The following is a 54874-nucleotide window of genomic DNA, read 5'->3' as shown; positions in this document are numbered from 1 at the left end:
GCCTTCTCCGCGCTCGCACTGCCCGGACATGACTGGAGGGGTCCCCTCGCAGCTGACGGCCGTCTCCTCGACCTCGGCAACGTGCGCTCCGTCTACTACCGCAGGCCGTCCCCGTACAGCGCGCCGGAACATCTGGACGCCCAGCAGCAGGCGTTCATCACCGCTCACGCCCGGCACGGACTGGGCGGCATCCTGGGGGCGCTCGACTGCCTCTACGTGAACCATCCTCACCAGAACCTGGCCGCCGGGTACAAGCCGCGCCAGATCACCGAAGCCGCCCGCGCCGGCCTGTTCGTCCCGCCGACCCTGATCACGAACGACCCCGCTGAGGGCCGCGCGTTCGCCAAGGAGTACGGGCCCGTCGTCTACAAGCCGCTGCGATCAACCCCCTACGTCGAGGCCGGCGAGCACCGCACGATCTGGGTCCGGCAGGTCGATCCGGACGAGATCGGCGACGGGGTCGCGGCCTGTCCCCACCTCTTCCAGCAAGCAGTGGACAAGGTCGCGGACATCCGGATCGCCGTCGTCGGCGACCGTTTGTTCGCCAGCCGGATCACCGTGGACGGCGACCATCTCGACTGGCGCTGGGACTACGACCGGATCACGTTCGATCCCATCGACGTGCCCGCCGACGTCCGCGAGGGCATCGGGAAGTTCCTGACCGCGTTCGGCTTGGTCTTCGGGGCCTTCGACTTCGGACTCGGCCAGGATGGCCGCTGGTGGATGTACGAGATCAACCCCAACGGGCAGTGGGCCTTCGTGGACCACGGGACCCGCACCGCCATCGCCGCCGCGCTCGCCGACGTACTGGAGAAGGGACTCCCCGCATGACCGACCTCGCTCACGACGAGCACGCCGCGCGGCTACGCGAGGAACTCGCAGACCGATTGGAGAACACCGGCGTACTACGCTCCGCCCCCTGGCGAGCAGCGCTCACCGCGGTCCCCCGGGAGGCCTTCGTCGCCGGCGGGTTCTTCCACCGCGGCAACGGGCCCCAGGGGACCGTGTGGACTCCGGCATCCCCCGGCACCGACGCCTGGCTGAAGGAGGTGTACAAGGACGAGACCCTGGTCACCCAGCTCGACGGCCATGTGCACCCCGACGACGTCGACGGCCCCGTCGACGGCGACCCCACCTCCTCCTCCACCTTGCCCGGCCTCGTCGTACGAATGCTGGAGGACCTGGACCCCAAGAACGACGCCCGCGTCCTGGAGATCGGCACCGGCACCGGCTACTCCACCGCGCTGATGTGCCACCGCCTCGGCAGCGAGCAGGTCACCTCCATCGAGTACGACCCGGCCGTCGCCGCCCGCGCCCGCACCGCGATCACCGCAGCCGGGTACACGCCCCGGCTGATCCAGGGCGACGGCCTCCAAGGGGACCCCGAGGGTGCGCCGTACGACCACCTGATCGCCACCTGCTCGGTACGCACCATCCCGCCCGCCTGGCTCCGGCAGGTCAAGCCGGGTGGCACGATCCTCACCACCGTGTCCGGCTGGCTCCACGGATCCGGCCTGGTACGCCTCGCCGTCGGCGAGAACGGCACCGCCGAGGGCCACTTCCTGCCCGGCACCGTCTCCTTCATGATCGCCCGCCCCCACGCTGCCCCGGACCTCGGTGACTTCTCCGCCCTGTTGCGGCAACCGGCAGACGAACGCCCCGCCCGCCACGGCCGGGACGTCTTCAGGAACTGGGGCCAGGTGTTCCTCGCCCAGCTCGCCGCCCCCGGAGCCCAGCACCTCTCCACCCGCGTGGACGGCGGGCCCTGGCTGGCGCACGCCATCGACGTCGACAGCGGTTCCTTCGCCACCCTCACCCCCGATGACGGCGGCGACGGGTACCACGTTCGCCAGGGCGGTCCGGCTCGGCTCTGGGACGACATCGAGGCCACCATCGACGTCTGGGAAGCGGCCGGCTCACCACCCCAGACCGCCTTCACCGTCGCCGCCACGCCCGCCGAACAGACGGTGCGTCTCGACATCCCGACCGGGCCCAGCTGGACCCTGCCCACCTGAAGGTGAGGATGGGCCGCCCCGCGTCACCGCGGGGTCGCGGGCCCGTACGTAGACGCCCGTGCCGTGGCAGCGGCGGCACGGGCACGGGCGGCAGGGCCCGGAGTTCGAGCCCGCCAGTACGGTGCCGGACCCCCGGCAGTGGGGGCACGCGTGCGGTTCCGTCACCGGTGGCACCGGCCGGGTACGAGGTAGGCGCCCAGGATGACGACCGCGCCCACCACGAAGAGGGACAGGGGCACCAGGGCGTCCAGGTTGCGGGCGACACCCCGCCAGAACGTGTCGCGCCGCCGGTGCCGCCTCACTGCTCGCCCGCGGCTTCCGTCTCGTGCCGCTTCACCGGACCGATGACGGTGGTGAGGCGGCCCACCCGGACCCGCTGGAGCACGTCCTTCAACTGGTCCACCAGTCGCAACGCCTCCCACTCGGTGAGCATCAGCCCCGTTCCGGCGGGGACGGGGGTGTCCCCCTGCACCACCAGCAACGGGAGGAAGACCATGTCCGGGGCGTCGCCCTTGATGACCCGGTGGATCGGCTCGCCGGGCGCCCGGAGGATGGTGATGCCGATGGGGGTGGATTGCGCGGTCATGGAACGCCGTTCCCTTTCGTAGCCCTTGGTAGTCGTACGGCTACGAGTGTCCGAGGCGGCGGGTAGGGTCGGAAGTGGTCGGCCGTAGCCGGATGTTCCACTGCAACGAGGGGGTTGCGATGCCTGCACACAGGTCCGCGATGGTCGGATGCGCCTCAGCAAAGAGAATCCTCGCCGCAGAACTCGCACGCCTGCGGGCGGCGTCAGGGCAAAGCCTCGGGACGCTGTCGGACCTGACCACGTACGACCGCGCGTATCTCCACAAGCTGGAGACTGGCAAGAGCAGCGGATCTCCCGAGGTGCTGGCCGCACTGGACGCCGTTTACGGGACCGGACAGCACTTGCAGGAGCTGTGGGAGCTGGCCAAGAACGAGGCGCACCCTGACAAGTACCAGCGGTTCATGGAGCGCGAACGGCAGGCCACAAGTCGCAAGCAGTACTCATTCAGCACCATCCCCGGGCTTCTCCAGACTGAGGGCTACATGCAGGAACTCATGGGGACGCACCTGAGTCATTCCGAAGAGGACCGGGCACGCCTCATCGCGGTCAGGCTGGGTCGCCAGGCCATGGTTCTCGGCAACCACCCCCAGCACTACCGTGCAATCCTGGACGAATCAGTCCTGCGCAGGCCCACCAAGGACGACCAGGTCTGGCAGGAGCAGTTGAGGGTGCTGATAGAGGCCACGAAGATGCCTAGCATCCGGATTCAAGTGTTGCCCTTCTCCGCCGGACTACACGGACTGTTGGGCGATTCGCTCACTCTGCTGCGGCTGCGGACGGGCAAGCTCATCGCCTATATGGAGGGAAATCGCGCCATGGATCTCGTCGAGGAACCGGATCGGGTGGAGCAGCTTGACCTCACCTACGACCTGTTGCGAGACGCCGCGCTACCTCCCGGGGAGTCCGCTCAGTTCCTCAGACACTTGCTGGAGGCCACGCCAAGTGCAAGCGATTCGCCACACCCCGGGGGGAGAAGCCTTCAACTGGCGAAAGTCCAGTCTGAGCAATGGTGAAGGAGGAGACTGCCTCGAGGTCGGACGAGGCAACCACGCGAGCGTCCCCATACGCGACAGCAAGCGCCCCCACGGCCCCGTGCTCCTCGTAAGGAACGCCGCGTGGACCGCGTTCCTCGGAGCCGTACGGACGGGCGACCCACTGAGCAGCTGACCTCGCACCACGAACCACGGGGGCCCAGGTCCCGGAACCGGTCCCGGCCTTCGCACCGTCGATGAAGCCATGCGTACAGCAAAACGACTCCAGGCACGGGTGGAGCGCATCCCCCTCACGCTTCGGGTGTGGTCGATCGGCGCAGCCGGCACCGCCTACCTCATCAGCGGCATGGCGTTCCCGCGCTACGGCGACTCACCGACCGTGCAGTGGGCCCTGCTCGCCTGCTGGTTCCTCTCCTTGGTCGCCTTCATCCTGCTGGCCAATGAAGTGACGAATCGCTTCTCGCCGCGCGCCAGACGCCGTCTGTCCACCCTCCGAACCATCGGATCGATCTCCGGATACCTGGGACTCACGGCATGTGCCGTCCTCGTGCTCTTCGTGGACCGAGCGGCAGCCATGGCACTGTTCGCACTTGTTGCATTCGGTAACTACTTCATTGCCGGCGGGAACGGGAGTCATCCCATCCCCCTGAAACACCTGCATGCACGCATCACCACTCGGGTGGCCTTCCGCATCATCGCCATCGTGGCAGCATCGATCGCGCTGATCCTCTTCTGCACGAGCACGCGAACGGCACCCGATCAGCAGAACGCCAACTTCACCTTCATGACGGGCATCTTCATCACCGCGGGCGGAGCTTCGCTGAAGGTCCACTCGCGCGCGAGGAAGCTGTGCACGCAGATCAGCCATCAAGCCGACTCGCTCGTCCTGACCCTCGACACCCTGGCATCGGGAACGGCCGACCAGAGGGAATCCCGCGTCAGCAGCGCCCGGGCCGAGTGGATGCAACTGAACCAAACCTTGGGCAACCGCATCGAGACCGGGCTTCCCCTCCACAGCACGTCGTTGCTCCCGACCCCCAACAGGCACCGGTTGCAGGGACTCGTGAACATGGCTCTTGCGGATGCCCTGCTCGGAGCCGATTCCGCCGCTCAGGCACGGGCCGAACTGCGTGAACTCTCCGATGCGTGCACACCCCGCATCGACACCACACTCTGAACTCCCAGGGGTCGCACCCGGGCGACGGGGCTCCCGGACGGGGAGAACCGCTGTGCGATCATGCGGTGACGGTCCTGGGGAGGGGCTGCGACGCTGATCGGGGTAGGGAGCTCGGTGTGGCCGCGGGTGGGGAGGAGCGCGGTTCGTCCGTGCCCGACGACGAGTGGGACCGGTTCCTGCGGGAGTCGGTGAACGGTACGCCGGACGACGCGCCCAAGGAGCCGTCCGCACGAGCCCGTGAGGTGACACGGCGGCTACGGGACGAACCCGCACCGCCGCAACCGTGGCGCACGTACACGCCGGCCCGGCCGAAGCGGCGCACGGGCTGGTACGTGGCCGGACTGCTGGCCGCGCTCGCCGTGCTGGTCGTGGCGCTGGTGCCGGGGCTGAGCAGCGGATGGTTCGGCGACGAGGGGACCGTGCAGCCGCTCGCCGTGGAGTCGGAGCGGCCGAACGACCCGCCGCCGCTGGAAGATGCCCAACGGCCCACGCTGGACGAGCCGTTCAAGGGCTCGCCCGCGGCGCGCTGGGCGGACGGCGCAGCCGGGGTCACCGTGCCCGCGGCCAAGGCGACCGGCTGGATGAGCAAGGCCGAAGTGGCGCGGGCCCTCGACCGGTCCCGGGAGTTCCTGAACGTGTCCAACCTGGACGCGAAGGTGTTGCGGGGCGAGCACCCGGCACGGGTCACCGCGCTGATCAACCCGGATCAGAAGGACGTGCAGGACTTCCTGAAGACCGCGTTCCGTGCGCCGAGCGAGGAGGACGATCCGCTGATGCTGTTCAGCCGGTTCGACCCGGCGCACACCCGTCCGGTCGGGGACGTCGTCAAGACCCGGGGGCGGATGACGTACCGGGAGGGCGCGAAGGGTGCGCTCCAGGTCACCGCGGACGTCACGTACGTGTACCCGGTTGCCCCGGCGGCGGGCAGCGACGAGGTCGTGCGGACGATCGTGCGGCGCGAGCTGGTGCTGAGCTGGGACGATCCTGCGAAGGTGATCACCGAGCCGGGGACCTTCTCGCTCGTCTCGTACAAGCTCGACAGCACCAACGGCGGCTGCGGCGACTCCACCGGCTACTTCACCCCGGAGTTCGGCAGCGCGCGGCCCACGGGGAGGAGCGGCGGCCCCGAGGTCGACCCCTACGACCGCAGCACCTCGATGGACGAACACCTGCGGGCGGCCGGCGACGCGGAGTGCGGGACGGCGTCCCGTTCGTAGACCCGCTGCCCGCGTCCGTCAGGGGCGTTCCGTCACCGCGCTACCCGGGGCCCCTCGCCCGCCGTCCGGTCGGCCGGGGCGGGTGCGGCGGCGGGCGGGTCGTCGGGGCCGGCCGCGGGGAGCAGGTTGGGGCCCGGGCCCTGCCGGGCGAGGACGTCTGCCGGGTTGAGGACCCGGCGCCGTCGGAGGGAGAGGCAACCGCAGCCGATGCAGCCGGTGATCTCGCGCTCCAACTGCTCGATCTCGCGGCGCCGCGCTGCGAGGTGGGCGTGCCAACGGCGGGAGATGCGGTCCCAGTCGCGTTTCGAGGGCATCCGGTTCTCCGGGAGGCCCGCTAAGACCTCCGCAACCTCGGACAGCGGGATGCCTATGCGTTTGGCCACGAGGATCAGGGAGATCCGGCGCAGCACGTGGCGGCGGTAGCGGCGCTGGTTCCCGGCGGTGCGCTCGGCGGCGATGAGTCCCTGTTGTTCGTAGAAGTGCAGCGCGGAGACCGCGACGCCGGCGCGCCGGGCGACCTCGCCGACGGCGAGCAGATCGGAGGGGTGGGGTGTTCGGGGTTCACGGGCACGTCCACGCTCCGTCCACGAGACCAGTTGACCTCAAGTCGACTTGAGGTCTTTAGCGTAGTCCACCGTGCCGCGAACCGTCGAAGCCGGCAGCCCGAACACCCCTGCGGGCAGCGGGTGTTCACGGATTGCCGACCGACCGCACAAAGGGCGGGCGTTCGACAACACGGCATCCCGACGGGGGTCCAGCCAAGGTGAGCCCAAAAGGGGCAGTGAGACGACCCGGTCCCGCCGCGAGATCACCGCGGCCACCTTCTTGCCGTGGCGGACATGACCGAAGCGCTGCTCGGCGGCCTGTCGGCTGGTGCCGAGCGCGTCGCCGACGTCGGCGAACGTAGTATCTGGCAAGAGGCGCCCCCGTTCTTCTCGGCCGACTGTGGGCCGCCCGCCCGGCGGCCCTCCGCTTCGCCGGGCCCCGCCCGCACCCCGGGCGGCAGCGGCGCGAGGTCCTGGGACACCCTTCCGTCCCGGCTGTGATTCACGTCACTGTCGGCGGCTCGGTGCAGCACCCGGCCCCGTTCCGCCGTCATGGGGGCAGTGATCGGGACGGGACGAGGAGAGGAGGTCGGCGGGTGAGGTTTCGCAGGAGCGGTCCGGGCATCGGATTCACGGAGTTCGTCGCACAGCGGTCGGGAGCGTTGTTCCGCACCGCGTATGCGCTGACCGGTGACGTGCACGTGGCCGAGGATCTGGTGCAGGAGACGCTGGAGCGGGCGTGCCGACAGTGGCGGAAGGTCGCGGTGGCGGACTCGCCGGAGGCGTACGTGCGCAAAGTGCTGGTCAACCTGGCCAACGACCGCTGGCGGCGGCTGTCGCGCCGGGGCGAGCGCCCCGGGCTGTCGGGGGTGCCCGAGACGGCCGACCCCCGGGACCGGTTCGGGCAGGTGGATCTGCGCGCGGAACTGATCGAGGCACTGCTCGGGCTGCCGATGGGCATGCGCAGCGTGGTGGTCCTGTACTACCTGCACGATCTGGACGCCCGGCAGGTCGCCGACGTCCTGGACATCTCTTCGAGTGCGGTGAGGTCCCAGCTCGCCCGCGGCCTGGCCAAGCTGCGCGATTCCGTATCGGGCGCCCAGGCGCCGCACACGCCGTCGGCCGCTTTCGGAGGTACGAAGTGAGGAACACGTCGTCCGGACCGGCCCCGTTCGAGCCGGGCCTCGAAGCCGAGCTGCGTGCCGCGGTGGCCTCCTTCGCCGACGGGCCGACGGCGCCGGTCGTCGACGCGGCCGCGATCGAGCGAGCCGTCAGCCGCAGCCGCTCCCGCCGGGCGCTCCTCGGCACCGCTGCGGCGTGCTGCGTGCTGGCGTGCGCCACGGTGGGGTTCTTCGCGCTGAAGCCCGTGCCGCCCGCGCCCGGCGCCGCCCCGTCCCTGTCCCCATCGGCGAACGGGGCGTGCACCCCGCTCGCCACCGGCACCCCCAAGAGCGGAAGCGCCGATGCGACTCCGACACAGGAGCAGGAGCAGGAGCAGACCACGGGAGCGGGCATCGCGCTGCCGGACCTGGCCGGCATGCCGGTCGAACAGGCCGGAAGCCTGCTGCGCGGACTCGGACTGAGCTGCACGATCATGCGGCACACGGACTGGAACGCTCCCGCCGGGCAGGTGATCAGCAGTCAGCCCCGGGGCGGCGCAGAACCGGTGGCACCGGGCTCGTCCGTCCTCCTGCTGGTCTCGACGGGCAAACCCGGCGGAACCTGAGCGACCGGGCCCTTCGGCCCGCGCACCGGCCGAGTGACCCAGGGGCCGGTGCCGGGCAGTCCGTCGACCGCGGCGCACCGGCTGGACGCCCGCCCCTCCGGGCCGCTGCTGGACTTTTCCGAGGGGCGCGTCCCCGAGCAGGGAGCCGTCATCGTCGCCGCGGTGAAGGCGTCCTTCTGCCCCTGACCGCCCGACACCGACGAGCCCTCGGGGGGTGTCCCTATGAGTGGTGTGCATCGTGACCTGCCACTTCACGATGCACACCACTCAATGGCTCGCCGCGGTCCGCCAGCGCGGGGAAATGGCCCCTTGTCTGGCCACCAGCCAGTTGCATGGAGGATGTCGCTCTCCTCCGCGCCCGTGAACCGCACGACCTCGAAGGGCTGCGTCGCGCTCTCCCGATCCACCGGGCCGTGATGGAACGTCACCGGGCCGTCGATCCCAGGGACCATACGGCTCACCACGACTGGCTCTTGGCTGTCGTCATTCGTCATGACCAAGATTCTGGCGGTCCCGGCAGTGGGAAGGAGGACGTTCTGAGATCAGGGGGCGGGCTGCTTCACCTCAAGATCATCCCACTGCCCCTTTTGGGCTCACCTTGGCTGGACCCCCGACGGGCCCCGCGAAGACCTGGCCGAACACCCACGCCGGTGCGGTCAGTACGCTCAGTACGGTCAGTGCGGGATGCCGTCGATCAGGTCCCGGGCGCCCTGGCGCAGCAGTGCGACGGCCACGGAGGTTCCGAGCGTCGCCGGGTCGAGCCGTCCGGCCCATTCGTGGGCGTTCAGGATGGTCTTGCCGTCGGGGGTGAACACACAGGCGCGCAGGGAGAGTTCACCGGCGCGGGCGGAGGCGTAGCCGGCGATCGGGCTGTTGCAGTGGCCTTGCAGCACATGGAGGAACATGCGCTCGGCGGTGGCCTCGCGGTGGGTGCCCGGGTCGCCGAGGGCGCTGACCGTCTCGATGGTGTCCTGGTCGTCCTCCCGGCACTGGAGGGCGATGATGCCGGCGCCGATGGGCGGCATCATCGCTTCGGGGGACAGCACCTCGCTGATCACGTCGGTGCGCTCGATCCGTTCCAGTCCGGAGACGGCGAGCAGGAGCGCGTCGGCGGCGCCGTGTGCGAGTTTCTCCAACCGGAGGTTGGCGTTGCCGCGGATCGGCACGCAGTGCAAGTGCGGGTGGCTGCGGGCGAGTTGGGCGGTGCGCCGGACGGAGGAGGTGCCGACCCGGGTGCCCGGCGGGAGGGCGTCGAGGGTGAGGCCGCCGGGGTGGACCAGGGCGTCGCGGATGTCGTCGCGGGCGAGCATCGCGGCGAAGACGGTCCCGGCGGGCAGCGGGCGGTCGGCGGGCACGTCCTTGACGCAGTGCACGGCGACGTCCGCCTCGTCGTTCAGCAGGGCCGCGTCGACCTCCTTGGTGAACGCCCCCTTGCCCTCGACGGCGGCGAGGTCACCCTGCCACTTGTCGCCGGTGGTCTTCACGGGAACGACCGTCGTGGTGACGTGCGGGTGGTGCGCGGCCAGGAGGGCACGGACCCGTTCGACCTGGGCGAGCGCCATCGGGGAGTCGCGGGTGACGATGCGGATCAGCTCGGGCGCGGACATGCGCACACCTTAGGGCCTGCCGACGATCTCCGTGACCCCCACCGGGAGGGCCGGGTGAGGGGCCCGGAACGCGTGGACCCCGGCCGCGCGGGTGCGGGGCCGGGGTCCACGGTGTTCCGGGGTGGCGACGGGGCTCACCCGGTACGGGGAACGGTCCCCGCACCGGACGGGTTCGCCCCGTCGCCCGGAAGGGTTCAGCAGCCGATGAGGCGGGCGGCGAGGTAGCCCTCGATCTGGTCGAGGGAGACCCGCTCCTGCTTCATCGTGTCGCGCTCACGGACGGTGACCGCGTTGTCGTCGAGGGTGTCGAAGTCGACGGTCACGCAGAACGGGGTGCCGATCTCGTCCTGGCGACGGTAGCGGCGGCCGATGGCGCCGGCGTCGTCGAAGTCGATGTTCCAGTGCTGGCGCAGCGCGGTCGCCAGGCCCTTGGCCTTCGGCGAGAGCTCCGGGTTGCGGGACAGCGGCAGCACGGCGACCTTGACGGGCGCGAGGCGCGGGTCGAGGCGCAGCACGGTGCGCTTCTCCAGCTTGCCCTTGGCGTTGGGCGCCTCGTCCTCGATGTAGGCGTCGAGGAGGAAGGCGAGCATCGTGCGGCCGACACCGGCGGCGGGCTCGATGACGTAGGGGGTCCAGCGCTCGCCGGCCTCCTGGTCGAAGTACGAGAGGTCCTGGCCGGACGCCTTGGAGTGCGCGGACAGGTCGTAGTCCGTGCGGTTGGCGACGCCCTCCAGCTCACCCCACTCGTTGCCGCCGAAGCGGAAGCGGTACTCGATGTCCGCGGTCCGCTTGGAGTAGTGGGAGAGCTTCTCCTGCGCGTGCTCGTACCAGCGCATGTTCTCCTCGCGCAGGCCCAGGCCGGTGTACCAGTTCCAGCGCTGCTCCATCCAGTACTCCTGCCACTTCTCGTCCTCGCCCGGCTTGACGAAGAACTCCATCTCCATCTGCTCGAACTCGCGGGTGCGGAAGATGAAGTTGCCCGGCGTGATCTCGTTGCGGAACGACTTGCCCATCTGGGCGATGCCGAACGGCGGCTTGCGCCGCGAGGTCTGCTGGACCTGGGAGAAGTTGGTGAAGATGCCCTGCGCCGTCTCGGGCCGCAGGTAGGCGACGGAGCCGCTGTCCTGGGTGGGGCCGAGGTGGGTGGCGAGCAGGCCGGAGAACTGCTTGGGCTCGGTGAACTGACCCTTGTTGCCGCAGTTGGGGCAGTTGATGTCGGCCAGACCGTTCTCGGGGAGGCGGCCGTGCTTGGCCTCGTAGCCCTCCTCCAGGTGGTCGGCGCGGTAGCGCTTGTGGCAGGAGGTGCACTCGGTGAGCGGGTCGGAGAAGGTGGCTACGTGACCCGAAGCCTCCCAGACCTCCGTGGCGAGGATCACCGAGGAGTCGATGCCGACGACGTCCTCACGGGACGTGACCATGTAGCGCCACCACTGACGCTTGATGTTCTCCTTGAGCTCGACGCCCAGCGGCCCGTAATCCCAGGCGGCGCGCTGGCCTCCGTAGATCTCGCTGCACGGGTAGACGAAGCCACGGCGCTTGCTCAGGCTGACGATGGTGTCGATCTTGTCGGCGGCCACGGTGCTCTCTTCATTACGACGGATGACGACGGGGTGACGACGGCGCGAAGCGAATGCTTCCGAGCGAATGCCCAAGGTTACGGCGCAGGCACGGGCCGGGCCAACTCCGGTCGGCCAAGTCTCGTTGGCCGGTCCACCGGTCCCCCGACGGCGTCCGCACCGGGGTCGGCGTCGGGGTCCGCACCGGCTCGGGGCGCGTCGGGTGACGGGCCGCGGTCGGAGGGCTCCGGACCGGGGTCGCGTACGCCGTTCGGACGGGATGATCTCGTTCGAGTGATGTGGGCGACTAGCCGGTTTATTGACAATCGTTTCCAGTTTTGTTGAAAATGACAGTCATGAACGTACGACGCCTGATACCCGGCACCGCCGTCGCGACCACCGCGGCCACCTTGGTCGCCCTGACCGCCCTGACCGGCTGCGGGGACGCGGGCGCGTCCGGCGACGGCGGCAAGCTCGACGTCATGGCCTCGTTCTATCCGCTCGGCTACCTCGTGGACGAGATCGGCGGTGACCACGTGCGGCTCACCACCCTGACCGAGCCCGGCCAGGAGCCGCACGACCTGGAGGTCAGCGCCCGGCAGCGGGCCGCCATGGAGGAGTCCGACCTCATCGTCTACCTCAAGGGGCTCCAGCCCGCCGTGGACGAGGCGGTCGGACAGTCCGAGGCCCGGACGAAGGTCGACGCGACGACGCTCACCTCCCTGGAGAAGACCGGCGCCGCCCGCTCCGAGGAGCCGGCCGACGAACACCCAGAGCACACTGACCACCCCGAGCACGGCGAGCCCGGTCACGAGCACCAGGACGGCGACGAGACCCACGCCGACGAGACCCACGCGGACGAGGGCGCCGGGGAGGACGCGCACGCCGACGACCACGGTCACGACCACAGCCACGACGGCCCCGACCCGCACATCTGGCTGGACCCGGTGCGCTACTCGGAGGTCGCCGAGGGGGTCGGCAAGGCGCTGGAGAAGGCCGACCCCGACCACGCGGCCGACTACCGCAACCGTACGGACGCGCTGGTCAAGCGGCTGGACGCGCTGCACAGCAGGTTCCGGAGCGGTCTGAAGGACACCCGCAGCGAGGTCTTCATCACCACGCACTCCGCCTTCGGCTACCTCGCCGACCGGTACGGACTGATCGAGGAGTCGATCAGCGGCCTCAACCCCGAGAGCGAGCCGAGCGGCGCCCGGATCAAGGAACTCCAGAAGGTGGCGAAGGCCGACGACGTGAACACGGTCTTCTACGAGACGCTGGTCTCCGACCGGACCGCGAAGTCCCTCGCCGCCGACACCGGGATGCGCACCGACGTGCTCGACCCGATCGAGGGCATCACCGAGAAGTCCCGGGGCGACGACTACTTCCAGGTCATGGAGGCCAACCTCACCGCCCTGCGCACCGCACTGGGCGCCAAGTGACGCCCGGCCCCGGGAATGCCCCGGGGCCATCGGCACGCTGACCGTGCCGGACACCGAACGAGGCCGTGACGGCCGGGAAGGACGCGGACCCGTGAACCACACGGACCACACGCACGGCACGGGCGACCCCGCGCGCCCGAGCGGAGACCCGGTCATCGCCCTGCGCGCAGTGACCGCCGAGCTGGGCTCGCGCCCCGTGCTGCGCGGCATCGACCTCACCGTCGACCGGGGCCAGGTCGTCGCGCTGCTCGGCGCCAACGGCTCGGGCAAGTCGACGGCGGTCCGCACCGTCATCGGCCAGGTCCCGGTGACCGGCGGCACCGTGGAACTGTTCGGCGTCCCCCGCCACCGCTTCCGCGACTGGGCCCGCATCGGCTACGTACCGCAGCGCACCACCGCGGCCAGTGGCGTGCCGGCGACCGTCACCGAGGTCGTCACCTCGGGGCGGCTGGCCCGCTCCCGCTTCGGGCTGCTCCGCCGGGCCGACCGGACGGCCGTCCGCGACGCGCTGGAGCGGGTCGGCATGGCGGACCGGGCCAAGGACCCCGTCGACGCGCTCTCCGGCGGCCAGCACCAGCGGGTGCTGATCGCCCGCGCGCTGGCCGCCGAACCCGAGCTCCTGATCATGGACGAGCCGATGGCGGGCGTCGACCTGACCAGCCAGGAGGTGCTGGCGGCGACCCTGCGGGAACAGGTCACGGCGGGCGCCTCGGTCCTGCTGGTGCTGCACGAGCTGGGACCGCTGGAACCCCTGATCGACCGGGCCGTCGTGCTGCGGGACGGCTGCGTCCTGCACGACGGACCGCCCCCGAAGGCCCTGGGTCAGCACGCGCTGCCCGGCCACGACCACGTCCACCCCCACGCGCCCGGCCCGGAGCCGCTGCGCACCGGTCTGTTGAGCTGAGGACGACGCTGATGGAGATCCTCGACTACGCCTTCATGCAGCGGGCCCTGCTCGCCGCCGTACTCGTCGGCATCACGGCCCCCGCAGTCGGCATCTACCTGGTGCAGCGCCGCCAGTCCCTGATGGGCGACGGCATCGGCCACGTCGCGATGACCGGGGTTGGCCTCGGCTTCCTGCTGTCCGCCTCGCCGGTGTGGATGGCGATGGCGGTCGCCGTGCTCGGCGCGGTCACCATGGAACTGATCCGCTGGTACGGCAAGACCCGCGGTGACATCGCGCTCGCCATGCTCTTCTACGGCGGCATGGCCGGCGGCGTGATGTTCATCAACCTGGCGCCGGGCGGTTCCAACGCCAACCTGAACTCCTACCTGTTCGGCTCGCTGTCGACGGTGTCCTCCGAGGACGTCCTCGCGATCTGCCTGCTGGCGGCGTTCGTCGTGCTCGTGACGGTCGGCCTGCGCCGACAGCTCTTCGCGGTCAGCCAGGACGAGGAGTTCGCCCGGGTGACCGGGCTGCCGGTGCGGTTCCTGAACCTGCTGACGGCCGTGACGGCCGCCGTCACCGTGACCGTCGCGATGCGGGTGGTCGGGCTGCTGCTGGTCAGTGCGCTGATGGTGGTGCCCGTCGCCGCGGCCCAGCAACTCACCCGGTCCTTCGCCGCCACCTTCGCCGTGGCCGTCGCGATCGGCGTCTCGGTGACCCTCGGCGGCACCGTCACCTCGTACTACCAGGACGTCCCGCCGGGCGCCACGATCGTGCTGCTGACGATCGGCGTGTTCATCGCACTGACCGTGCTGGCCGCGCCGCTGGCCCGCCGGCGCGCCCGCAATGCGGCCCCCACCGATACCGACGGCGCCCCCCTGGAGTGCGCGGTCCCGAGCTCGCACTGAACCGGGCGCCACACCCGCGGGGGAGGGCCCGGCGAAGTCCGCGGGGGAACCCACACAACCCCCACACACCCGGGGAACCGACACGAGCCACCCCACCAGAACTGGGAGGAATCACCCCGCACCGACGGGGCGACGGCATCCGCCGCCCGACCGGTGCACCGCACCGGGGGGTCAGCGCCTGGCACAATGGCCGGGCAGGAGACCAGGAGGAGGCCATCGTGACAGCCCCGGTTCGAGGCAGGTCCACCCGCCAGCGCGCGGCCGTGGCGGCAGCGCTCGAAGAGGTGGACGAGTTCCGCAGTGCCCAGGACCTCCACGACATGCTCAAACACAAGGGCGACTCGGTCGGCCTGACCACGGTGTACCGCACCCTGCAATCCCTCGCCGACGCCGGCGAGGTCGACGTCCTGCGCACCTCCGACGGCGAGGCCGTCTACCGCCGCTGTTCCAGTGGCGAGCACCACCACCACCTGGTCTGTCGCGCCTGCGGCAAGGCCGTGGAGGTGGAGGGGCCGGCCGTCGAGACGTGGGCCGAGGCCATCGCGGCGGAACACGGGTTCGTGAACGTCGCGCACACCGTGGAGATCTTCGGCACCTGCGCGGAGTGCGCGCAGGCGGAGGCGGAGTCGGAGTCGGAGAAGAGCTGACCCCCGCCCCCGTGCAGCCGTGGCGTGCCGTTCGGTGCAGCCCCGCACGGGACGGCAGGGCGGCACCGAACGGCACGGCTCAGGCGCGGTGCAGCCGCCGATCCAGCAGCTCCCGCAGCCGGTCCACGTCCTCGGGCCGCTGCACGCCCGCCTTGGGCAGCACGGAGAAGCCGGCGCCGTTGCGGTCCCCCAGGAACAGCACGAACGAACGGGACGTCTCCCGATAGCGCCCGAACGAGGACCACCGGGCCCGGATCTGCGTGTGGTCGCCGGTGAACGTCAGCGACTCCTCGTCCAACACGGCGTGCAGCGGCCCCTCGTAGTCGGCCGCGCGCTGGTACATCCGCCCGTAGGACCAGCCCTGGAATCCCAGCGCCAGCACGGCCACGAACACGGCCACCACCAGCGCGAACAGCCACCAGAGGGGTTCGTCACCGGCCAGCAGGGACACCGGCAGCGCACCCCCGGCGGCCCAGCAGGCCGCCATCACGCTCCTCTGCGCCCGACGGGCCGACGGTATCGCCTTCGCCCGTTCGGCCAGCGCCTCCTGGAAGTCCTTGGCGACCAACTCGTAGCGCAGTTCGATGCGCTCCCCGGCCACCGGTGCCGCACTCCCCGTCGACTGCGTTGCCTGCGTCGCCTCGTCCACGCCCCGCGTCCCTCCCCGTTCCGGTCCGTCCCTGATCCGCCCCGCGCTAGCGACCGCCCCTGAGGATCTGCTCCTCGTTCGGGATGGCCCCGCCGAACCGTCGGTCCCGGGAGGCGTACTCCATGCACGCGCGCCAGAGGTCGCGGCGGTCGAAGTCGGGCCACAGTACGTCCTGGAACACCATCTCGGCATAACTGCTCTGCCAGATGAGATAGTTGGAGGTGCGCTGCTCGCCGCTGGGACGCAGGAAGAGGTCCACGTCGGGCATGTCCGGGTAGTACAGGTACTTGGCGAAGGTCTTCTCGTTCACCTTCCCCGGGTCCAGCTTGCCCGCCGCGACATCACGGGCCATGGCCTGCGCGGCGTCGGCGACCTCGGCGCGGCCCCCGTAGTTGACGCAGAAGTACAGCGTCATCGCGTCGTTGTCCTTGGTCTGCTCCTGGGCGACCTGGAGCTCCTGGACGACGGACTTCCACATCTTCGGCATCCGGCCCACCCAGCGGATGCGGATGCCGAGTTCGTCCATCTCGTCACGGCGGCGACGGATGACGTCCCGGTTGAAGTTCATCAGGAAGCGCACCTCGTCGGGCGAGCGCTTCCAGTTCTCGGTGGAGAAGGCGTACAGGGAGAGGTTCTTGACCCCGATCTCCAGACAGCCCTTCAGCACGTCGAGGACGACGCCCTCGCCGACCTTGTGGCCTTCCGTGCGCGGCAGCCCCCGGTCCTTCGCCCAACGGCCGTTGCCGTCCATGACCACGGCGACGTGCTTCGGCACGAGCTCGCCGGGGAGCTTCGGGGGGCGGACACCGGACGGGTGCGGCTCCGGGGTCTTGTACTCGCGGCGGGACCGGCCGAGGATTCCACGACGTGCCATGAGGGGTTGTCTCTCTCCTACCTAGGTCTTCTCTACGTAACGCAGGGAACGCAGTCCGCGCTCCAGGTGCCAGTGCAGATATGCCGACACCAGCCCGCTGCCCTCACGGACGTGACGCGCCTCGCAGGCGTCGGCGGTGGGCCAGTCGCCGGTGAGCAGCGCCCCGAGGAGTTCCAGGGCCTGCGGCGAGGGTACGACGCTGCCGGGCACCCGACACTCCCCGCACACGCTCCCCCCGGCGGCCACCGAGAAGAAACGGTTCGGGCCGGGCAGTCCACACTTGGCGCAGTCGCCGAAGCTGGGGGCGTACCCGTTCACCGCGAGGGAGCGCAGCAGGAACGCGTCGAGGACGAGGTGCGGCTCGTGCTCCCCGCGGGCGAGCGTCCGCAACCCGCCGACCAGCAGCAGGTACTGCTGGACGGCGGGCTCCCCCTCGTGGTCGGTGAACCGTTCGGCGGTCTCCAACATGGCCGTGCCGGCGGTGTATCGGGCGTAGTCGGTGACGATGTCGCCACCGTACGGCGCGATAGTCTCACTCTGGGTGCACAGCGGCAGGCTGCGGCCGATCAGCTCGCTCCCGCGGGCGAAGAACTGCACGTCGACGTGGGAGAACGGTTCGAGGCGGGCGCCGAACTTCGACTTCGTGCGCCGCACCCCCCGGGCGACGGCGCGCACCCGGCCGTGGCCACGGGTCAGAAGCGTGATGATCCGGTCGGCCTCACCGAGCTTCTGGGTCCGCAGCACCACGCCGTCGTCCCGGAACAGACTCATGGACCCATTCTCCCGCACCCCCGTGCGCCCCGGAGCCATCGGGTCGAACGGACGTCCGCCGCGGTGGGTCAGCTCACCCGGCGTCCGATCCGGCCGAGGCCGAGCGCCGTGAGGGCCACGCTGAGCACCAGGTAGATCGCGGTCTCCAACAACTGGAACGTCCCGTAGCGGCTGCCGGGGTGGTAGCGGACGTCGATGTGCAGCTCGTGCCCGGCGAGGCAGACAGCCGTGTCGCCGAACGTACCGCCCGCCCCGGTCCGGGGCGGATCGTCCAGGCAGTCGTTGAACCGCGCCCCGTCGAGGGCCTCGCCGTCCGCGGTGCGCAGTGGACTCGTCTCGGCGATCCACGCATCGGGAGCGTCCGGCAGCCGCAGCCCGCCGATGACGGGACCGCCGCCGATGCCGCCCAGGCTCCGCGCCCCGTTGATCGTCTCGGCCGTCACCCGCAGGGTGGTGGTCTCCGGTGCCATCAGCGCGGGCCGCACCACGTTGGGGAAGAAGAACTGGAAGGCGACGAAGCCGACGAGGGTCACCGCCATCGCCGGCAGGGTGCGCCGCAGCAGCAGCCCGACGAGGGTGCCGAAGGTGACGGCCAGCGCGGCGTGACCGAACGGCACGAGGTGACGGGCCCCGAACTCCAGGGCGCCGAAACGGTTCTGGACGACCTCGTCGAAGGGTGCCGCCGCCCAGGTCAGCAGGGTCGCCAGCGCACCCGTCAGGAGCACCGCTGCCGCCCCGACGAACGCGACCTTGGTGAGCAGCCAGCGCGTCCGGGTGACGCTCTGGTTCCACACCAGCCGGTGGGTGCCGTTCTCCAGCTCCCGGGCGACCATCGGCGCGCCCCAGAACGCCCCGAGGACGGCGGGGACCAGGGCCAGCCCGGCGGCGAGGAACAGCAGGGTGTTCTCGTGGGCGCTGCGGAACTGGCTCCGCGCCCGGGCACAGTCACCCCCGCCGCCGTCCCCGCACCGGGACCGGTACGCCTCGTAGCCGTCGCGGACGTCCACGCCCACGTACAGCAGATAGCCGGTGGCCAGGATCAGGGCGAGGGCGCCGGCCAGCGCCTGCCCGCGGAACTGCCGCCAGTGCAGCCAGGTCATCGGGTGCCCTCCTGCGATGCGGTGCCGCTGCCGGTGCCGGGGCCGGAGGTCGGGGCCGGGCCGGGGGCGGTACTGCGGGCGGCTGCGGCCCGGGTCATGTAGCCGAGGACCAACTCTTCGAGCGAGACCGGCTCGACGGCCCGGGGCAACGCCACGGCCGGGGACCCGACGCGGACGACCGCGCCGCCCCGGTCCCGCCACACCACCTCGACCCCGGCGGGCAGCGCGCCGGGTTCCCCGCGGGACGCGGGCAACCGGGCGTGCGAGGCCAACAGGGCCCGGGTGTCGCCGGCGATCTGCACCCGCGCGTCGCACAGCACGATCAGGTGGTCGCAGACCTGCTCGATGTCACCGAGCAGGTGCGAGGAGAGCACGGCGCTGGCGCCCAACTCCCCCACGAACTCCATCAGGTTGCGCAGGAAGCCCTGGCGGGCCAGCGGGTCCAGGGCCGCCGCCGGTTCGTCGAAGATCAGCAGTTCGGGCCGCTTGGCCGCGGCGACGGTCAGCGCCAGTTGGGCCCGCTGGCCGCCCGACAGCCGTCCCGCCCGCTGTGCGGGGTCCAGCCCCACCTGGCGGATGCGCCGCTCGGCCAGCTCCCCGTCCCAGACCGGGTTCAGCTGCGCACCGAGCCGCAGGTGCTCGGCCACCGTGAACGAGCCGTACACCGGCGTGTTCTGGGCGACGAACCCCACCCGGGCCAGGTGCGACCCACCGGCCGCGGGACGCGAGCCGAGCACGGTCAACGAACCGGAGGTCGGCTGGATCAGCCCGCAGGCCAGATGGAGCAGGGTCGACTTGCCGGCCCCGTTCGGACCGACCAGGCCGATGACCCGGCCGGAGGGGATGCTGAGGTTCACGTCATCGAGGGCGGGCGCACGGCGACGGCCGTACTTCTTCGTCAAGCCCACGGCGTGCAGGGCCGTGGGGGCGGAGGTGGTTGGCATGCCTTCATCGTGGAATCCGCCGCCCGCCCCCGGCATCGGCCGCATGCCCGGTTCCGCCGCCCGGCGACCGTACTTCCGGCCGATGACCGTACGTCCCACCGGCGCGGAACGACTGCGTCCCGACGGCGCGCAACGACTGCGTCCCGGCCGCGCGGAACGACTACGCGGTGCCCTGGGCGATGCCGTTCTCCCAGGCCCAGGCGGCGACCTCGACCCGGTTGCGCACCCCGAGCTTGGTCTGGATGCCGGACACATGGCTCTTGACCGTGCTGAGCGAGATGAACAGCTCGGCGGCGATCTCCCGATTGGTGCGCCCTCGGACGACGGCCCGGACCACCTCGATCTCGCGCCCGGACAGCGGAGGCGACGGCGCGCGATCGGGTCGGGGCAGCTTGCCCACGCCGTTCAGGTGCTTCAGCAGCCGCAGCGTGACCGACGGCGAGACCAGCGCCTCGCCCCGGTGCGCGGCGCGCACGGCCTCCACGAGCAGCGTGGGCCCGGCGTCCTTGAGGACGAACCCCACCGCACCGCCGCGCAGCGCCCCGTACACGTACTCGTCCAGGTCGAACGTGGTCACGACGATGACCCGCAGCGGATCGGGCACCCCGGGGCCGGCCAGCGCGCGGGTGACCTCGATGCCGTCGAGCTTGGGCATCCTGATGTCCACCAGGCACACGTCGGGGCGCAGTCGCCGGGCCGCCTCGATCGCCGCGGCGCCGTCTTCGGCCTCCGCGACGACCCGGATGTCCGGCTGGTCCTCCAGGATCAGCCGCAGCCCGCGGCGGATCATCGCCTGGTCCTCGGCGAGCAGGACCGTGATCGGGGTCATCCGGGCTCCAGGGTGATCATCCGGGCCCCCTGGCGGGGACGGGCAGGGCCGCCCGCACGGACCAGCCGGCGCCGTGGCGGGGGCCGGCGTGCAAGGAGCCGCCGAGGGTCTCGACGCGTTCGCGCATGCCGATCACACCGTACCCGCCGCGGTGCGGAGGACGGCCGGGGTGCGGCGCGTCATCGACGACCTCGACGGTGACGACCCCCGCGGCCCGCACGACGGTGACCTCGACCGAACGGGCGTGGCGGGCGTGGCGCAGGACGTTCGTCAACGCCTCCTGGACGATGCGGTACACGGTACTGGTCACCTCCGGCGGCCAGTGGGAGGCGTCGTCGGGCACGGTGAGGCGCGTACTCGGGCCCTGCCGTCCGAAGCGCTCGACCAGCGTGCCCAGTTGTTCGGGCCCGGGCGAGGCGGGCGCGCCGTCGTCGGTGTGGTCGATGTCGATATCGGCACCGGTATCCGTATCGGCGCCGGAGTCGGAGTCGGAGTCGGAATCATGGTCGGCGTGGCGCAGCAGGCCGACGACCCGCCGCATCGCTACCATCGCCTCCGAACCGGCGGCTTCGATCTCGGCCAGCGACTGCGCCACCTGTTCCGGGGAGCGCCGGGCGACGACCTGTGCGGCCTGGGCCTGGATCAGCATCCCCGTGAGGTGATGGGCGACGACGTCGTGCAGTTCCCGGGCGAGCTCCAACCGCTCGCCCCGGCGCACCCGTTCGACCGCGGCCCGGGCCCGGGCGTCCTGCATGCGCAGCGCCCCGCCGACCGCGAGGGCGACCAACCAGCCCACCACGGCGAGGACGACCACCGCCGAGGCGGGGCGGGCGGCGAACTGGCCGGCGATCAGCAGCAGTCCGCCGCCCGCGACGGCCCCGGCCCGCACCGCAGGCAGGGCCCGGACGGCGGAGCCGATGAGCACGGCCAGTCCGAGGGTCGTGGCGGGCCCGGGCTCGGCGGGCAGTTCGACGTCAAACAGCGGGCCGACGAGCACGGCCACGGCCGCCGTGAGGAGACCAGCGACCGCCGTCCGGGTCCGCTCGCGGTGGCGCACCAGGGCGAGTACGCAGACCACGACCGCGACGGCGGCCCCCGGAGCCCCGTAGGCGGCGCCCCAGGTCTGTGCGAGGGCGGCCCACTGGACGGCGATCGCCGCGAGGAACACGCCGCCGGCTCCGGCGGTGGCGGCGACCTTGGTCCACCGGTTCGTGCTGGTCACGTGGTCAAGGCTAGCGAGCACGCGTACCTCCTACGGACGCGGCGGGTCGGGCCAGGGCGCCCCGGGCGCCGGGGAGTCGGCGCGCCGGTCGTGGTCCAGGCGGCGCAGCACCGTGCCCGTGCCGAGGGCGGCGACCGTCGCCACCGTGACCAGGGCCGTCACTGCGCTCCAGCCCTCGGCCCAGGTCAGCGCGGTCACCCCGAGGCTGCCCGCGGCGATCCCGGTCGCCGCTCCGGGCGGCAGGGTCCGGACGGCGGAGCCGATGAGCACGGCGAGGGCCAGGGTCGTGGTGGGCGCGGGCTCCTGCGGCAGGTCGTCGCCGACGGCCAGGGACACCGCGAGGGCCGCCGCCGTCACGGCCGTGCCCAGGGCCGCGGTGAGCGCCGGCCACCGCGCGCGCAGCAGTGCGAGTACGGACACCACCGTCGACACCGTGGAGCCGAACACCCAGGAGGCGCCGCCCCAACTGTCCATGAGCAGGTACGTCGTGGCGGCGATCCCCAGGGCGCACACCACGCCGAGTCCGAGGTCGCCCCCGGCCCCAGCCCGTCGTGTCCGCCGTTGCACTGTGTCCATGCGAATCAGGCTAGGGAGCGGGGGCATGCGGCGAACCGGCCGAAAGTACGGAAGTGCGGCGGGCGGGCCGTGCTTCGGACGGGTTCGCGTGCCGTCGGGCTCCTAGGATCGGGGGATGATCGCCGTCTTGCAGTGCACCGTCCTGGACTGTGCCGACCCGGCCGCGCTGGCCCGCTTCTACGGTGCGCTCCTGGGCGGCGACGTCGACCGACCCGACGCCCGCTGGTCCCTGGACGCGGACTGGTCGACCCTGCACACCCCCGCCGGGCAGGTGCTGGCCTTCCAGCGGGTGGCCGACCACCGTCCGCCCACCTGGCCGGACCCGGACCGCCCCCAGCAGTTCCACCTCGACCTGGGGGTGCCGGACCTCGACCGGGCCCACGACGCGGTCCTCGCGCTGGGCGCCCGGTTCCTGGACGCGGGTCCGCCACCGGGCGGTTGGCGGGTCTACGCCGACCCCGCGGGGCATCCGTTCTGCCTGGTGCGGCACGTGGGCGGGGCGCGGTAGCAAGCGTCACCTGGTCGGGGCCGTGAGGTTTGCAGTCCCACGAACAAGGTTCCGGGGGTGGCTCGTTGGAGTGGTCCGCCTTGGGCTCGGCAGCCTGTTCCGTCATCTGCGCGTACAACGTGGTGACATGGCACCGGGCGACCGGCATCAGAAGAAAGAAGGACGTGGAAGCGGCTCAGAAGAGGCGAACAAGAGTGATCAATTCACAGGGAAGCACCGGAACTGTGCGTAGCTGGTACTTCAACCTCGTCCTCGACGCCCCGCTCACCGAGGAGCAGAAGGACGTCCTGGACGGTCTCGACCGCTTCGCAGCGGGCGGCATCGGGCTGGAAGAGGGGCCGGGGTACTCGGGATTCCTCTGTGTCGTCCGGGCCGAAACCCTCACGGCGGCCGTCGTGGACACGCTGAGCCGCTTCGAGGACTTCCCCGGTGTGCTGGTGCGGAGCGTGGTGCTGGACCACGTCGACCTTGCCTCGAACGGCATGGCGACCGCTGCCGTGGTGCCCGCTCCACCCCCAGCGGAGGCGTCCTCGTCGACGTCGTGACGTCAACGGACGGCCCCCGTTGGGGCAGCCTCTCCCGCAACAGCCCGGACGGGAGCGTACGCGTCGTTCACCCGCCGCCCGGCGTGACGAGCCCCGACTCGTACCCGAGGATGACGAGCTGCGCACGGTCCCGCGCGCCCAACTTGCCCATGATGCGGCTGACATGGGTCTTGGCCGTGAGCGGACTCAAGCTCAGGGTGTCGGCGATCTCCTGGTTGGTGAGGCCCCGGGCGACGAGGGTGAGCACCTGGCGTTCGCGGTCGGTGAGGCCGTCGGGGCTCAGCGCGGAACGGGGGCCCGGGTCGGGGGCGCGCAGCGCACGGGCGATCAGCCGGGCCGTCGGTCCGGGCGACAGCAGCGCCTCGCCCTGGGCCACCAGGCGTATCGCGTCGAGGAGTTCGGCGGGCTTGGTGTCCTTGACGAGGAACCCGGACGCCCCCGCCCGCAGCGCGTCGATGATGTGCTCGTCCGTGTCGTAGGTGGTGAGGACCAGCACCCGCACGCCCACCAGGTCCTCGTCCGCGGCGATGAGCCGGGTCGCGGCGATCCCGTCCAGGTCCGGCATCCGGACGTCCATGACGACGAGGTCCGCCCGTGCGGTGCGGGCGAGTTCGACGGCTTCGCGTCCCGTGCCGGCCTGGCCGACGACCTCCATGTCCGGTGCCGACTCGATGAGCATGGCGAACGCGGCCCGCACCAGCGTCTGGTCGTCGGCGAGCAGTACACGGATGGTCACGCGGTCCCCCAGGGGAAGTCGATCGGCGTCGGACGGCGGGTCATGCGGGGGACTCCCCCGGGTCGAGACCCTGCCACGGGCGTCCCGGTCCGTCCACGGCGACCCGGGCGGGTGCCGCGTCGAGGACCGGGGCGAGCGTGCCCTCCTGGGCCACGGGGACCAGCGGAAGGAGCGCCGTCACGGTGAAGCCGCCGGTGGGCCGCGGCCCCGCCTCCAGGGTGCCGCCGACGCTGCGGGCCCGCTCCCGCATCCCGATCAGCCCGAAGCCGGAGGCCGTGGTGGGCTCTGCGGCCGGGTGCGCGGGCCCGGGGTCCGGGGCGCCGGCCCCGTCGTCGGTGACGGTGACCTCCAGGGCCACCGTCGCGACCCGGACGGCCACCGTGACCGCCACGCCGGGGCCCGCGTGCCGCACCGCGTTGGTGAGCGCCTCCTGGACGATCCGGTAGGCCGCAGCGCCGACCGCCGGGGGCGGCTGGACGTCGACGCCCCGCAGGGTGAGGGTGACTTCGGCGCCGGCGCTCCGGGCGGCCTCCACGAGGTCGGGCAGCCCGCCGAGACCGGGCAGCGGGCCGCGCGGATCGCCGGGGGCGTCGGCGCGCAGCACCTCCAGGGTGGTGCGCAGTTCCCCGCGTGCGGCCCGGCAGGTGTCGGCGATGTCGTCGAGGGCGCGGGCCACCGCCGTCCGGTCGAGCCGGTCCGGGTCGGCGGCCAGCACATGGGCGGCGACGGACGTCTGCACCCCGATGAGGGTGATCGTGTGGGCGAGCAGGTCGTGCAGGTCCCGGGCGATCCGCAGGCGTTCCTCGGCGACCCGGCGGCGGGCCTCCTCCTCGCGGGTCCGTTCGGCGCGCTCCGCCCGCTCGTGGGCGGCCCGCACGTTGCCGCGGTGGACCCGTACGTAGGCGCCGACGACGAGGATGGCGACCACCCAGCCGGAGATGCGCAGGAGTTCCATGGCCTCGTGCGGGCTGACGGCCAGCATGACGGACATGGACAGGCCCAGGGTGCCGAGGCCCACGCACACCGTGCGGCAGAAGGTGCCGGTGACGGCGACCGTGTAGAGGGCCAGGTAGGTGACGGGTCCGGGGGCCGTGTGGTCGTAGTCGAGCGAGTGGTAGGGGGCGACCAGCGCGATCACGGCGAGCAGCGTCCCCAGGGGTGCCCGGGTGCGGAACACGAGGGGGACGTGGGCGGCCAGGAGCAGGCTCCAACCGAGGGCGTCGAGGGTGCCCCGGTCGCAGAAGAACGCGATGACCACGGCAGTCACGGCGGTGAGGGCGGCCAGGACGCGGTCGTCGCACAGCAGGTGCCAGCCGCGGGCGAGGCGGGCCCTGGCCCGGGAGGCCCGCCCGGTGGGGGTCCCGGCCGCCGCGACCGCGCCCCCGGTGGGAGCCGTCCCGAGCAGGGTGGCAGCGGGCGATGAGGGCTCGGGCACGACAACGGCATTGCGGGCCCGCGTCTGGCGGGAGTTGGGTTCCACGGGGCCATCCTGCGGCATGAGGGCGCCCCTCCGGGAGGGAGGGGCGCGCCGGACGGGTGCGGGGAGTTCACCGGCGGGGCCGGTGGGGCCGGTGCGGCGGCCGGTGGGACGCGTACGGTGGTCGGCGGGACGGGCCTCGCCGGGGCGCCCCTACGAGACGGGCCGGTACGCGGACCGAGCCGCTACGGGAACGGGGCCGCTACGGGGTGGGGACGCGTTCCTCCTCCCGCGGCCGGGGCGGCGCCGCAGCCTCGGACCGCGCACCGGGCGAGGGCTTCGCCAGCGGGCCGGGCCACCACACCCGCCGGCCGAGCGCGACACTGGCACTGGTGACCAGGTAGGTGCGCACCAGGAAGGTGTCCAGGAGGACGCCGACCGCGATGACGAAGCCGAGTTGCACGAGTTGGACCATCGGCAGGTTGATGAGCACGCCGAAGGTCGCCGCGAGGACGAGCCCCGCCGAGGCGATCACCGCACCGGTGCTGCGCAGGGCGCTGAGCGCGGCGGCGGCGGGTTCGACGCCGTCGAGGCACTCCTCCCGCATCCGGTGCATGAGGAAGATCCCGTAGTCCACGCCGAGGGCGACCAGGAACACGAACGACAGCAGGCCGAGCCCCGGATCGGCGCCGTCGAAGCCGAACAGCGGCCCGAAGACGAGGCCCCCGATGCCGAGCGAGGCCCCCCACACGGCGACGACCGCGGCCACCAGCAGCAGCGGCGCGACGAGGCTGCGCAGCAGGGCGATCAGCACGATCAGGACGGAGGCGAGGACGAGCGGGACGACGACCTTGCGGTCCCGGGCGTGGGTCTCCTTGAGGTCGAGCTGTTCCGCGCTGGGGCCTCCGACGTAGGAACCGGGGAGCGCGGTGCGCAGGCCCTCGATGGTGCGGGTCTCGGCGGCCGACTCCGGCTTGGCCGAGGCGAGTACGGATATCTCGGTCCAGCCGTCCCCGGCGCGTCCGCGGTCGACGCGCTCGACGCCGGGGACCTTCCGGGCGGCGGCGAGGGTGTCGTCCGCGCGGTCGGTGGGGGTGATGACGGCGAGCGGCTGGGTGCCGCTCTCGGGGAACGCCCCGCCCAGGGTCTCCATCGCGGCGATCGACTCGGGGCGGTTGGTGAAGGTGTCCTCCTGCTTGAGGTTGCCCGGCAGGTTGAACACGCCCAGTGCGAGCGCCCCGAGCAGGACGGCGCCCCCGATGAGCACGGTGTACGGGCGACGGCCGGCGGAGCCGCCCATCTTGGCGAACACCGAGGTCCGGTCCTTCGGTCGGCTGCCGAACGCGGGGATCAGCGGCCAGAACACCCGGCGGCCGAAGAGGACGAGGAGGGCGGGCAGCAGGGTCAGCATCGCGACCAGGGCGGACAGGACGCCGAGGGTGCCGAGCGGGCCCATGCCCCGGCTGCTGTTGAGGTCGGCGGCGAGCAGGCACAGCAGTCCGGCGGCGACCGTGCCGGAGGAGGCGAGGACGGCGGGTCCGCAGCCGCGCAGGGCCGCGCGCATCGCGTCGTACGGCAGCCGGTGGCGGCGGAGTTCCTCGCGGTAGCGGGCGACGAGCAGCAGGGCGTAGTCGGTGCCCGCGCCGAAGACGAGGATCGTCATGATGCCGGCGCTCTGGCCGCTGATCGGGGTGTCGAAGACCTGGTTCAGCCCGTAGGCGCCGGAGCGGGCGAGGAGTTCGGCGGTGCCCGCGCTGAGGAGCGGGACCAGCAGCAGGAAGGGGCTGCGGTAGATGACGATGAGGAGGATCGCGACGACGGCGACGGTGGTGTAGAGCAGCGGGCCGCCGAGCGACCCGTAGACCTCCTCGGCGTCGACGTCGAGGGCGCTGGGCCCGCCGACCTCGACGCTCAGCCCGTCGCCGCCGGAGGCGGTGGCGCGGACCTCGCCGACGAACTTCGCCCGGGCCTCCTCGTCCTGGCCGGGACCGTTGGTCGTCACCGGGTACATGAGGGTGGTGCCGTCCCGGGAGGGGACGCCCTCGGGCGCGGCGCTGAGGTCGTGGGTCCGCGCGATCTCGTCGAGCTGACGGTCGGCGGTGGCGCGGTCGGCTGCGGTGAGGCCCTCGTCACGGTGGTACACGAGGACCAGTTCGGTGCTCTCGCCGCCCGGCAGACGGTCCTGGATCTTGGCGACCTGGGTGGAGTCGGCGCTGGCCGGGAGGTAGTCGACGGCCCGGTCGCGCTGGACGTCGGAGAGCTTCCCGGCGAAGGGCAGCACGAGGGCGAGGACCGCGATCCAGAGGCCGAGGACGGCCCAGGGCAGGGCTCTGCGGGACCGGGTGCGCGGTGGAGGCTGGGGTGTGGAGGTCGGTGTCGTCACGCCTTCAAGGCTTCCGCCCGTACGGCCGGGATTCCTCGGACCGTGGGCCGAAGTCCCGGTTACCGCTCCGGGTGCGGTGCGCGGCGCGTTACTCCCCCCGGAGTACTCCCGCGGGACTCCGACGGGCTCCGGCTCCGGGGGCGCGGGTCAGGAGGGGGTGGGGCGGGCGGCGCTGAGGAGTCGGGTGACGTCGTCCGGGTCGAGGGTGAGGGCGCGGCCCACGGTGGCGAGGATGTCGCGTTCGGCGGGGGTGTACGGGCCGTCGGCGAGGGCGATGCGGGCGCCCTGGAGCAGCAGCGACTCGCGGCCGATGGGCGCCAGGTGCGGGGCGAGCGGTTCCAGCGCCTCGTGCAGTTCGATGGCGAAACCGGTGAGGCCCGGGTCGCCGTAGAGGCCCGGCAGGCGCCCCGTGTCGGCGCTGACGGCCTCGACGAGGGTGACGAGCTGTTCCTCGTCGCAGTCCCGGTACCCGGCGTCCCGGAGCGCGGCGAGCGCGACGCCGACCGCGCAGCGCGCGCCGGTGCCGCCCGCGGCGAGGACGGCGAGCGCGACGGTGTGGATCGCGTCGCGCAGCATGGCGGAGAACCGCTGGGTGGTCGGGTGGTCGAGGACTTCGGTGCCGAAGTGTTCCTGACAGGTCACGCACTCGACGACGGGCGCGGTCGCCCCGCGGGGCAGCAGCGGCAGGCCGAGGACGGCGAACCGACGGCGGCCGGTGCGGCGCTCGTAGTTGCGGTCGCAACCGCAGCCGGGGCAGAAGAACTCCCCGTCGGCGACGGTCGTCCAGGCGGTGCGCACCCCCGGCAGAAGGCCTCGGCGGCCACCACGGCCGCCACGGCTGTTCCGTCCTCTGCTCGGCAGCACGTCACACCTCCGCAACATCGTGGCAACCTCGCCGTGTTGGCGTGATGTTAGCCACATCGGACGGGTGCCGTCAGTACCCAGGATGTGAAGGTGGCTGGGAGACGCCCCGGCGCCCGCCGCCCCGTGGGGTGGCGGGCGCCGGGGACGCGCAGGTGGCGGGGGTCAGCGGGTCGCGCGGTTGACGGCGGAGACGACGGCCTTCAGCGAGGCACGTGTCGTATTCGCGTCGATGCCGATGCCCCAGAGGATCTTGTCGCCGATCGCGCACTCGATGTACGAGGCGGCCTGCGCGGAGGCGCCCTCGCTCATGGTGTGCTCCTGGTAGTCCAGCAGGCGTACGTCGATGCCGATGGACTGGAGGGCGTCGAAGAAGGCGGAGATCGGACCGTTGCCGCTGCCGCCCAGGACGGTGTCGGCGCCGTCGACGGTGGCCTCGACGGTGAGCGTGTCGATGCCGTCGGTGTCGGTGGTGGACTGGCCGGTGCGCAGCTGGACGCGGCCCCAGGCGTCGTCCGGGTTGGGCAGGTACTCGTCGCGGAAGACGTTCCAGATGTCCGTCGGGGTGACCTCGCCGCCCTCGGCGTCGGTCTTCGCCTGGATGATCTTCGAGAACTCGATCTGCATCCGCCGCGGCAGGTCCAGCTTGTGCTCGTTCTTCAGGACGTACGCGATGCCGCCCTTGCCGGACTGCGAGTTGACGCGGATCACGGCCTCGTAGGAGCGGCCCACGTCCTTGGGGTCGATGGGCAGGTAGGGCACGGCCCACTCGATCTCGTCGACGGTCTGGCCGGCGGCGGCGGCCGTCGCCTCCATCGCGTCGAAGCCCTTCTTGATGGCGTCCTGGTGGGAGCCGGAGAAGGAGGTGTAGACGAGGTCGCCCACGTACGGGTGACGGGGGTGGACCTCCATCTGGTTGCAATACTCGGCGGTGCGGCGGACCTCGTCGATGCGGGAGAAGTCGATCTGCGGGTCGACGCCCTGTGAGAACAGGTTCATGCCCAGGGTGACCAGGTCGACGTTGCCGGTGCGCTCGCCCTGGCCGAACAGACAGCCCTCGATGCGGTCGGCCCCGGCCATCAGCGCCAGCTCGGCGGCGGCGACGGCGGTGCCGCGGTCGTTGTGCGGGTGCACGGACAGGCACACGTGCGCGCGGCGGGACAGCTTGCGGCTCATCCACTCGAAGCGGTCCGCGTGGGTGGAGGGGGTGGAGCGCTCCACGGTGGCGGGCAGGTTGAGGATGATCTCGCGGCCGGCCTCGGGCTGCCACACGTCCATGACCGCTTCGCAGACCTCCAGCGCGAAGTCCAGCTCGGTGTCGGTGAAGATCTCCGGGCTGTACTGGTAGCCGAAGGTGGTGCGGTCGTCCAGCAGCTTCTCCGCGTACTCCATGACCAGCCGGGTGCCGTCGACGGCGATCTGCTTGATCTGTTCCTTGGAGCCGCGGAAGACGACCCGGCGGAAGACCGGCGCGGTCGCGTTGTACAGGTGGACGGTGGCGCGCTTGGCGCCGACCAGCGCCTCGACGGTCCGCTCGATCAGGTCCTCGCGGGCCTGGGTGAGGACGGAGATCGTCACGTCGTCGGGGATCGCGCCCTCCTCCTCGATGATCGACCGCACGAAGTCGAAGTCGGTCTGTCCGGAGGCGGGGAAACCGACCTCGATCTCCTTGAAGCCCATCGCGACCAGCAGGTCGAACATCTCGCGCTTGCGGGCGGGCGACATGGGGTCGATCAGCGCCTGGTTGCCGTCGCGCAGATCGGTGGAGAGCCAGCGGGGCGCCTGGGTGATCCGCTGGTCCGGCCACGTCCGGTCGGCGATGTCGACCTGCTCGTACGGGCGGTACTTGTGGATCGGCATCGCGGTGGCCCGCTGGAGGTGCGTCGCATTGGTGATCGGCGTGGGACGGCCGACGGAGGACGGATCAGCAGCAGGGCGGGAAGGGCTGGACATGATGCGTAGGGCTCCTCTTGGTCCACGGGGGACGGCCGACGGCTGAGCGCAACACCGAACTCCGCGGGGAGGGGGTCGGCCTACGACTACAGGCCCTCGCCGCGGCAGCTAAGGAGAAGCAGCCCGAAACGCATGGTGCACGCAGCCTAACCGAGCCCTCCCGAGGGTGGTGGCCTGTCCCAGTATGCGGGACGCATGAGGGGTACGAGGCGAATGGTTCCCGGGCCGCTTCGCACGCGCTTCACTCCTTTTCGCCAATTCCACGTCACCTGTGGTGACAACAGAGTGACCGACTGCCACATTGCCCTCATGACACCACAGCGACCGGGCCGTCGGCCCGTCTTCTGCACCGTCGTCCCGCCGCACATCCTGGACAAGCTCGCCCAGGCCGACGACGCGGCCGTGTCACGCGCCGCGACCCGCACCCTGGAACTCGACGCCGCCCAGCGCACCCGCCGCCGGATCGCCACGGTGCGCGGCCTCGCCCCCACCACGGCAGTGCCCTCCGACAAGCCGGACCGACGGGTCCACGACGCGCAGAACAGGGAGGTCCTACCGGGCCGCAAGGTGCGGGACGAGGACGACCCGCCGACCGGCGACGCCACCGTCAACCGCGCCCACGCCGGCCTCGGCGCCACCTTCGAGCTGTACCTGAAGGCGTACGGGCGCCGCTCGATCGACGACTCCGGCCTGCCGCTGGTGGCGACCGTGCACTACGGCCAGGACTACGCGAACGCCTTCTGGAACGGCGAGCAGATGGTGTTCGGCGACGGGGACGGGGAGCTGTTCCTCGACTTCACGCTCCCCGTCGACGTGATCGGCCACGAGCTGACCCACGGCGTGGTCCAGTACACCGCGAACCTGGAGTACTACGGCCAGTCGGGCGCCCTCAACGAATCGGTCTCCGACGTGTTCGGCGCCCTGATCAAGCAGTACGGGCTCGGGCAGCTCGCCAAGGACGCGGACTGGCTGATCGGCGCGGGGCTGCTCGGCCCGAACGTCGAGGGCGTGGCGCTGCGCTCGATGAAGGCGCCAGGCACCGCCTACGACGACGACGTCCTCGGCAAGGACCCGCAGCCCGCGACGATGGACGACTACGTCCGCACCAACCGGGACAACGGCGGTGTCCACATCAACTCGGGCATCCCGAACCACGCCTTCTACCTGCTCGCCACGGAGCTGGGCGGGAACGCCTGGGAGCGCGCCGGCCAGATCTGGTACGACACGCTGACCGGCGGCGAGCTGGCCCCGGACGCGGACTTCTCGGAGTTCGCCCGACTGACCCTGGCGGCGGCCCGGTCACGCTACGGCGCGGGCACCGAGCTGGAAGCCGTGACGAAGGCCTGGTCGTCGGTGGGTGTTCCGACGGGCTGACCACGGGGTAGGCGAAGGGGCATGCGTATCGTCGTGCGGCGTACCGGAGGGTTCGCGGGAATCGAGCGGCGGGCCGAGGTGGACACCACCGCCCGCCCCGACGCCGAGGTGTGGCACGCCCTGGCCGAGCGGGCACTGACCGGTGCCCGCTCGGCGCCCGGCACCGGCGTCCCGGACGGTTTCAGCTACCGCATCACGGTCGACGGCCGCACGGCGTACTGCGCGGACCCCCGGCTCACCGACGCCCAGCGGGAACTCGTGCGACGGGTCCTGAAGGAGGGCGCCTAGACACCGAAGGGCTCGCGAAGCTGCTCGGACCGCCGCACGGCGAGAAGGACGCCCGGGCCAGGCTCACGGAGTACGGCGGGCGGGGCTGGCGGGTGACCTGGAGCCACCGCAGTGAGCTGGAGGGGGTCTACCAGGTCCGGATCAAGGGCTCGGCCCGCAAGGACAGGCAGCCCGTCGACGTCCGCGAAGTCCTCGTCTGGGACGAGGACCACTGGAACATGGCGCCGCTGGGCGACGGTACGACGCCCCCGGGTTCCTCCAGCACGAAGCGCCCGCCTCCGGCCTCACCGGGCTTGACCTGAAGTTGAGTTGAGGTCGGACGATGGAGTCCTCCCGTCGAGCCCTCCGGAAGGAACATCCATGCGTGCCGTCGTTCTCCACCAGTTCGGTCCCCCCGAGAACCTCCGGCTGGAGACCGTGCCCGACCCCGTGCCGGGCCCCGGTCAGGTCCGCATCGCCGTGCGCGCCGCGGGGGTGCACCAGATCGAGACGGCGATGCGGGAGGGGCTGCCGATCGGTCCGCCGCTCCCCGAGCTCCCGGCGGTCCTCGGCGGCGAGGTGGCCGGCGTGGTGGAGTCGGTCGGGTCCGGGGTGGACCCGTCGTGGGTGGGGGCCCGGGTGGTCACCGCGCGCAGCTCGCCGGGGGGTTACGCCGAACTGACCGTCGCCGACGTCCCGGCCCTGCACCGCATCCCGGACGGGCTGGGCCACGAGGCCGCCGTCGCCATGGTCGTCACCGGCGCCACCACCGTGGGCCTCCTCGATGCCGCCGCCCTCACCAGCGAGGACGTGCTGGTGGTCACCTCGGCCGCCGGCGGCGTCGGTTATCTGGCCCTCCAGTTCGCCCGCCGGATCGGCGCCACCGTCATCGGCGCGGCCGGCGGACCGGCGAAGACGGCGACGGTACGGGAGTCGGGCGTCGACCTGGCCGTCGACTACGACCGTCCCGACTGGCCGGACGTCGTCCGCGCAGCCCTGGGCGATCGCGTCACCGTGGTGCTGGACGGGGTCGAGGGCGAGAAGGGCCGGGCCGCCTTCGGGCTCCTGGTGAAGGGCGGGCGGTACCTCAGCATCGGGGCTTCGTCGCGTGAGGAGTTCCGCCCGGACGAAGCGGAACTGCGCGAGCGGGGAGTGAGTTTCACCGATGCCCTGGCGCTGATGTTGGAGGGCGGTCAGGACGCGCGCATCGACGAGGCCCGTGCGCTGGCCGCCGCCGCCGACGGGACGGTGACGCCCTCCCTGCACGCCTTCCCCCTGTCGCAGGCCGGCGCGGCGCACGCAGCGATCGCCGCGCGGGCGACGACGGGCAAGGTGGTCCTCGTCCCGGACGGTGTCTGAACGCGTCACGGCCGTGGAGCCGCGCGGACGGGTTCGGGGGCGGGCCGGGCGGGCCGTATGCTCGGCCGGACGCCCGCCCGATCGCCCGCCCGATCGCCCGTCCCGAGGAACAGGAGTGACCGCTGTGTCGTCACCGCAGGCAAGCGACGACCGCGGCCACACGCTGAACCTGTGGCGCCACGGGCTCGCGGAGGTGCCCGAGTCGATCTGGCGGCGCACCGAACTGCGGGTGCTGATCCTCGCGGAGAACGGACTCACCTCCCTCTCGCCGGAGGTCGGCAGGCTGGACCGGCTGCGGACCCTGGACCTGGGCCACAACGCACTCGCCTCGGTACCCGAGGAACTGGGTGAGCTGTCGGGACTCACCGACTGCCTCTACCTGCACGACAACCGGCTGTCCCGACTCCCGCAGTCGTTGGGCCGGTTGACCCGACTGCGTTACCTCAACGTCGGCGAGAACCGGTTGGACGCCCTGCCCGAAGCCCTCGGTTCGATGACCGGGCTCGTCGAGCTGCGGGCCGACCACAACCGGCTCAGCACGGTGCCCGAGGCGCTCGGCCGACTGCGCGACCTGCGTGAACTCCGGCTCCGTGGAAACGCCGTCACCCACCTGCCGCCGTCGGTCGCCGCACTCCGCTCCCTGCGTCAGCTGGACCTCCGGGAGAACGCCCTCGTCGACGTACCCGCGTGTCTGGCCGGGCTTCCGCTGTTGCGGCAGCTGGACCTACGGAGCAACCGGCTCGGCCCGCTGCCGGACTGGCTCGCCCAACTGCCCTCGCTGGAACGGCTGGACCTGCGGTGGAACGAGGTCGATCCCACGCTGCCGCTGCTGTCCCGACTGGAGCGGCAGGGGTGCACGGTCTGGACCTGAGCGGGTGCCGGGGACACGGGACCCCTGACGGGGGCCGGGACTCAGCCGGCGCGCCACTCGGGTTCCGGGTTGCGGTGATCGCTGGGCCGGGTGCCGCGCAGCCGTTTGAAGGCCACGCTCAGCGCGAAGGCGCCTGAGTAGCCGACCTTCCTCGCGACGACGTCCACCGTGTGGTCGGTCTCCCGCAGCAGGTCCGCGGCCAGGGCGACCCGCCAGCTCGCGAGGTAGGACATCGGCGGTTCGCCGACCAGCGCGGTGAACCGCCGGGCGAGCAGTGCCCGCGACACTCCCGCCTCGGCCGCCAGGTCCGCCACCGTCCACGGGCGGGCGGGCGCCTCGTGCAGCAACCGTAGTGCGGTGCCCACGGTCGGGTCGTCCAGGGCGCGGCACCAGGCCGGGGGGCGGGCGTCCGGGTCGTCGAACCAGCTGCGCAGCGCGGCGACCAGCATCAGGTCCAACAGTCGGTCCAGCAGCAGTTGTTGACCCGGACGGTCCCGGATGACCTCCTCGGCCAGGGCCGCCGCCGACGGGTAGGGGCCGGCGCCGGCCGGTACCACCAGCACGGGGGGCAGGGCCCGGAGCAGTCGTTCGCTGAGCTCCCCCCTGCGTTCGAACGCCCCGCTGATCAGTACGGCGGCCTCCGCGGCCGGTGTTCCGCAGGTCCGGTCGGGCCCGGGGGCGCGTTCCACGCCCTCGGCGCCCGGGCAGTAGTCGGCGCGGGTCACCGTCAGCGCCGGCGCGGTCCGGGGGTCGTCGGCCACCGTGTAGGGCACGTCGCCGCGGACGACGGCGATGTCGCCGACGCCGACGGGGACCGGATCCTGGCGGTCGGGCACGATCCAGGCCCGGCCGCGCAGCATCGCGGCGAGCGTCAGCGGGGCGCCGCTGGTGATCCGCAGCGCCCAGGGCGGTCGCACGATCGTCCGCCGGAAGACGGCGCCGCGCGCCCGTACCCCCGCCAACACCTCCGACACGGCGTCCATCACTTCACTGTAGACGCACAGACATCAGTGGGAGCTTCCAGGCCATGGATCGTCCCGCTGCCGGCCGGTTGACTGGGGGTCATGTCTGAACAAACAACTCTGGTCACCGGGGCGACCGGCAAGTCCGGTCGCCGTGTCGTCAATCAACTGCGGGCCGCGGGAGTGCCGGTGCGGGCGGCCGCCCGGCACGGGGAACACCCCTTCGATTGGACCGACCGCACCACCTGGGACCGCGCCTTGGAGGGCGTGCGGTCCGTCTACCTCGTACCGCTGGACGGCACCACGCTCGTGCGCCCGTTCGTCGAGGCGGCGGTGCGCCACGGGGTGCGGCGGGTGGTCCTGGCCTCCGGCCGCGGGATCGACGATCCGCACTACGCGAAGGACGACAGCGGCATCCTGGAGGGCATGCTGGACGGCGAGAGGGCCGTCCAGGAGAGCGGTCTGGAGTGGACGATCAGCAGGCCCGGTTGGTTCGCGCAGAACTTCAGCGAGGGGTTCTTCGCCGATGCCGTGCGCACCGGTGAGCTGCGGTTGCCCGCCGGTGACGGGGCCGCCAGCTTCGTCGACGCCGAGGACATCGCCGCGGTGGCGGTGGCCGCGCTGACCGGGGACGGGCACGCGGGGCAGGTCTACGAGCTGTCCGGGCCACGGGCGTTGACGCTCACCGAGGTGGCCGCCACGATCTCCGGGGCGACCGGCCGGGAGATCCGTTACGTGCCGCTCTCCGTCGAGGAGCACGTGGCGGAACTCGTCCGGGAGGGGTGGTCACCGGCGGACGCCGCGGGCTTCGCGGAGATCGTCGGACCGATCAGGAGGGGCACGGACGCGTATCTGTCGGACGGGGTGCAGCGTGCCCTCGGGCGCCCGCCGCGGACCTTCGCCGCATTCGCCGACGCCACGGCCGCCGCGGGTGGTTGGCCGAACTGACCGCCGCGCGGCGGGCCCGGTCCGGCACCGCTGCCCCCGGCACTCGGTCGGGCACCGTTCCCCCGGGGACCGGTCCGGCAGCGCTCGCCCCGCGCTCAGTCCGTTGCCGCTGCGCCGGTGCCCAGCCCGGACGCGACGGAGGTCTCCGCCGCGTCCGGGTGGTCGCCGGCGGCCCGGACGAAGTCGAGGACCATGCCGTGCAGGACCTCGCGGGGGCCGAAACTGCCGGCGATGTACCCGGCGCGGCCGAGTTGGGCCAGTCCGTGCATCTGGCAGAAGAGTTGGCGGACCAGCAGGTCGGGTTCACCGCCCGCGCGGAAGCGGCCCGCGGTGAGGCAGCGGCGGATGGCGTCCCGGGGCGGGCGCAGTACGTGGATGCCGAGCCTGCGGTCCTCCTCGGTGAGGGCGAACCCGGCGAACGCCGAACCGCCGAACATCACCGCGTAGACGTCGGGTTCGTCGTGTGCGAAGTCCTGGTAGGCGCGGCACAGGGCGGCCAGTTCGGCGACCGGGTCGTCGGGGTGGGCGGCCGCGGCGCGGGCGACCCGTTCGTGGAAGCGGTCGAAGCCCTCCGTCATCAGTGCGCGGACCAGGCCGGGCATCGACCCGAAGTGGGTGTAGACGGCCATCGTCGAGGTGCTGACGGCCTTGACCAGGCGGCGCACGCTGAGCGCCGCCGCGCCTTCTTCGGCGAGCACCCGCGCGGCCTGGTCGAGGAGGCGGCGGCGTACGTCGAGGGGGGTCAGGCGATCGTCAGTTGACACAGCCGCACTATAACGCTGTTATGTGCATAACGGTGTTATGGGTGGAGGCGATCACCCGGGACCGGACATCGGCCCTGCCGGTGTCCGGAACACCGGCACGTCCTGGACGACCGACGCCACACGAGGGGTTTGTCATGCTGACGCGGAGTACGCGGGCCTTCCGCAAGCACCTGACCCGGCTGCCCGAGGCCGGTGGGGAGACCAGCGGGGTCACCGAGGCACCGGGTGCCGGGTCCCCGGAACCCGCGCTGCGGATGGCGGTGGTCGGCGACTCCGTCGCCGCCGGCGTGGGCGCCCCCGTCCTGCGCGAGGCGCTGCCCGGCGAACTGGCCGCCGCGCTGACGGCGATCACCGGACGGGCCGTTTCCTGGCGGGTGTCCGCCCGCTCGGGCGCCACGCTCTGCTCACTGCGCAAGCACCTGCTGTCCGGACTCACCGACCCGATGACCCGGTGGACACCGGATCTGGTGGTGGTCATGGCGGGCACCAACGACGCGATGCGGCTACGGAGCCCCTGGGCCCTGCGACGGGAGGCGCAGCGGCTGGTCCGGGACATCCGGCTGCGGCTCGGGCCGGACGTGCCGGTGGTCTTCGCGGGGCTCCCCGACCTGCGGGACGTCGACGTGCTGCCCCGGTCGGTCCGCGGGCCGCTGCGGCTGTACGTCACCCTGCTGGACCGGCAGCTGCGCGTGGTCGCGCGGCGGGGCCGGCGCGTCCACCACCTGCACTCCGGCGGGATGCCCGAGTTCCCCGGGCCCTGGATGTCGTCCGATCGCTTCCACCCCTCGGCGCAGGGCTACCGGGCCTGGGCGCGGGTGCTCGCCGGGCGGCTGTCCACCCTGACCGACCCGCCGGCCCCACCGGCGCCGCCCACCGACGGCGCCGGACCGATCAGAATCCGAGCTTGCGCAGCTGGCGGGGGTCGCGCTGCCAGTCCTTGGCGACCTTGACGTGCAGGTCGAGGAAGACGGGCGTGCCGAGCAGCGCCTCGATCTGCTTGCGGGACTTGATCCCGACCTCCTTGAGCCGCTTGCCCTGGGGGCCGATGACGATGCCCTTCTGGCTGGGCCGCTCGATGTAGAGGAAGGCGTGGATGTCCAGCAGCGGCTTGTCGGCGGGGCGGTCCTCGCGGGGCAGCATCTCCTCGACGACCACGGCGATGGAGTGCGGCAGCTCGTCGCGGACCCCTTCGAGCGCGGCCTCCCGGATCAGCTCGGCCACCATGACCTGCTCGGGCTCGTCGGTGAGGTCACCCTCCGGGTACAGCAGGGGCCCCTCGGGCAGCAGCGGGACCAGGAGGTCGGCGAGCAGACCGACCTGCTGGTCTCCGACCGCCGAGACGGGCACGATCTCGGCCCACTCGAAGCCCAGCTCCTTGCCCAGCTGGTCCACGGCGATCAGCTGCTCGGCGAGGGCCTTGGAGTCGACCAGGTCGGTCTTGGTGATGATCGCGACCTTGGGGGTCCGCTTGATCGCCGCGAGCTCCTTGACGATGAAACGGTCGCCGGGGCCGAGCTTCTGGTCGGCGGGCAGGCAGAACCCGATCACGTCGACCTCGGCCCAGGTGGCGCGGACCACGTCGTTGAGCCGCTGTCCGAGGAGCGTCCGGGGCTTGTGCAGTCCCGGGGTGTCCACGAGCACCAGCTGCGCGTCGGGGCGGTGCACGATGCCCCGGACGGTGTGCCGGGTGGTCTGCGGCCGGTTGGAGGTGATCGCGATCTTCTGGCCGACGAGCGCGTTCGTGAGGGTGGACTTGCCCGCGTTGGGCCGCCCCACGAAGCAGGCGAAGCCAGACCGGTGGGTGGCCTCGGCGGGCTCGGATGACGGGGTACGGGCACTCATGACGCCCATTGTCCCCGATCGGCGGGGCGCCGCCGCACCGCACCCGTCCGGCGCAGGTCGACGGCGCCCGGCGCTCCGGGCCCGTGGGCGTCAGACGGTGACCGTGCTGCGCGGCGTCCCGTCCGGTGCGGCGAGGTGCACGGGGGTGCCGGCGCCGCCGAGGTCGCGCACCGCGGCCAGGTCCTCGTCGGGGGCGGTCAGCTCGCCGGTGACCACGGCGGCGGCCTCCAGCGAGGTGGCCCCGGAGGCGACGGCCATGGCGACGGCGGTGCGCAGGGCGCTGAGCCGCAGCGAGGGGAGGTCCACCGGCCCGGCGACGTAGGTCCGGCCGGTCTCGTCCCGTACGGCGGCCCCTTCGGCCACCCCGCCGCGCGCCCGCGCGGAGCGGGCGAGGGTCACGATCTTGCGGTCCTCGGCGCCCAGTTCACTCTCGCTCATGGGCCCCAGCTTAAGGGGCGGATCAAGGGGCCGTCCCGGGCGTCTCAGGGCCGGTCGAGCCGGAGCCGTTCGGCGCGCGGCAGACCCGCGACCACCAGGTCGTAGGAGTCTTCGACCAGCTCCCGCACCGTCCGCACGGGCAGCAGGCCGACGGTCACCGTGTTCCAGTGCCGCTTGTTCATGTGGTAGCCCGGCCGCACGGCTTCGGGGTGCTGCTCGCGCAGCCGCACCGCGTCCTCGGGGTCGCACTTCAGGTTCACGGTCAGCGGGAGCCCGTCGAGCCGGGACAGGGCGAAGAGTTTGCCCCGCACCTTGAAGACGGAGGTCTCGGGCCCGAACGGGAACTCCTCGACGACGGCGTTGAAGGAGAGGCAGAAGGCGCGCAGCTCGTCGGGGCTCACCGGCGGGACGCCCCGGCCGGGCCGACGGTGTCCCCGGGGCCCAGCGGCTCCACCAACACCGTCATGATCTTGTTCCGGCGGCCGGCCGCCGACTCCGCCGTCAACCGCAGGCGGCGCCCGTCCGGGAGGACGACCGAGGCTTCGGCCCCGGCGATCGGGACCCGGCCGAGCGCCTTGGCGAGGAGCCCGCCGACCGTCTCGACGTCCTCGTCGTCGTACGCCTCCAGCCCGTACAGCTCGCCGAGGTCACCGATGTCGAGCCGGGAGGTGACCCGGAAGCGGCCGTCGCCGAGCGGTTCCACCGGGGGCAGTTCGCGGTCGTACTCGTCGGTGATCTCCCCGACGATCTCCTCCAGGATGTCCTCGATGGTGACGATCCCGGCGGTGCCCCCGTACTCGTCGATGACGACGGCGACGTGGTTGCGGTCCTGCTGCATCTCGCGCAGCAGGTCGCCGGCGTTCTTGGTGTCGGGGACGAACGCCGCCGGCCGCATCGAGGTGGAGACCAGCTCCGACTCGGCCTCGCGGCTGATGTGGGTCTTGCGGGCCAGGTCCTTGAGGTAGACGATCCCGACGACGTCGTCCTCGTTCTCCCCGGTGACCGGGATGCGGGAGAACCCGGAGCGCAGGGCGAGCGTGAGGGCCTGGCGAATGGTCTTCCACCGTTCGATGGCGACGAGGTCGGTCCGCGGCACCATGACCTCGCGGACGAGGGTGTCGCCGAGTTCGAAGACGGAGTGCACCATCCGGCGCTCGTCGTCCTCGATCAGGGACTCCTGCTCGGCGAGGTCCACCAGTGCCCGCAGTTCCGCCTCGGAGGCGAACGGCCCGCGCCGGAAGCCCTTGCCGGGGGTGAGGGCGTTGCCGAGGAGGATCAGCAGCGAGGGGATCGGCCCCATGATCCGGGCGAGCGGCACCAGGACGTACGCGGCGACGGTGGCCGTGTTCAGCGGGTGCTGACGTCCGATGGTGCGCGGGGAGACGCCCACGGCGACGTACGAGACCAGGACCATCACGCCGATCGCGAGGAGCAGCGCCTCCCAGGTCTGGTGGAACTCGTTGAGGCAGGCGTAGGTGACGAGCGCCGCCGCGGCCATCTCGCAGGCCACCCGCACCAGCAGGGCGACGTTCAGGTACCGGGTGGGGTCCGCGGTGACCTGGGCGAGCTTCGCCGCGCCGCGCCGTCCGCTGCGGGTCGCCTCCTCGGCGCGGAAGCTGGACATCCGGGCGAGGCCCGCCTCGGCGCAGGCGGCGAGCCAGGCCACGACCACCAGCAGGACCGCGCCGACGATGAGGGGAACGCTCATCGGTTCAGGCGACCGTGGGCGCCGGGGAGGGGCCGGTCAGGCCCTTCTCCTGGCGCCAGCCGTCGACGATCGCGGCCTGGAGTCCGAACATCTCGGCCTTCTCGTCGGGCTCCTCGTGGTCGTAGCCCAGCAGGTGCAGCACTCCGTGGACGGTGAGGAGTTGCAGTTCCTCGTCCATGGTGTGCCCGGTGGGGGCCTCGCGGCCCTGTCGCTCGGCGACCTCGGGGCACAGCACGATGTCCCCGAGCAGGCCCTGCGGGGGCTCCTCGTCGTCCTTGGACGGGGGCCGCAGTTCGTCCATCGGGAAGGACATGACGTCCGTGGGCCCCGGCAGGTCCATCCACTGGATGTGCAGTTGCTCCATGGCGTCGGCGTCGACGACGATCACGGACAGTTCGGAGAGCGGATGGATCCGCATCCTGGCCAGCGCGTAGCGCGCGATGTCGAGGACCGCGTGCTCGTCCACTTCGGTGCCGGATTCGTTGTTGACGTCGATCGCCATGGCTGTGCTGGTCTACTTCCCTCGGCCGCCCCGGCTCGGGCGGGAGCCGCGGTCGGAACCGTTCTCGGTGCCGTTCGCTTGGTCGTACTTCTCGTACGCGTCGACGATACGGCCGACCAGCTTGTGCCGGACGACATCCTGCGAGGTGAGCCGGGAGAAGTGGACGTCATCGACCCCTTCGAGGATGTCCTGCACCTGACGCAGCCCGGACTTGGTGCCGTTCGGCAGGTCGACCTGGGTCACGTCACCGGTGATGACGATCTTCGACTCGAACCCGAGCCGGGTCAGGAACATCTTCATCTGCTCGGGGCTCGTGTTCTGCGCCTCGTCCAGGATGATGAAGGCATCATTAAGGGACCTACCGCGCATATAGGCAAGGGGTGCGACCTCGATGGTTCCGGCGGCCATCAGCCGGGGGATCGAGTCGGGGTCGAGCATGTCGTGCAGCGCGTCGTACAGGGGCCGCAGATACGGGTCGATCTTCTCGTACAGGGTGCCGGGCAGGAAGCCGAGGCGTTCGCCGGCCTCCACCGCGGGGCGGGTCAGGATGATCCGGTTGACCTGCTTGGACTGGAGGGCCTGCACGGCCTTGGCCATGGCCAGGTAGGTCTTGCCGGTGCCCGCGGGGCCGATGCCGAAGACGATGGTGTGCTTGTCGATGGCGTCGACGTAGCGCTTCTGGTTGAGGGTCTTGGGGCGGATGGTGCGGCCCCGGGACGAGAGGATGTTCTGCGTCAGGACCTCGGCGGGGGTCTCCTCGCCGTCGCCCTCGCCGTTCTCACTCGCCCTGAGCATGGCGATCGAGCGTTCCACCGCGTCCTCCGTCATCGGCTGCCCGGTGCGGAGCACCAGCATCATCTCGTCGAACAGGCGCTGGATCAGGGCGACTTCACTGGCGTCGCCGACAGCGCTGATCTCGTTGCCCCGGGCGTGGATGTCGACGTCCGGGAATGCCTTCTCGATCACGCGCAGCAGCGAGTCCCCGGAACCGAGCACGGTGACCATCGGGTGCTTGGCCGGAACGGCGAACCGGGCGCGGGCCCGACCCTCCGTCGCTGCGTGGGCTGTGGGTGTCTGCGTCATGGGCCGGCTCTGTGGCCTGCTCGTCCTCCTCGGGCGGGACGCCTCGGGGCGAGGCGCCTCTGGTGCCCAGGGTACGACGCACCCCGTGCGGGGACCGAGCCCTTTTCCCGGCACCCGCACCGGACCGTCAGACCGTGCTGCGGAACCCGATGGTGGGGACCGCCCGGCGCAGCGGCCAGGGCCGTGCGGTGGCGGGCAGTGGGGGTTCCAGGGCGTCGAGGAAGGCGTACCGGGCGAGGGCGGCCGGGTTCTGCGGGCCGTAGCCGCGCACCTGGCGCCACCAGGCGGCGACCTCCGTCCAGCCGGGCGCGGAGAGCGAGCCGCCGAAGTCCTGGACGGAGAGCGCGGCGGTGAGCCCCGCGAAGGCGACCCGGTCGGCGAGCGGCCAGCCGGCGAGGGTGCCGGTGACGAAGCCGGCGACGAACACGTCCCCGGCGCCGGTCGGGTCCAGCGCCTCGACCTCGATGGCGGGCACCTCGGCGGTCTCCCCGGTGCGCCCGTCGACGGCGTAGGCGCCTTCGGCACCGAGGGTGACGACCGCTACGGGCACCCGTTCGGTCAGGGCGTGGGCAGCGGCGCGGGGGCAGTCGGTGCGGGTGTAGCGCATGGCCTCCTCGGCGTTGGGCAGGAACGCCTCGCAGTGCGCGAGGTCGGGCAGCGCGTCGAGGTCCCAGCGGCCCGTGTCGTCCCAGCCGACGTCACCGAAGAGCCGGGTGCCGGTGCGGGCGGCGGCGCTGATCCAGGGGTCCCGGGTGCCGGGGGCGAGGGAGGCGACGGCGGCCCGGGCGCGGCAGGCGGGGCCGATGGTGCCCGTGGGGTCAGCGGCACCGGTGGGGTCAGCGGCGTCGGCGGCCGGGGGCGGCTCGTGGGCGTGCGACACCATGGTGCGTTCGCCCTCGTAGGCCATGGACACGGTGACCGGGGAGTGCCAGCCGGGGACCCGGCGGGAGGGGGTGAGGTCGATCCCCTCGCCCTGGGCGAGGGCGTCCCAGCAGTAGTCGCCGTAGTGGTCGTCGCCGAACGCGGCGGACAGCGAGGTGCGCAGCCCCAGTCGGGCCAGGGCGGTGGCCATGTTGGCGACGCCGCCGGGGCTGGAGCCCATGCCCCGGGCCCAGGACTCGGTGCCGCGCACGGGGGCGGAGCCGAGTCCGGTGAAGATGATGTCGAGGAAAACGGGTCCGGTGAGGTAGACGTCCCAGGGCGGGTCGTCGGGGGCGCGCAGCGCGGCGAGGGGGTCGTGCCGGGGCCGGGGGCGGGGGCGGGTCGCGTTGTCCCGGTGTTCCAGTGCGGCCTCGGCGGAGTCGGGCTCGGGGGTCGGGCCCGGGCTGCCGACCACGGCCGGGAGGGCTCCGGTGGTGCGGACGTCTTCGGCGGTGGCGGGCCGCGGTGCGGCGTTCGTACGGGGTCCCTGCGGCGGCTGTCCGGCGTGCGTGATCACGATGCGCTCCCCTGAATGGTGCGGGTCCAGGCCAGTGTGCCCGAAGGGGCGGCAGGGTCCAGGCACCTCAGTGAAACCGCGGTAAATACCCGCGAGTCCTCCACTCAAACACCCAAACACCATGATGTGACCTAGATCACATCGGCCAGGTTTCCCCGCCTCCCCCACCGGCCCCGCACGAATTGATACACATGTCCGCGCGCACCGGCCCCGCACGCCCCGGCCGACCCCCCGCGCGCCCCCTTCCGGGCTCGCCCGCACGCCCACCGGAGCGCCCGTGCACCTGCGCCGCACCGCCCCCACCGCACCACCGTTCGTCGCCCTGTACACCGCCGGACAGCTGACCTCGTACCTCCTCCCCACCGTCGTCGCCCGCCTCGGCGACGCCTTCGCCCTCTCCCCCGCCCGGGCGGGAGCCCTCGGCAGCGGACTCCTGCTGTGCTCGGCGGGCGCGGGGGTGCTCCTCGCCTCCCGGGCCGGCCGGTACGGGCCGCGCCGGACCGCCCGGGCGGGACTCCTGCTGGCCCTGGCGGGGTACGGCACCGCCGCCCTCGCGGACACCGTGGAGTACGCGGGGCTCGGCGCGCTGGCCGGTGGTCTCGGCTCGGGCACCGCCGCCGCGATCGCCTCGGCCGGGATCGCCGGCCAGCGCGACCCCCACCGGACCTGCACGCTCGGTCTGCTGAGCCTGTCCGCGCTGGCCGCCGCCGCGTATCTGACGGTCCCGCGGCTCGGGCCCGGCCACACCCCGGTGTTCGCGGTGCTCGCGCTGACCGCCGCCCTGGTGCTGCCCGCGACGGCCCGCCTCACCGATGCGCCCGGCCCCGACTCCGCGCCGGGCGCGACGGACCCGGACCCCTTGCCCTACCGCCACTCGGGGCCGGTGCTGGCGGGCGCGATGGTGTTCTGGGCGATGGCGCAGAACGCGTTGTGGGGGGTCAGCGCCCGGATCGGCGCCGAACAGGCGGGGCTGGACGAGGTCGCGATCGGCGTGGTGTTCGCGGTGGCGCTGGGGGCGGGGCTGCTCGGCGTCGCCGCCGCGGGCGCACTGGGCGCACGCCCGGGACGGGCGCTGCCCATCGGGGTGGGCACGGCGCTGATCGCCTGCTGCATCGCCCTGGCCGCCCGGGCCGAGGGACCGGTGGCCTTCGCGGTCGGGGAGATCGGCTGGAACGCCTGCTACCCGTTCGTCCTCGCCTACCTCACCGGGCTCGCCGCGGCCCTGGACGACCGGGGCCGGTGGGCCGTGCTGGTGGGGGCGGCGAGTTCGCTGGGCATCGCGTGCGGGCCGCTGACCGGGGGGCTGCTGGTGGAGCGGGCCGGGTTCCCGACGATGGGGCTGGTGCTCGGGGCGCTGCTGTTGCTGCTCGTCGTGCCGCTGATGGCGGTGGCACTGCGGGTGGGCGGCCGGGCGGAGTTCGGCATGGCGCTACGGGTCCGGGCGGCCGACCTCCCGGGCGCACCGCACGCAGCGCCCACAGCGCCCACACCCCATGGACCGGACACACCCGAGGCGCCGGACGCGAACGTGTCGGTGACCAGGTGAGGTCGCGTCGGGGGCGCGACTCCCCGCACGAACCGCCCCGGTGCGGGAGCCGTTCGCTGCCCCCGCCGGACGGCGCCCGGTGCTGCGCGACCCTCACCCGCGATCGCGTGCACCGGACACCGCCGGCGGAGCCGTGTCGCGCCGGACGGGTCCTACGGCAGCCCGGTGTGCAGGGCGCTCATCAGGGTGCCGTTCGGGGTGTCACCCGACATCTCCCAGACCATCGCCCCGAGCAGGCCCTTGGCTCTGATCCACTCGGCCTTCTTCCCGATCGACCAGGCGTCGTCGAACGACCACCACTGACCGTTCGGCCCGGTGTACCCGTACGTCGAGACCGACTGTTCGTCGTGGTACACGGTCATGTTCGGATAGTTGCTGATCAGGTTGTGGTACCCGCGGATTCCCGCCTCCTCCGGGAACTGCCCGGTCGCCGCGCCGTTCGCCGTCTGCCACTCGCCGTTGGTCCCGGCCGGCCCGCTGGCGACGTCCTTCCAGCCGCGGCCGTAGAACGGGAACCCGACGGTGAGCTTGCGTGGACTGACCCCCGCGTCGAGATAGGTCTGGATCGCCTTCTCGATGCTGAAGTCGAAGGCGTACGGGTCCTGGGCGTCCTTGCGCAGGTTGGACTGGTGGCCGGTGCGGCCCGGCTCCCAGGAGTTGTCGCTGCCCGCGCCGTGGAAGTCGTAGCCCTGGACGTTGGCGAAGTCGAGGTGCTCGAATATCTTCGACAGGTCCCAACCCGCCTGGATCTTGGCCGGGTCGGCGGGCGTGAACGCGGTCAGCAGCCGGTGTTCGCCGCCGAGCGCGTCGAGCTGCTTGCGGAACTCGGCGATCAGCGCGGTGTTGTTGGCCTTGTCGGCGGCGCTCCAGTGGTTGCCGGGGTGCCCTTCGGCGCCCGGCCACTCCCAGTCGAGGTCGATGCCGTCGAAGATCCCGGCGCCGGTGCCGGGGCCGCCCGCGCCGTTGTAGACGGGCAGGTTGCCCTTGATCCAGACGTCGACGCAGGACCGTACGAACTTCTCCCGTGACGCCGGGGTGGCCGCCGCGTCCGCGAAGTACTTGGAGAACGTCCAGCCGCCGAGCGACACGACGAACTTCAGGTGGGGGTACTTGGCCTTCAGCTTCTTGATCTGGTTGAAGTTGCCGCGCAGCTTGCCCCAGCCGTCGTCCGCCACTCCGTCCACGGACTGGGCCGCGGACATGGGCCGTGCGTAGTCGGCGTCCGCGTCACCCGCGCCGGTTCCCTCGTTGGGGTCCTGCGGGTTGCCGGAGACGCCCTTGGTCACGCCCGCCTGACAGGTGAAGTTGACCGGATCGATGTTCTGGAAGGCGTAGTTGACGACGTCCAGCTTGGCCGCCGCCCCGGAGGTGTCGAGGTTCTTGATGAAGAACTGGCGTCCGTAGATGCCCCATTGGCTGAAGTAGCCGACCTTGTAGTAGTTCCCCGGACCCGCGACGTCATCGGTGGTGACGCTCAGCGCATTGGACGCCGGCGACGCATTGTCCGCGGTGTCCCGGGCCTTGACCGTGAAGGTGTAGGTGGTGGCCGGCGACAGCCCCTCCACCGTCGCGGTCGTGCCGGCCACCGTCTTGACCAGGGTGGCGCCCCGGTAGACGTCGTACGCGGCGACGGCCACGTTGTCGGTGGAGGCGTTCCACGCGAGGAGCGCGGTGGACGCGGTCTTGCTGGTCAGCCGGAGGTTGCCCGGGGCGGTCGGTGGCGTCGGATCGGACGCCGGATCGACGGTGCGGAAGGTGAACGCCGGGCTGGGCGGCCCGGTGTTGCCCCGGCTGTCCTTCGCCCGGACGGTGACGGTGTAGCTCGCCGCCGGGGTCAGTCCGGTGAGGGTCGCGCTGACGCTGTCGGAGGTGGCGAGCACGGTACCGCCGCTCACCACCTCGTACGAGGCCACCGGGTAGTCACCCGCGCTCGCGGCCGGCCAGGTCAGCGCGGCGGTGCGGGCGGTGATGGCGGTGGACGACGGGGTTCCTGGCGCCGTGGGCGGTACGTCCGGCGTGCCGTCGCACTTGTCCCCGTTGACGGTGCACCCGGTGGGCGTGCCGACGGGGCCGTTGGCCACGAACCAGTAGCTCCACGGTTCGCTGGTGCCGCCGGCCGGGATGGTGGCGTTGTAGTACGCGTTCTTGACGGTGACCTTGTTGCCGTTGACCGTCGCGTCACCGTGGTAGTGACCGCTGACGGACACCCCGGCCGGCAGGTCGAAGGCGAGGGTCCAGCCGGTGACCGGCGCGGTGCCGGTGTTGCGGATGACGTACGTGCCCTTCCACCAGGAACCGTTGTTCTGCGTGGTGAAGCTGGCGGTGAGGGTCCCGGCCGCCTGCGCGGGGCTGGCGAGTGCGGTCATCGAGGCGAGCGGGAGGACCAGTACGGCGAGGACCGTGAGGAGTCTGCGCGGGGGCCGACGGGTGCTCGTGCGGTGCGCCGGGCGGGGTCCCGTCCGGGCGGGGGTACAGGTACGGACGGCCGCGTGCGCGGTGGCACGGAGGCGGCCGAGTACGCGTCTGTTCCCGGTGGCTCTCGTCGCGCTGGTGCGTCTGGTGTGTGGGGTGTCTCCGGTGGGGGTTCGTCTGCGGAACATGTGGCTCTCCCTTGTCGATGTGGGAGGAATCGGGAGCAGCTGAACGTTCGACTGGGACGGGTGCGATGCCTGGCGGCGGTGCCGTGCCCCTGTGATTGACGCTGTGGGGTACCGCTGTGGGGTGGCGCTGTGGGGTGGCGCTGTGTCGTATCGCTGTGGGGTGGCGCTGTACGGGCCGGGGTGCCGTGGGGGTCGCACCGACGCTAGCGCGTGTACATGACACTTCGAAGCTACTTGGTCTGTACCACCTCGGGAACCCATCGCGACGGTACCGATTGCGCCACATGTGGCGCCCGGCCGCGCGGACGAGTGGCCCCCTACTGCTGCGTCGCGTCGAGCAGATGCCGGAAGTAGGCGTTGCCGAGCAACGCGTCCTTCTCCCCCACCTGCGCCGTCCAGCTGCGACAGGTCACGTTCACGAACGCTTCGACCGCCGTGCGCTCCGCCTCGCGCCAGTGCGGGAGGCCGGACAGCCACGTCAGCGCGTCCTCGGGCGCGTGCCCGTAGGTCATCAACCACGTGGCCAGGTACGCGGCGTCGACCCATCCGGGCCCGAGTGCGGGCATGGCCCAATCCACGACGTACGCGTCCCCGGACGCACCCATCAGGACGTTGTGCGGGTTGGTGTCCGTGTGGAGCAGGTGCGCGCCCTGGAGCGCGTCCGCCTCGCCGGGGCGCAGGTGCGCGGCGAACCGGTCCGCCAACCGCGGAAGCGCCACGCGCGGCGCCGGCAGCTCGCCCATCCGGCGCGCGGTTCGGGTGAGCGCGTCCAGGTCTCCCGTGCCGGGCTCGTAGTCGACGTGCCGCCCCTCGACGTGCGTGAACGCCAGGCACCGCCATCCGTCGAGTTCGAAGCGGTGCCGGATGGCCGGGCCGACCCCGCGCACGAGTTCGTTGACCCGCTCCTCGTAGCGCAGCCCGTCCAACCCGGCGGGGTCGGAGGTGCAGACACCCTTCAGGAACAGGGGGCCGTCTACGCGGGTGCGGATCACCACCGCGAGCGAACAGTTCAGCCCTTCGTCCACGGGTGCGATCCCGGTCACCTCACCGGTTCGCCCCTCCACCACCGCCCTTAGGTCGACGGGCAGTTGGTCCCAGTGGAAGCGTTCGGGCATGGTGCACCTCTCGTGGTGAGCAGGGGGCGCCCCGGAACGGCGCCCCCTCGGTTGACGGCTCAGGTGCGCTGCGTGGCACCGCGCCGACCGATGTCACGACGGCGGGGCCTCAGGGGCCGGGATCCGACGCCGGGCCCGGCCAAACCCCAGAGCGGGCAGGACACCGGCCAAACGCCGCGCCAGCCTCAGCGTGGGCACCGAGTGATCAGGCGGGGTCGGTGACCACCAGGTGGTCGTCGGCGACGGCGTCCATCAGGAGTTCGTCGCAGGGCTGTCCCTGCCAGTAGCCGGACTGGCGGAGGCGACCTGCGGGCTGGAAGCCGGCCTTCTGATAGGCCGCCACGCCCGCCGCGTTTGGCTCCAGGACCTTGAGCCAGACCATGCGGAGGGCGGTGTACTCGAACGCCCAGCGCAGGGTCAGGGAAGTGGCCTCGGTGGCGAGGCCCCTGCCCCGTGCTTCCGGGGCCATCAGGATCACGAACTCCGCTGTCCGTACCGCCCCGTCGATCTGGAGCGTGGTGAGTCCAACCGGCGTGTGATCGTCAGCGGTGACCACCTCGAACTGGGGGTAGTCGCGGTTGGCCCGCTGACGCTCCCAGCCCCCCGAACGAGCTTCCCAGGACTGGGGGACCTGGGTCCCGAAGCCGAGGATGGTGCCGGGGTCGTTCTCCCAGCGGTGGTAGTCGGGCAGGTGATCACGCTCAGGAAGGACCAGCGCGACACATTCGCCGGTGAGCAGGATCTGCGGGGTAGTCATCGGTACCTCTTCGCTTTGGTTGCTGGGGTGTTGAGGGGTGTGTAGTCGTCAGTCTGGTCGGGTTCCTCGACCGGGCAGGCGTGAACATCGCAGATCCAGGCGTGAAACCTGATCGGGTCGGTGGCGATACCGTGCCGCCAGACACCGCCCCAGCCGCAGCACGCGAGCAACAGCGAGACCGCCGTGGATTCCTCCAGACAGGCGACCCGGGCGGGCAGGACCCGGGCCACCCAGCGGACGGAGCGGACCGCGAGCGCCGCTTGTCGCCGGGGTGGAGGCGGGAAGTTCCGGCCGGACTCGGCAAGGCGGACCAGACGACCAAAGCGTGTTCCGCGGTTACCGAACTGTCGTACGGCGAGCATGTACAGAAGCAGCACCGCCGCGGCCAGTGCCCATCGCCATGGGGGGCGGGTAAGGAGCGGGAGACAGGCGGCCGATTCACTGGTCCCCCAGGAGATCGCGGATGCCTGAACGGTCACGGGAGCCGGAGCCGCGCTGTGCTGCAGGGCGTCGAGCCAGCCGGCCAGTGTGGTCCCGGTGAGGACCGTGGTGGAGCCGGTCCGGTAGTCGATGATCACCCCGGTGCGGCCGATGATCGCCGTACGGGTGTGCCTGGTCGGGACGGGTACGATCATCGCCGCTTCTCCCAACGCACGAGCTGTGGCGCCGTTCCGGAGGCGCGGAGCCACAACTCCGTACCGAGGACCGGTTCGATCAGTCCCCAGGGGATATCGACCCCCAGTGCGCCCCGGCGGAGCAGCGATCGCAGGATGGCCGGCCGAACCAGTCCGAGACCGGCGAGGTGCCCGTCCGCCAGGTCCAGGGCACGGCCCAGGTTGGCGCGGAGACCATGATGGTGGTCCATGGCGAACCGCCCCTTCGACCCGCGTCGCACCACTGAGTCGGGCAGCAGGTTCCGGACGGCGTCGACCAAGAGCGGCTTGTAGTGGTGGGCCGACCAACGTTCGTCGGCGGGGACGGCGAGGACGGAATCCAGGATTCGCGCGTCGGTGAACGGGTTGTGCATCTCGATCCCGAACGCGGCGGCCAGCTGGTTCTCCGTAGCAGCCGTGCGGCCGACATAGCGACACTCGGCGAGGAGATGACGGTCGGCGTACCTCAGAGAACTGCCGTGCGGACAGGGCGAGACGACAGCATCCGCCAGGTCGAAGGCATCGCTGGTCAGCCAGGGTTTCGGGCCCGAGGTACCACCCAGTCGATCAGGGTGCTTCCAGGCCGTGGACAGGACAGGCCAGGGGCTCGCCCGATGGAGACGCGCCCACGACTGGGCGTCCCAGGCGAGGCGAAGCAGACGCCCCGAGCGGACGAGGTCGGCCAGGTGCGTCGGCGGCGGCATGAAGAGGGAATCACCGCCGTCACCCGTGAGGTGGACCTCGACTTCCTCGGATGCCACCAGCACGAACTGTGAGAAGAGCTGAGCGATGGTGATGGCGGATGGTGCCGGCTCATCGGTGAGGACCAGCGCGTCGAGATCCGTGAAAGGGAGGTGTTCCCGACCCAGTGGCATCAGACGGTGCCGGATAGTGGGGAAGGCCCGTGCCACCTCGCGGGCGTGGTCGGTGTCGCCGCCCCTCTCCCTTCCCTTCGGGTGGTGGGTGATCCCTATGACCGGGCCGCATCGGGCAGCATGGGCGGCCAGCGTGCTGGAGTCCAGTCCACCGGACAGGTCCGAGGAGGTCACCCGGCCAGCCGCGCGGATCAGGACGCTGTCCGCCAAGTCGTCCCGCAGCCGCCGGACGGATTCGGCCCGGGTGCCCGAGAAGGGTTCCCAGTACGGGACACAGGCCGATGCCCCCTTCGGCGAGACGGTCCACCGATGTCCGGGCGGCACCTGTTCCACGTCAGTCCACGCCGAGCGTCCAGGGGTCCATGCGGTCGGGTCGGTCAGATGCGCGGCAAGCCACCGACGGTCCGGCCCGCTTCCGAGCAGCGAGGCGAGCGCCAGTGAACTGGACGACCACAGGAGGGTGTCAGGCGTTCGCGCGAGGTAGAGGGGGCAGGCGCCAGCCGGGTCCGCCCACAGGGTGAACGTACCCTTCCCGTTGTCCAGGGCGAGGGCGTAGGCACCCGTCCAGGCGGTCACCGCCGTATCCAGTTCGTCGGTACTGGCGTGGTCTGCAAGGCGTTCCAACTCGGCATCCACCGCTCCGCAGGGGCCGAAGACCGCGAGCCGTCCGCCATTTCTCCCCGCGGCCAACCGTACGGTCGCACGCATCGACCAGACACGAGGCTCGTTCCACACGATCTGGGCACCGATCGGGGCAGGACCCGGATGGGATGAGGCAAGTGCCCCACCGAACCGTCCCATGTGATCACCTCCAAAGGGTTCGGGCCGGAATGGAACGGCGACATCTCACATCGAGATGCCGCCGTTGAAGATCAGCAGTCGTACGGGGAGCGCTTGTTCTCTACGCTGTTGCTGTTGCCGCCCTGGGTCAGCAGAGCCGCGTTCTCCAGGGGCACGACCTCCTCGTCCGGGTCGATCCCCGGCTGAGTGGTGTCCGTCATGATGTTCACCTCCCTTCGTGGTCGATCGGGTGCGGCGGGGCACGGTGCTCCCCGGCCCTGCGGGACGTAAAAGCCTCCAGTCTTCGGACAGCCACGTGTGGGTAATGGCCTGGATGAGCGGAACGAAAGAACGCGACACCGCTCCTGTACGGGTGTGCTCTGCTGTCGCGCACGGCGTCGGGTGGGAGGGGCGGAGCGAGCCCCTGGTGCTCCGGTGCCGATCCAGACGGACAACGCCCGCTCGCGACAACACCAAGGAAAGCGTGGGGAGCACGAGGACTCCACGGCATCGATGCGGCAGCCTTGATGCACATCCGGGCACATGATCGTCACGGGACGAGTTCATGGGAGGGAGCCGGTATGGGATTGGCGGAACGGCGCAGGGCCCTGGGCTACAGTCAGGAAAAGTTAGCCCAGTTACTCGGCGTGGACCGTACAACGGTCGGACGTTGGGAGAGCAGCAGGGGGGTACCGCAGCCGCTCCAGCGGCCGGGTTTGGCGGCAGCTCTCGACGTCGGCCTCGATGAGCTGGACGTGCTGCTGAACCAACCGCGATCCGCGGACCGAGCAGTGGCCGGCGGGCAGCCTTCCAGCGGCCATCCGTACCCGAGAGCGGGAGACCCTGACGAGATGATCCGCCGTGAATTCCTCCGCCTTCTGAGCGTGAGCGGGGCGCTGACCGCCTTGCCCGCCGACGAGGCCGCCGCCCTCACGGACGGAGTTCGCCGGGGGGCACCCGCCGACTTCGCCCGCATGAACAGCCACCTCTGGCAGGTCTACCAACTCGCCCGTTCCAAGGGGGCGGTCTATCCCGTCGTCAGGGAGCAGCTGATGACCCTCAGCGAAGCCCTGAGCACGAGCCGAGGCACTTCCCGCCCTCTGCTACACGCAGCGGCCGACCTCTTCCAGCTCGCGGGCGAGGTGGCCTTCGACGCGAACCGGTACACCGATGCCGCCGCCTCCTACGCGCTCGCGGCCTCCGTCAGCAAGGACGCCGGCGCGTACGACCTGTGGGCGTGCGCCCTCGTCCGGCATGCCTACGTGGACATGTCCGGCCGCCGATACCACCACGCCGTGCAGATGCTCGAGGTCGCCGAGCGGCTGGCCTCCCGGGGCAACGGCGCTCTGGCCACCCGGCACTGGATCGCGTCGGTCCAAGCCGAGGCGTACGCGGGTCTCGGTGATCTCTCCGCGTGCGAGCGTGCCCTGGAGCAGGCCGAGCAGGTCAAGGAGCTACCTGCGGGGAGCACCAATCGCGGATGGCTCCGCTTCGACGGCACGAGGCTCGCGGAGGAGCGCGGAGCGCGGTACGTCCGGCTTGGCCGACTCGACCTGGCCGAGGAGACCCTGAGCCGGGCGCTGGAACAGAGTGAGCTCGCCTCCGGGCAGTCGTACCGACGACGGGGCACTGTGCTGACCGATCTGGCCTCCATCGGTGCGCAGCGGAACGACCCCGAGCAGGTCAGCGTGTACGGGCGGGAAGCTGTCCAGCTCGCCCGAGCATCATCGTCCGGCTACGTCGCCCGTAGACTCCACGATCTGTGCGACGAGTTCGGGCCCTTGAGCCGCGACCACCGCGTGGCGGAGCTGGGAGCGGAGATCGCCGCGCTGAGGACGCCGTGACGAGAGGGGTTGGCATGTCGCAGACCGAAGGCGCACGACTGTTCCGGGAGGCGTGGATCGCGGGGGTGCGCCAACACTTCCCCGGCGAGCCGAAGGCCGGATACGTCACCCCCTGGGAGGACACTCCGGAGTGGGAACGCCAGGCCGCCGGCTCCGTATACGAGCAGGTCCGCCACTTCATCGAGATCAGCGGCGGGCATGCGACCCGACTGTCCCGGGAGCAGAAGAGCCGCTTCGTCGCCACCTGCTGGACCGCCCAGATGTTCAAACAGTTCGAGGACCCGAAGCCGGGGTACGTGGCCGACTGGCCCGATCTTCCCGTGTGGCAACAGGAGACCGACGCGGACATTTTCGAAGCCATCCAGAAGGCGTTGGGCTGAGTACCCGGCATGGCCTTGCCCGGTAAGTGGGGCTGCCTCCTTCGACGACCGGACGTGTCAGCGGGCCACCCGGTACCGGAGGTAGACGAACCGTGAGCT

The 54874-nt window shown here is 71.7% G+C and carries 61 protein-coding genes (2 of these 61 only partly in view); 25 read left to right on the top strand and 36 right to left on the bottom strand.

The features are described 5' to 3' along the window. Together tgmB and tgmC are read left to right on the top strand one after the other, a co-directional pair. Window positions 1-831, top strand: the 3' portion of a protein-coding gene (gene tgmB / locus ACFV88_RS09265) for an ATP-grasp ribosomal peptide maturase (protein WP_385487740.1). 126 nt of this gene lie to the left of the window's left edge; only the last 831 of its 957 coding nucleotides appear in the window; its start codon lies off the left edge, out of view; it ends in the stop codon at window positions 829-831. Beyond that, on the top strand, window positions 828-2015 hold the full coding sequence (gene tgmC, locus ACFV88_RS09260) for an ATP-grasp peptide maturase system methyltransferase (RefSeq protein ID WP_385487738.1): 1188 nt from the start codon (window positions 828-830) through the stop codon (window positions 2013-2015). Before tgmB ends, tgmC begins: the two co-directional genes overlap by 4 nt. Before the next feature lie 161 nt (window positions 2016-2176). Here the strand turns inward: tgmC and ACFV88_RS09255 are convergent, their stop codons facing one another. Beyond that, window positions 2177-2317 carry a hypothetical protein gene (locus ACFV88_RS09255; RefSeq protein WP_385487736.1) on the bottom strand — a complete coding sequence of 47 codons (141 nt, stop codon included), beginning with the start codon at window positions 2315-2317 and terminating at the stop codon, window positions 2177-2179. Next, window positions 2314-2601, bottom strand: coding sequence for a hypothetical protein (locus ACFV88_RS09250; RefSeq protein ID WP_385487734.1), 288 nt, complete (start codon window positions 2599-2601; stop codon window positions 2314-2316). Before ACFV88_RS09250 ends, ACFV88_RS09255 begins: the two co-directional genes overlap by 4 nt. 119 nt (window positions 2602-2720) lie before the next feature. On the opposite strand from ACFV88_RS09250, the gene ACFV88_RS09245 reads away from it, so the two are divergent. From ACFV88_RS09245 to ACFV88_RS09230, 4 genes are all read left to right on the top strand, one after another. Further along, window positions 2721-3614: a DUF5753 domain-containing protein gene (locus tag ACFV88_RS09245; protein ID WP_385487732.1), complete on the top strand. Its 894-nt coding sequence runs from the start codon at window positions 2721-2723 to the stop codon at window positions 3612-3614. Next, window positions 3544-3768 (top strand): DUF397 domain-containing protein, encoded by a 225-nt coding sequence (locus ACFV88_RS09240; RefSeq protein ID WP_385487730.1) that lies wholly within the window; start codon window positions 3544-3546, stop codon window positions 3766-3768. Before ACFV88_RS09245 ends, ACFV88_RS09240 begins: the two co-directional genes overlap by 71 nt. Window positions 3769-3837: 69 nt before the next feature. Continuing rightward, window positions 3838-4770 carry a hypothetical protein gene (locus ACFV88_RS09235; protein WP_385487728.1) on the top strand — a complete coding sequence of 311 codons (933 nt, stop codon included), beginning with the start codon at window positions 3838-3840 and terminating at the stop codon, window positions 4768-4770. A 116-nt stretch (window positions 4771-4886) separates the two neighbouring features. Beyond that, window positions 4887-5987 (top strand): hypothetical protein, encoded by a 1101-nt coding sequence (locus ACFV88_RS09230; RefSeq protein ID WP_385487726.1) that lies wholly within the window; start codon window positions 4887-4889, stop codon window positions 5985-5987. 32 nt (window positions 5988-6019) lie between these two features. On the opposite strand, the gene soxR is transcribed toward ACFV88_RS09230, so the two are convergent. Together soxR and ACFV88_RS09220 are read right to left on the bottom strand one after the other, a co-directional pair. Beyond that, window positions 6020-6523: a redox-sensitive transcriptional activator SoxR gene (gene soxR / locus ACFV88_RS09225; protein WP_385488005.1), complete on the bottom strand. Its 504-nt coding sequence runs from the start codon at window positions 6521-6523 to the stop codon at window positions 6020-6022. A gap of 66 nt (window positions 6524-6589) precedes the next feature. Then, window positions 6590-6904 (bottom strand): hypothetical protein, encoded by a 315-nt coding sequence (locus ACFV88_RS09220; protein WP_385487724.1) that lies wholly within the window; start codon window positions 6902-6904, stop codon window positions 6590-6592. A 251-nt stretch (window positions 6905-7155) separates the two neighbouring features. Here ACFV88_RS09220 and ACFV88_RS09215 point away from each other — a divergent pair, with 251 nt between their 5' ends. The 3 genes from ACFV88_RS09215 to ACFV88_RS09205 are packed head-to-tail and all read left to right on the top strand — an operon-like array spanning window position 7156 to window position 8444. Further along, on the top strand, window positions 7156-7677 hold the full coding sequence (locus tag ACFV88_RS09215) for a SigE family RNA polymerase sigma factor (RefSeq protein ID WP_073785247.1): 522 nt from the start codon (window positions 7156-7158) through the stop codon (window positions 7675-7677). After that, window positions 7674-8258, top strand: a complete 585-nt coding sequence (locus ACFV88_RS09210; protein WP_385487722.1) for a PASTA domain-containing protein — start codon at window positions 7674-7676, stop codon at window positions 8256-8258. Before ACFV88_RS09215 ends, ACFV88_RS09210 begins: the two co-directional genes overlap by 4 nt. A 48-nt stretch (window positions 8259-8306) precedes the next feature. Then, entirely contained in the window at window positions 8307-8444 is a 138-nt protein-coding gene (locus ACFV88_RS09205; protein WP_385487721.1) for a hypothetical protein, read from the top strand. A 65-nt stretch (window positions 8445-8509) separates the two neighbouring features. Here the strand turns inward: ACFV88_RS09205 and ACFV88_RS09200 are convergent, their stop codons facing one another. The 3 genes from ACFV88_RS09200 to ACFV88_RS09190 all read right to left on the bottom strand — a co-directional run bounded on the left by ACFV88_RS09200 (window position 8510) and on the right by ACFV88_RS09190 (window position 11442). Then, window positions 8510-8752: a hypothetical protein gene (locus tag ACFV88_RS09200; protein ID WP_385487719.1), complete on the bottom strand. Its 243-nt coding sequence runs from the start codon at window positions 8750-8752 to the stop codon at window positions 8510-8512. 180 nt (window positions 8753-8932) lie between these two features. Then, a complete protein-coding gene (gene hemC / locus ACFV88_RS09195; RefSeq protein WP_385487717.1) occupies window positions 8933-9871 on the bottom strand; it encodes a hydroxymethylbilane synthase in 939 nt (312 codons plus the stop codon). Window positions 9872-10059: 188 nt separating this feature from the next. Continuing rightward, window positions 10060-11442 (bottom strand): glycine--tRNA ligase, encoded by a 1383-nt coding sequence (locus ACFV88_RS09190; protein WP_385487715.1) that lies wholly within the window; start codon window positions 11440-11442, stop codon window positions 10060-10062. A 335-nt stretch (window positions 11443-11777) separates the two neighbouring features. Between ACFV88_RS09190 and ACFV88_RS09185 the strand changes: the two genes are divergently transcribed. The 4 genes from ACFV88_RS09185 to ACFV88_RS09170 all read left to right on the top strand — a co-directional run bounded on the left by ACFV88_RS09185 (window position 11778) and on the right by ACFV88_RS09170 (window position 15301). Further along, a complete protein-coding gene (locus ACFV88_RS09185) occupies window positions 11778-12860 on the top strand; it encodes a metal ABC transporter substrate-binding protein (protein WP_385487713.1) in 1083 nt (360 codons plus the stop codon). Window positions 12861-12951: 91 nt separating this feature from the next. Next, window positions 12952-13764, top strand: a complete 813-nt coding sequence (locus tag ACFV88_RS09180; RefSeq protein WP_385487711.1) for a metal ABC transporter ATP-binding protein — start codon at window positions 12952-12954, stop codon at window positions 13762-13764. A gap of 11 nt (window positions 13765-13775) precedes the next feature. Next, window positions 13776-14654: a metal ABC transporter permease gene (locus ACFV88_RS09175; RefSeq protein ID WP_385487709.1), complete on the top strand. Its 879-nt coding sequence runs from the start codon at window positions 13776-13778 to the stop codon at window positions 14652-14654. Between the two features lie 215 nt (window positions 14655-14869). Then, window positions 14870-15301 (top strand): Fur family transcriptional regulator, encoded by a 432-nt coding sequence (locus ACFV88_RS09170; RefSeq protein WP_385488002.1) that lies wholly within the window; start codon window positions 14870-14872, stop codon window positions 15299-15301. Between the two features lie 79 nt (window positions 15302-15380). On the opposite strand, the gene ACFV88_RS09165 is transcribed toward ACFV88_RS09170, so the two are convergent. The 8 genes from ACFV88_RS09165 to ACFV88_RS09130 all read right to left on the bottom strand — a co-directional run bounded on the left by ACFV88_RS09165 (window position 15381) and on the right by ACFV88_RS09130 (window position 22266). Then, complete coding sequence (locus ACFV88_RS09165) at window positions 15381-15950, bottom strand: YcxB family protein (RefSeq protein ID WP_385487707.1); 570 nt, start codon at window positions 15948-15950, stop codon at window positions 15381-15383. Window positions 15951-15996: 46 nt separating this feature from the next. Then, window positions 15997-16824, bottom strand: a complete 828-nt coding sequence (locus ACFV88_RS09160; protein WP_385487705.1) for an isoprenyl transferase — start codon at window positions 16822-16824, stop codon at window positions 15997-15999. Between the two features lie 21 nt (window positions 16825-16845). Then, window positions 16846-17595 (bottom strand): DNA repair protein RecO, encoded by a 750-nt coding sequence (gene recO / locus ACFV88_RS09155; protein ID WP_385487703.1) that lies wholly within the window; start codon window positions 17593-17595, stop codon window positions 16846-16848. A gap of 68 nt (window positions 17596-17663) precedes the next feature. Next, on the bottom strand, window positions 17664-18695 hold the full coding sequence (locus ACFV88_RS09150; RefSeq protein WP_385487701.1) for an ABC transporter permease subunit: 1032 nt from the start codon (window positions 18693-18695) through the stop codon (window positions 17664-17666). Beyond that, on the bottom strand, window positions 18692-19639 hold the full coding sequence (locus ACFV88_RS09145; RefSeq protein WP_385487699.1) for an ABC transporter ATP-binding protein: 948 nt from the start codon (window positions 19637-19639) through the stop codon (window positions 18692-18694). The genes ACFV88_RS09150 and ACFV88_RS09145 overlap by 4 nt, the downstream gene beginning before the upstream one ends. Before the next feature lie 160 nt (window positions 19640-19799). Further along, entirely contained in the window at window positions 19800-20468 is a 669-nt protein-coding gene (locus ACFV88_RS09140) for a response regulator (RefSeq protein ID WP_385487697.1), read from the bottom strand. 16 nt (window positions 20469-20484) lie between these two features. Beyond that, a complete protein-coding gene (locus ACFV88_RS09135; RefSeq protein ID WP_385487695.1) occupies window positions 20485-21690 on the bottom strand; it encodes a sensor histidine kinase in 1206 nt (401 codons plus the stop codon). A gap of 30 nt (window positions 21691-21720) precedes the next feature. Then, window positions 21721-22266 carry a metal transporter gene (locus ACFV88_RS09130; RefSeq protein ID WP_385487693.1) on the bottom strand — a complete coding sequence of 182 codons (546 nt, stop codon included), beginning with the start codon at window positions 22264-22266 and terminating at the stop codon, window positions 21721-21723. A 115-nt stretch (window positions 22267-22381) separates the two neighbouring features. On the opposite strand from ACFV88_RS09130, the gene ACFV88_RS09125 reads away from it, so the two are divergent. Continuing rightward, a complete protein-coding gene (locus ACFV88_RS09125; RefSeq protein ID WP_385487691.1) occupies window positions 22382-22774 on the top strand; it encodes a VOC family protein in 393 nt (130 codons plus the stop codon). A gap of 224 nt (window positions 22775-22998) precedes the next feature. Then, on the top strand, window positions 22999-23319 hold the full coding sequence (locus ACFV88_RS09120) for a hypothetical protein (RefSeq protein WP_385487689.1): 321 nt from the start codon (window positions 22999-23001) through the stop codon (window positions 23317-23319). A 67-nt stretch (window positions 23320-23386) separates the two neighbouring features. Here ACFV88_RS09120 and ACFV88_RS09115 read toward each other — a convergent pair whose 3' ends face one another. From ACFV88_RS09115 to leuA, 5 genes are all read right to left on the bottom strand, one after another. Then, complete coding sequence (locus ACFV88_RS09115) at window positions 23387-24055, bottom strand: response regulator (protein ID WP_385487687.1); 669 nt, start codon at window positions 24053-24055, stop codon at window positions 23387-23389. Between the two features lie 40 nt (window positions 24056-24095). Further along, window positions 24096-25553: a sensor histidine kinase gene (locus ACFV88_RS09110; protein ID WP_385487685.1), complete on the bottom strand. Its 1458-nt coding sequence runs from the start codon at window positions 25551-25553 to the stop codon at window positions 24096-24098. A 181-nt stretch (window positions 25554-25734) separates the two neighbouring features. After that, a complete protein-coding gene (locus tag ACFV88_RS09105) occupies window positions 25735-27855 on the bottom strand; it encodes an MMPL family transporter (RefSeq protein WP_385487683.1) in 2121 nt (706 codons plus the stop codon). Between the two features lie 147 nt (window positions 27856-28002). Then, window positions 28003-28719: a TerB family tellurite resistance protein gene (locus tag ACFV88_RS09100; RefSeq protein ID WP_385487681.1), complete on the bottom strand. Its 717-nt coding sequence runs from the start codon at window positions 28717-28719 to the stop codon at window positions 28003-28005. A gap of 162 nt (window positions 28720-28881) precedes the next feature. Then, window positions 28882-30669, bottom strand: a complete 1788-nt coding sequence (leuA, locus tag ACFV88_RS09095; protein ID WP_385487679.1) for a 2-isopropylmalate synthase — start codon at window positions 30667-30669, stop codon at window positions 28882-28884. A 309-nt stretch (window positions 30670-30978) separates the two neighbouring features. On the opposite strand from leuA, the gene ACFV88_RS09090 reads away from it, so the two are divergent. The 5 genes from ACFV88_RS09090 (at window position 30979) to ACFV88_RS09070 (ending at window position 34540) form a co-directional block, all read left to right on the top strand. Further along, a complete protein-coding gene (locus tag ACFV88_RS09090; protein ID WP_385487677.1) occupies window positions 30979-32043 on the top strand; it encodes a M4 family metallopeptidase in 1065 nt (354 codons plus the stop codon). A gap of 21 nt (window positions 32044-32064) precedes the next feature. Next, a complete protein-coding gene (locus tag ACFV88_RS09085) occupies window positions 32065-32331 on the top strand; it encodes a protealysin inhibitor emfourin (protein ID WP_385487675.1) in 267 nt (88 codons plus the stop codon). 92 nt (window positions 32332-32423) lie between these two features. Further along, window positions 32424-32633 carry a hypothetical protein gene (locus ACFV88_RS09080; RefSeq protein ID WP_385487673.1) on the top strand — a complete coding sequence of 70 codons (210 nt, stop codon included), beginning with the start codon at window positions 32424-32426 and terminating at the stop codon, window positions 32631-32633. A 58-nt stretch (window positions 32634-32691) separates the two neighbouring features. Beyond that, entirely contained in the window at window positions 32692-33669 is a 978-nt protein-coding gene (locus ACFV88_RS09075; RefSeq protein ID WP_385487671.1) for a zinc-binding dehydrogenase, read from the top strand. 115 nt (window positions 33670-33784) lie between these two features. Next, window positions 33785-34540 carry a leucine-rich repeat domain-containing protein gene (locus ACFV88_RS09070; protein WP_385487669.1) on the top strand — a complete coding sequence of 252 codons (756 nt, stop codon included), beginning with the start codon at window positions 33785-33787 and terminating at the stop codon, window positions 34538-34540. A gap of 41 nt (window positions 34541-34581) precedes the next feature. Here ACFV88_RS09070 and ACFV88_RS09065 read toward each other — a convergent pair whose 3' ends face one another. Continuing rightward, on the bottom strand, window positions 34582-35523 hold the full coding sequence (locus ACFV88_RS09065; RefSeq protein WP_385487667.1) for an AraC family transcriptional regulator: 942 nt from the start codon (window positions 35521-35523) through the stop codon (window positions 34582-34584). An 81-nt stretch (window positions 35524-35604) separates the two neighbouring features. Between ACFV88_RS09065 and ACFV88_RS09060 the strand changes: the two genes are divergently transcribed. Beyond that, window positions 35605-36450 (top strand): SDR family oxidoreductase, encoded by an 846-nt coding sequence (locus tag ACFV88_RS09060; RefSeq protein WP_385487665.1) that lies wholly within the window; start codon window positions 35605-35607, stop codon window positions 36448-36450. 95 nt (window positions 36451-36545) lie between these two features. Here ACFV88_RS09060 and ACFV88_RS09055 read toward each other — a convergent pair whose 3' ends face one another. Beyond that, the gene (locus tag ACFV88_RS09055; protein ID WP_385487663.1) at window positions 36546-37214 is read right to left on the bottom strand and encodes a TetR/AcrR family transcriptional regulator; all 669 of its coding nucleotides are present in this window, start codon (window positions 37212-37214) and stop codon (window positions 36546-36548) included. A gap of 134 nt (window positions 37215-37348) precedes the next feature. On the opposite strand from ACFV88_RS09055, the gene ACFV88_RS09050 reads away from it, so the two are divergent. Continuing rightward, window positions 37349-38164: an SGNH/GDSL hydrolase family protein gene (locus tag ACFV88_RS09050; protein WP_385487661.1), complete on the top strand. Its 816-nt coding sequence runs from the start codon at window positions 37349-37351 to the stop codon at window positions 38162-38164. On the opposite strand, the gene era is transcribed toward ACFV88_RS09050, so the two are convergent. The 7 genes from era to ACFV88_RS09015 all read right to left on the bottom strand — a co-directional run bounded on the left by era (window position 38106) and on the right by ACFV88_RS09015 (window position 44072). Continuing rightward, window positions 38106-39056 (bottom strand): GTPase Era, encoded by a 951-nt coding sequence (era, locus tag ACFV88_RS09045; protein WP_385487659.1) that lies wholly within the window; start codon window positions 39054-39056, stop codon window positions 38106-38108. The two genes, ACFV88_RS09050 and era, sit on opposite strands and share 59 nt — an antisense overlap. 90 nt (window positions 39057-39146) lie before the next feature. Continuing rightward, window positions 39147-39494, bottom strand: a complete 348-nt coding sequence (locus ACFV88_RS09040) for a cytidine deaminase (RefSeq protein ID WP_385487657.1) — start codon at window positions 39492-39494, stop codon at window positions 39147-39149. Between the two features lie 44 nt (window positions 39495-39538). Next, window positions 39539-39895, bottom strand: coding sequence for an MmcQ/YjbR family DNA-binding protein (locus ACFV88_RS09035; RefSeq protein WP_385487655.1), 357 nt, complete (start codon window positions 39893-39895; stop codon window positions 39539-39541). Next, window positions 39892-41202 (bottom strand): hemolysin family protein, encoded by a 1311-nt coding sequence (locus ACFV88_RS09030; protein ID WP_385487653.1) that lies wholly within the window; start codon window positions 41200-41202, stop codon window positions 39892-39894. The genes ACFV88_RS09035 and ACFV88_RS09030 overlap by 4 nt, the downstream gene beginning before the upstream one ends. 4 nt (window positions 41203-41206) lie before the next feature. Beyond that, complete coding sequence (gene ybeY, locus ACFV88_RS09025; RefSeq protein WP_385487651.1) at window positions 41207-41704, bottom strand: rRNA maturation RNase YbeY; 498 nt, start codon at window positions 41702-41704, stop codon at window positions 41207-41209. 12 nt (window positions 41705-41716) lie between these two features. Then, window positions 41717-42787, bottom strand: coding sequence for a PhoH family protein (locus ACFV88_RS09020; RefSeq protein ID WP_385487649.1), 1071 nt, complete (start codon window positions 42785-42787; stop codon window positions 41717-41719). 127 nt (window positions 42788-42914) lie between these two features. Further along, on the bottom strand, window positions 42915-44072 hold the full coding sequence (locus tag ACFV88_RS09015; RefSeq protein ID WP_385487999.1) for a carbohydrate kinase family protein: 1158 nt from the start codon (window positions 44070-44072) through the stop codon (window positions 42915-42917). A 430-nt stretch (window positions 44073-44502) separates the two neighbouring features. On the opposite strand from ACFV88_RS09015, the gene ACFV88_RS09010 reads away from it, so the two are divergent. Then, window positions 44503-45771: an MFS transporter gene (locus ACFV88_RS09010; protein WP_385487647.1), complete on the top strand. Its 1269-nt coding sequence runs from the start codon at window positions 44503-44505 to the stop codon at window positions 45769-45771. A 152-nt stretch (window positions 45772-45923) separates the two neighbouring features. Here the strand turns inward: ACFV88_RS09010 and ACFV88_RS09005 are convergent, their stop codons facing one another. The 6 genes from ACFV88_RS09005 to ACFV88_RS08980 form a co-directional block, all read right to left on the bottom strand. Continuing rightward, a complete protein-coding gene (locus ACFV88_RS09005; protein ID WP_385487996.1) occupies window positions 45924-48137 on the bottom strand; it encodes a glycosyl hydrolase family 18 protein in 2214 nt (737 codons plus the stop codon). Between the two features lie 551 nt (window positions 48138-48688). Continuing rightward, window positions 48689-49486, bottom strand: a complete 798-nt coding sequence (locus ACFV88_RS09000) for a phosphotransferase family protein (protein ID WP_385487645.1) — start codon at window positions 49484-49486, stop codon at window positions 48689-48691. Between the two features lie 205 nt (window positions 49487-49691). Then, a complete protein-coding gene (locus ACFV88_RS08995) occupies window positions 49692-50243 on the bottom strand; it encodes a GNAT family N-acetyltransferase (protein WP_385487643.1) in 552 nt (183 codons plus the stop codon). Continuing rightward, a complete protein-coding gene (locus ACFV88_RS08990; protein WP_385487641.1) occupies window positions 50240-50878 on the bottom strand; it encodes a lasso peptide biosynthesis B2 protein in 639 nt (212 codons plus the stop codon). Before ACFV88_RS08990 ends, ACFV88_RS08995 begins: the two co-directional genes overlap by 4 nt. After that, a complete protein-coding gene (locus tag ACFV88_RS08985) occupies window positions 50875-52572 on the bottom strand; it encodes an albusnodin/ikarugamycin family macrolactam cyclase (RefSeq protein ID WP_385487639.1) in 1698 nt (565 codons plus the stop codon). Before ACFV88_RS08985 ends, ACFV88_RS08990 begins: the two co-directional genes overlap by 4 nt. 71 nt (window positions 52573-52643) lie before the next feature. Further along, entirely contained in the window at window positions 52644-52772 is a 129-nt protein-coding gene (locus ACFV88_RS08980) for an albusnodin family lasso peptide (protein WP_385487637.1), read from the bottom strand. Between the two features lie 360 nt (window positions 52773-53132). Between ACFV88_RS08980 and ACFV88_RS08975 the strand changes: the two genes are divergently transcribed. After that, a complete protein-coding gene (locus ACFV88_RS08975; protein ID WP_385487635.1) occupies window positions 53133-54395 on the top strand; it encodes a helix-turn-helix transcriptional regulator in 1263 nt (420 codons plus the stop codon). 14 nt (window positions 54396-54409) lie between these two features. Continuing rightward, entirely contained in the window at window positions 54410-54775 is a 366-nt protein-coding gene (locus ACFV88_RS08970) for a hypothetical protein (protein ID WP_385487633.1), read from the top strand. A 57-nt stretch (window positions 54776-54832) separates the two neighbouring features. Here the strand turns inward: ACFV88_RS08970 and ACFV88_RS08965 are convergent, their stop codons facing one another. Then, window positions 54833-54874, bottom strand: the 3' end of a protein-coding gene (locus ACFV88_RS08965) for a dihydrofolate reductase family protein (RefSeq protein ID WP_385487631.1). 522 nt of this gene lie beyond the right edge of the window; the window shows 42 of its 564 coding nt (coding positions 523-564); its start codon lies beyond the right edge, outside the window — the gene reads right to left on this strand; it ends in the stop codon at window positions 54833-54835.

The sequence above is a fragment of the Streptomyces sp. NPDC059816 genome (assembly GCF_042732055.1).
In the GTDB taxonomy this organism is placed as follows: Bacteria; Actinomycetota; Actinomycetes; order Streptomycetales; family Streptomycetaceae; genus Streptomyces.
Note: the sequence above shows the minus strand (reverse complement) of the source record. Positions and strands in the feature narration are given on the sequence as shown.

Excerpts from the sequence above, each read along its gene's own strand:
- ACFV88_RS09000 (WP_385487645.1), bottom strand. The coding sequence starts at position 49,486 with ATGCCCGAACGCTTCCACTGGGACCAACTGCCCGTCGACCTAAGGGCG.
- ACFV88_RS09145 (WP_385487699.1), bottom strand. The coding sequence starts at position 19,639 with ATGCCAACCACCTCCGCCCCCACGGCCCTGCACGCCGTGGGCTTGACG.
- ACFV88_RS09090 (WP_385487677.1), top strand. The coding sequence starts at position 30,979 with ATGACACCACAGCGACCGGGCCGTCGGCCCGTCTTCTGCACCGTCGTC.
- ACFV88_RS09130 (WP_385487693.1), bottom strand. The coding sequence starts at position 22,266 with ATGGACACAGTGCAACGGCGGACACGACGGGCTGGGGCCGGGGGCGAC.
- ACFV88_RS09185 (WP_385487713.1), top strand. The coding sequence starts at position 11,778 with ATGAACGTACGACGCCTGATACCCGGCACCGCCGTCGCGACCACCGCG.
- ACFV88_RS09050 (WP_385487661.1), top strand. The coding sequence starts at position 37,349 with ATGCTGACGCGGAGTACGCGGGCCTTCCGCAAGCACCTGACCCGGCTG.
- ACFV88_RS09140 (WP_385487697.1), bottom strand. The coding sequence starts at position 20,468 with ATGACCCCGATCACGGTCCTGCTCGCCGAGGACCAGGCGATGATCCGC.
- ACFV88_RS09150 (WP_385487701.1), bottom strand. The coding sequence starts at position 18,695 with ATGACCTGGCTGCACTGGCGGCAGTTCCGCGGGCAGGCGCTGGCCGGC.
- ACFV88_RS09005 (WP_385487996.1), bottom strand. The coding sequence starts at position 48,137 with ATGACCGCACTCGCCAGCCCCGCGCAGGCGGCCGGGACCCTCACCGCC.
- leuA (WP_385487679.1), bottom strand. The coding sequence starts at position 30,669 with ATGTCCAGCCCTTCCCGCCCTGCTGCTGATCCGTCCTCCGTCGGCCGT.
- ACFV88_RS09065 (WP_385487667.1), bottom strand. The coding sequence starts at position 35,523 with ATGGACGCCGTGTCGGAGGTGTTGGCGGGGGTACGGGCGCGCGGCGCC.
- ACFV88_RS08970 (WP_385487633.1), top strand. The coding sequence starts at position 54,410 with ATGTCGCAGACCGAAGGCGCACGACTGTTCCGGGAGGCGTGGATCGCG.
- ACFV88_RS08990 (WP_385487641.1), bottom strand. The coding sequence starts at position 50,878 with ATGATCGTACCCGTCCCGACCAGGCACACCCGTACGGCGATCATCGGC.
- ACFV88_RS09245 (WP_385487732.1), top strand. The coding sequence starts at position 2,721 with ATGCCTGCACACAGGTCCGCGATGGTCGGATGCGCCTCAGCAAAGAGA.
- ACFV88_RS09030 (WP_385487653.1), bottom strand. The coding sequence starts at position 41,202 with ATGAGCGTTCCCCTCATCGTCGGCGCGGTCCTGCTGGTGGTCGTGGCC.
- ACFV88_RS09235 (WP_385487728.1), top strand. The coding sequence starts at position 3,838 with ATGCGTACAGCAAAACGACTCCAGGCACGGGTGGAGCGCATCCCCCTC.
- ACFV88_RS09060 (WP_385487665.1), top strand. The coding sequence starts at position 35,605 with ATGTCTGAACAAACAACTCTGGTCACCGGGGCGACCGGCAAGTCCGGT.
- recO (WP_385487703.1), bottom strand. The coding sequence starts at position 17,595 with ATGAGTCTGTTCCGGGACGACGGCGTGGTGCTGCGGACCCAGAAGCTC.
- ACFV88_RS09040 (WP_385487657.1), bottom strand. The coding sequence starts at position 39,494 with ATGAGCGAGAGTGAACTGGGCGCCGAGGACCGCAAGATCGTGACCCTC.
- ACFV88_RS09085 (WP_385487675.1), top strand. The coding sequence starts at position 32,065 with ATGCGTATCGTCGTGCGGCGTACCGGAGGGTTCGCGGGAATCGAGCGG.
- ACFV88_RS09200 (WP_385487719.1), bottom strand. The coding sequence starts at position 8,752 with ATGACGAATGACGACAGCCAAGAGCCAGTCGTGGTGAGCCGTATGGTC.
- ACFV88_RS09125 (WP_385487691.1), top strand. The coding sequence starts at position 22,382 with ATGATCGCCGTCTTGCAGTGCACCGTCCTGGACTGTGCCGACCCGGCC.
- era (WP_385487659.1), bottom strand. The coding sequence starts at position 39,056 with ATGAGTGCCCGTACCCCGTCATCCGAGCCCGCCGAGGCCACCCACCGG.
- tgmC (WP_385487738.1), top strand. The coding sequence starts at position 828 with ATGACCGACCTCGCTCACGACGAGCACGCCGCGCGGCTACGCGAGGAA.
- ACFV88_RS09160 (WP_385487705.1), bottom strand. The coding sequence starts at position 16,824 with ATGGCACGTCGTGGAATCCTCGGCCGGTCCCGCCGCGAGTACAAGACC.
- ACFV88_RS08985 (WP_385487639.1), bottom strand. The coding sequence starts at position 52,572 with ATGGGACGGTTCGGTGGGGCACTTGCCTCATCCCATCCGGGTCCTGCC.
- ACFV88_RS09020 (WP_385487649.1), bottom strand. The coding sequence starts at position 42,787 with ATGACGCAGACACCCACAGCCCACGCAGCGACGGAGGGTCGGGCCCGC.
- ACFV88_RS08980 (WP_385487637.1), bottom strand. The coding sequence starts at position 52,772 with ATGACGGACACCACTCAGCCGGGGATCGACCCGGACGAGGAGGTCGTG.
- ACFV88_RS08995 (WP_385487643.1), bottom strand. The coding sequence starts at position 50,243 with ATGACTACCCCGCAGATCCTGCTCACCGGCGAATGTGTCGCGCTGGTC.
- ACFV88_RS09110 (WP_385487685.1), bottom strand. The coding sequence starts at position 25,553 with ATGCCGCAGGATGGCCCCGTGGAACCCAACTCCCGCCAGACGCGGGCC.
- ACFV88_RS09075 (WP_385487671.1), top strand. The coding sequence starts at position 32,692 with ATGCGTGCCGTCGTTCTCCACCAGTTCGGTCCCCCCGAGAACCTCCGG.
- ACFV88_RS09175 (WP_385487709.1), top strand. The coding sequence starts at position 13,776 with ATGGAGATCCTCGACTACGCCTTCATGCAGCGGGCCCTGCTCGCCGCC.
- ACFV88_RS08975 (WP_385487635.1), top strand. The coding sequence starts at position 53,133 with ATGGGATTGGCGGAACGGCGCAGGGCCCTGGGCTACAGTCAGGAAAAG.
- ybeY (WP_385487651.1), bottom strand. The coding sequence starts at position 41,704 with ATGGCGATCGACGTCAACAACGAATCCGGCACCGAAGTGGACGAGCAC.
- ACFV88_RS09250 (WP_385487734.1), bottom strand. The coding sequence starts at position 2,601 with ATGACCGCGCAATCCACCCCCATCGGCATCACCATCCTCCGGGCGCCC.